The sequence below is a fragment of the Priestia sp. LL-8 genome (assembly GCF_036227845.1).
In the GTDB taxonomy this organism is placed as follows: domain Bacteria; phylum Bacillota; class Bacilli; order Bacillales; family Bacillaceae_H; genus Priestia; species Priestia zanthoxyli.
The window spans coordinates 40,001-92,500 of record NZ_JAZAQH010000001.1 but is presented as its reverse complement, the minus strand read 5'-3'; the positions used below and the strand labels follow the sequence as shown (position 1 = coordinate 92,500).

Annotated in this window: 51 protein-coding genes, 2 tRNA genes and 4 rRNA genes (2 of these 57 only partly in view); 3 read left to right on the top strand and 54 right to left on the bottom strand. The window is 38.5% G+C overall.

Annotated features, from left to right (window positions below; genetic code table 11):
- The 17 genes from U9R83_RS00505 to spoIIE all read right to left on the bottom strand — a co-directional run.
- Positions 1 to 867 (bottom strand): 23S ribosomal RNA (locus tag U9R83_RS00505); it reaches 2,069 nt to the left of the window's first position.
- Positions 868 to 1,092: 225 nt separating this feature from the next.
- A 16S ribosomal RNA gene (locus tag U9R83_RS00500) occupies positions 1,093 to 2,644 on the bottom strand.
- Together the 16S and 23S rRNA genes form the textbook arrangement of a ribosomal RNA operon.
- A 283-nt stretch (positions 2,645 to 2,927) precedes the next feature.
- Complete coding sequence (lysS, locus tag U9R83_RS00495) at positions 2,928 to 4,412, bottom strand: lysine--tRNA ligase (RefSeq protein WP_013054894.1); 1,485 nt, start codon at positions 4,410 to 4,412, stop codon at positions 2,928 to 2,930.
- Between the two features lie 272 nt (positions 4,413 to 4,684).
- Entirely contained in the window at positions 4,685 to 5,230 is a 546-nt protein-coding gene (gene folK / locus U9R83_RS00490; protein WP_014462043.1) for a 2-amino-4-hydroxy-6-hydroxymethyldihydropteridine diphosphokinase, read from the bottom strand.
- The gene (gene folB, locus U9R83_RS00485) at positions 5,231 to 5,590 is read right to left on the bottom strand and encodes a dihydroneopterin aldolase (RefSeq protein ID WP_013054892.1); all 360 of its coding nucleotides are present in this window, start codon (positions 5,588 to 5,590) and stop codon (positions 5,231 to 5,233) included.
- Between the two features lie 21 nt (positions 5,591 to 5,611).
- Positions 5,612 to 6,475, bottom strand: a complete 864-nt coding sequence (gene pabC, locus U9R83_RS00480; protein WP_014462044.1) for an aminodeoxychorismate lyase — start codon at positions 6,473 to 6,475, stop codon at positions 5,612 to 5,614.
- Between the two features lie 4 nt (positions 6,476 to 6,479).
- On the bottom strand, positions 6,480 to 7,061 hold the full coding sequence (gene pabA / locus U9R83_RS00475) for an aminodeoxychorismate/anthranilate synthase component II (protein ID WP_013054890.1): 582 nt from the start codon (positions 7,059 to 7,061) through the stop codon (positions 6,480 to 6,482).
- A 2-nt stretch (positions 7,062 to 7,063) separates the two neighbouring features.
- Positions 7,064 to 8,479 carry an aminodeoxychorismate synthase component I gene (gene pabB, locus U9R83_RS00470; protein ID WP_014462045.1) on the bottom strand — a complete coding sequence of 472 codons (1,416 nt, stop codon included), beginning with the start codon at positions 8,477 to 8,479 and terminating at the stop codon, positions 7,064 to 7,066.
- A 97-nt stretch (positions 8,480 to 8,576) separates the two neighbouring features.
- The gene (cysK, locus tag U9R83_RS00465) at positions 8,577 to 9,515 is read right to left on the bottom strand and encodes a cysteine synthase A (RefSeq protein ID WP_013054888.1); all 939 of its coding nucleotides are present in this window, start codon (positions 9,513 to 9,515) and stop codon (positions 8,577 to 8,579) included.
- Positions 9,516 to 9,716: 201 nt separating this feature from the next.
- Positions 9,717 to 10,595 carry an Hsp33 family molecular chaperone HslO gene (hslO, locus tag U9R83_RS00460; RefSeq protein ID WP_013054887.1) on the bottom strand — a complete coding sequence of 293 codons (879 nt, stop codon included), beginning with the start codon at positions 10,593 to 10,595 and terminating at the stop codon, positions 9,717 to 9,719.
- Between the two features lie 12 nt (positions 10,596 to 10,607).
- Positions 10,608 to 11,375: a type III pantothenate kinase gene (locus U9R83_RS00455; RefSeq protein WP_013054886.1), complete on the bottom strand. Its 768-nt coding sequence runs from the start codon at positions 11,373 to 11,375 to the stop codon at positions 10,608 to 10,610.
- A gap of 218 nt (positions 11,376 to 11,593) precedes the next feature.
- Positions 11,594 to 13,504 carry an ATP-dependent zinc metalloprotease FtsH gene (gene ftsH, locus U9R83_RS00450; RefSeq protein WP_013054885.1) on the bottom strand — a complete coding sequence of 637 codons (1,911 nt, stop codon included), beginning with the start codon at positions 13,502 to 13,504 and terminating at the stop codon, positions 11,594 to 11,596.
- A gap of 93 nt (positions 13,505 to 13,597) precedes the next feature.
- Entirely contained in the window at positions 13,598 to 14,137 is a 540-nt protein-coding gene (hpt, locus tag U9R83_RS00445; protein ID WP_013054884.1) for a hypoxanthine phosphoribosyltransferase, read from the bottom strand.
- Between the two features lie 27 nt (positions 14,138 to 14,164).
- Positions 14,165 to 15,541, bottom strand: coding sequence for a tRNA lysidine(34) synthetase TilS (tilS, locus tag U9R83_RS00440; protein WP_014462047.1), 1,377 nt, complete (start codon positions 15,539 to 15,541; stop codon positions 14,165 to 14,167).
- A 96-nt stretch (positions 15,542 to 15,637) separates the two neighbouring features.
- The gene (locus U9R83_RS00435; RefSeq protein WP_328575048.1) at positions 15,638 to 16,603 is read right to left on the bottom strand and encodes a protein kinase domain-containing protein; all 966 of its coding nucleotides are present in this window, start codon (positions 16,601 to 16,603) and stop codon (positions 15,638 to 15,640) included.
- Complete coding sequence (locus U9R83_RS00430) at positions 16,572 to 17,312, bottom strand: VWA domain-containing protein (protein ID WP_013054881.1); 741 nt, start codon at positions 17,310 to 17,312, stop codon at positions 16,572 to 16,574. The genes U9R83_RS00435 and U9R83_RS00430 overlap by 32 nt, the downstream gene beginning before the upstream one ends.
- A 71-nt stretch (positions 17,313 to 17,383) precedes the next feature.
- Positions 17,384 to 19,861 carry a stage II sporulation protein E gene (spoIIE, locus tag U9R83_RS00425; protein ID WP_014462049.1) on the bottom strand — a complete coding sequence of 826 codons (2,478 nt, stop codon included), beginning with the start codon at positions 19,859 to 19,861 and terminating at the stop codon, positions 17,384 to 17,386.
- 302 nt (positions 19,862 to 20,163) lie between these two features.
- Between spoIIE and U9R83_RS00420 the strand changes: the two genes are divergently transcribed.
- Together U9R83_RS00420 and U9R83_RS00415 are read left to right on the top strand one after the other, a co-directional pair.
- Positions 20,164 to 20,237 (top strand) — tRNA-Met (locus tag U9R83_RS00420).
- 10 nt (positions 20,238 to 20,247) lie between these two features.
- A tRNA-Glu gene (locus U9R83_RS00415) sits at positions 20,248 to 20,319 on the top strand.
- A 120-nt stretch (positions 20,320 to 20,439) separates the two neighbouring features.
- Here the strand turns inward: U9R83_RS00415 and U9R83_RS00410 are convergent.
- The 25 genes from U9R83_RS00410 to metG all read right to left on the bottom strand — a co-directional run bounded on the left by U9R83_RS00410 (position 20,440) and on the right by metG (position 43,821).
- The gene (locus tag U9R83_RS00410; RefSeq protein WP_013054879.1) at positions 20,440 to 20,907 is read right to left on the bottom strand and encodes a S1 domain-containing RNA-binding protein; all 468 of its coding nucleotides are present in this window, start codon (positions 20,905 to 20,907) and stop codon (positions 20,440 to 20,442) included.
- Between the two features lie 88 nt (positions 20,908 to 20,995).
- The gene (locus U9R83_RS00405) at positions 20,996 to 21,367 is read right to left on the bottom strand and encodes an FtsB family cell division protein (protein ID WP_013054878.1); all 372 of its coding nucleotides are present in this window, start codon (positions 21,365 to 21,367) and stop codon (positions 20,996 to 20,998) included.
- 4 nt (positions 21,368 to 21,371) lie between these two features.
- Positions 21,372 to 21,995 carry a spore cortex biosynthesis protein YabQ gene (gene yabQ / locus U9R83_RS00400; protein ID WP_140451908.1) on the bottom strand — a complete coding sequence of 208 codons (624 nt, stop codon included), beginning with the start codon at positions 21,993 to 21,995 and terminating at the stop codon, positions 21,372 to 21,374.
- Positions 21,992 to 22,297: a sporulation protein YabP gene (yabP, locus tag U9R83_RS00395; protein WP_013054876.1), complete on the bottom strand. Its 306-nt coding sequence runs from the start codon at positions 22,295 to 22,297 to the stop codon at positions 21,992 to 21,994. Before yabP ends, yabQ begins: the two co-directional genes overlap by 4 nt.
- A gap of 99 nt (positions 22,298 to 22,396) precedes the next feature.
- Positions 22,397 to 22,663: an RNA-binding S4 domain-containing protein gene (locus U9R83_RS00390; RefSeq protein ID WP_013054875.1), complete on the bottom strand. Its 267-nt coding sequence runs from the start codon at positions 22,661 to 22,663 to the stop codon at positions 22,397 to 22,399.
- Positions 22,664 to 22,683: 20 nt separating this feature from the next.
- The gene (mazG, locus tag U9R83_RS00385; RefSeq protein WP_014462054.1) at positions 22,684 to 24,144 is read right to left on the bottom strand and encodes a nucleoside triphosphate pyrophosphohydrolase; all 1,461 of its coding nucleotides are present in this window, start codon (positions 24,142 to 24,144) and stop codon (positions 22,684 to 22,686) included.
- A 12-nt stretch (positions 24,145 to 24,156) separates the two neighbouring features.
- Positions 24,157 to 25,761 carry a putative polysaccharide biosynthesis protein gene (locus tag U9R83_RS00380; protein ID WP_328575047.1) on the bottom strand — a complete coding sequence of 535 codons (1,605 nt, stop codon included), beginning with the start codon at positions 25,759 to 25,761 and terminating at the stop codon, positions 24,157 to 24,159.
- Positions 25,762 to 25,990: 229 nt separating this feature from the next.
- On the bottom strand, positions 25,991 to 26,527 hold the full coding sequence (spoVT, locus tag U9R83_RS00375) for a stage V sporulation protein T (protein ID WP_013054872.1): 537 nt from the start codon (positions 26,525 to 26,527) through the stop codon (positions 25,991 to 25,993).
- Positions 26,528 to 26,776: 249 nt separating this feature from the next.
- Positions 26,777 to 30,307, bottom strand: a complete 3,531-nt coding sequence (gene mfd, locus U9R83_RS00370) for a transcription-repair coupling factor (RefSeq protein WP_014462056.1) — start codon at positions 30,305 to 30,307, stop codon at positions 26,777 to 26,779.
- A 69-nt stretch (positions 30,308 to 30,376) separates the two neighbouring features.
- On the bottom strand, positions 30,377 to 30,607 hold the full coding sequence (locus U9R83_RS00365) for an anti-sigma-F factor Fin family protein (protein ID WP_014462057.1): 231 nt from the start codon (positions 30,605 to 30,607) through the stop codon (positions 30,377 to 30,379).
- Between the two features lie 59 nt (positions 30,608 to 30,666).
- A complete protein-coding gene (pth, locus tag U9R83_RS00360; protein ID WP_013054868.1) occupies positions 30,667 to 31,224 on the bottom strand; it encodes an aminoacyl-tRNA hydrolase in 558 nt (185 codons plus the stop codon).
- A 138-nt stretch (positions 31,225 to 31,362) separates the two neighbouring features.
- Entirely contained in the window at positions 31,363 to 31,992 is a 630-nt protein-coding gene (locus U9R83_RS00355; protein WP_014462058.1) for a 50S ribosomal protein L25/general stress protein Ctc, read from the bottom strand.
- Positions 31,993 to 32,178: 186 nt separating this feature from the next.
- Entirely contained in the window at positions 32,179 to 33,132 is a 954-nt protein-coding gene (locus U9R83_RS00350; RefSeq protein ID WP_014462059.1) for a ribose-phosphate diphosphokinase, read from the bottom strand.
- An 18-nt stretch (positions 33,133 to 33,150) separates the two neighbouring features.
- Positions 33,151 to 34,530, bottom strand: a complete 1,380-nt coding sequence (gene glmU / locus U9R83_RS00345) for a bifunctional UDP-N-acetylglucosamine diphosphorylase/glucosamine-1-phosphate N-acetyltransferase GlmU (protein ID WP_014462060.1) — start codon at positions 34,528 to 34,530, stop codon at positions 33,151 to 33,153.
- Positions 34,531 to 34,724: 194 nt separating this feature from the next.
- The gene (gene spoVG, locus U9R83_RS00340; protein WP_013054864.1) at positions 34,725 to 35,015 is read right to left on the bottom strand and encodes a septation regulator SpoVG; all 291 of its coding nucleotides are present in this window, start codon (positions 35,013 to 35,015) and stop codon (positions 34,725 to 34,727) included.
- 155 nt (positions 35,016 to 35,170) lie between these two features.
- Complete coding sequence (locus U9R83_RS00335; RefSeq protein WP_013054863.1) at positions 35,171 to 35,548, bottom strand: RidA family protein; 378 nt, start codon at positions 35,546 to 35,548, stop codon at positions 35,171 to 35,173.
- A gap of 21 nt (positions 35,549 to 35,569) precedes the next feature.
- Positions 35,570 to 36,391, bottom strand: a complete 822-nt coding sequence (gene purR, locus U9R83_RS00330; RefSeq protein WP_013054862.1) for a pur operon repressor — start codon at positions 36,389 to 36,391, stop codon at positions 35,570 to 35,572.
- Positions 36,392 to 36,447: 56 nt separating this feature from the next.
- Positions 36,448 to 37,317, bottom strand: coding sequence for a 4-(cytidine 5'-diphospho)-2-C-methyl-D-erythritol kinase (gene ispE, locus U9R83_RS00325; RefSeq protein ID WP_042992400.1), 870 nt, complete (start codon positions 37,315 to 37,317; stop codon positions 36,448 to 36,450).
- Positions 37,318 to 37,515: 198 nt separating this feature from the next.
- The gene (locus U9R83_RS00320; RefSeq protein ID WP_013054860.1) at positions 37,516 to 37,686 is read right to left on the bottom strand and encodes a small, acid-soluble spore protein, alpha/beta type; all 171 of its coding nucleotides are present in this window, start codon (positions 37,684 to 37,686) and stop codon (positions 37,516 to 37,518) included.
- A gap of 194 nt (positions 37,687 to 37,880) precedes the next feature.
- Positions 37,881 to 38,114, bottom strand: coding sequence for a biofilm formation stimulator Veg (gene veg / locus U9R83_RS00315; RefSeq protein WP_013054859.1), 234 nt, complete (start codon positions 38,112 to 38,114; stop codon positions 37,881 to 37,883).
- A 273-nt stretch (positions 38,115 to 38,387) separates the two neighbouring features.
- Complete coding sequence (gene yabG / locus U9R83_RS00310) at positions 38,388 to 39,260, bottom strand: sporulation peptidase YabG (protein WP_028412638.1); 873 nt, start codon at positions 39,258 to 39,260, stop codon at positions 38,388 to 38,390.
- A gap of 77 nt (positions 39,261 to 39,337) precedes the next feature.
- Complete coding sequence (rsmA, locus tag U9R83_RS00305; protein WP_028410352.1) at positions 39,338 to 40,216, bottom strand: 16S rRNA (adenine(1518)-N(6)/adenine(1519)-N(6))-dimethyltransferase RsmA; 879 nt, start codon at positions 40,214 to 40,216, stop codon at positions 39,338 to 39,340.
- Complete coding sequence (gene rnmV / locus U9R83_RS00300) at positions 40,210 to 40,773, bottom strand: ribonuclease M5 (RefSeq protein WP_014462065.1); 564 nt, start codon at positions 40,771 to 40,773, stop codon at positions 40,210 to 40,212. Before rnmV ends, rsmA begins: the two co-directional genes overlap by 7 nt.
- Before the next feature lie 223 nt (positions 40,774 to 40,996).
- Entirely contained in the window at positions 40,997 to 41,767 is a 771-nt protein-coding gene (locus U9R83_RS00295) for a TatD family hydrolase (RefSeq protein ID WP_014462066.1), read from the bottom strand.
- Positions 41,768 to 41,838: 71 nt separating this feature from the next.
- A complete protein-coding gene (gene metG / locus U9R83_RS00290) occupies positions 41,839 to 43,821 on the bottom strand; it encodes a methionine--tRNA ligase (protein WP_014462067.1) in 1,983 nt (660 codons plus the stop codon).
- A gap of 565 nt (positions 43,822 to 44,386) precedes the next feature.
- Between metG and U9R83_RS00285 the strand changes: the two genes are divergently transcribed.
- Positions 44,387 to 44,677: an AbrB/MazE/SpoVT family DNA-binding domain-containing protein gene (locus U9R83_RS00285; protein ID WP_170836841.1), complete on the top strand. Its 291-nt coding sequence runs from the start codon at positions 44,387 to 44,389 to the stop codon at positions 44,675 to 44,677.
- 32 nt (positions 44,678 to 44,709) lie between these two features.
- On the opposite strand, the gene rsmI is transcribed toward U9R83_RS00285, so the two are convergent.
- From rsmI to U9R83_RS00225, 12 genes are all read right to left on the bottom strand, one after another.
- Positions 44,710 to 45,582, bottom strand: coding sequence for a 16S rRNA (cytidine(1402)-2'-O)-methyltransferase (rsmI, locus tag U9R83_RS00280; RefSeq protein ID WP_116741795.1), 873 nt, complete (start codon positions 45,580 to 45,582; stop codon positions 44,710 to 44,712).
- The gene (locus U9R83_RS00275; protein ID WP_014462068.1) at positions 45,560 to 45,847 is read right to left on the bottom strand and encodes a GIY-YIG nuclease family protein; all 288 of its coding nucleotides are present in this window, start codon (positions 45,845 to 45,847) and stop codon (positions 45,560 to 45,562) included. The genes rsmI and U9R83_RS00275 overlap by 23 nt, the downstream gene beginning before the upstream one ends.
- Complete coding sequence (locus U9R83_RS00270; protein ID WP_014462069.1) at positions 45,834 to 46,580, bottom strand: tRNA1(Val) (adenine(37)-N6)-methyltransferase; 747 nt, start codon at positions 46,578 to 46,580, stop codon at positions 45,834 to 45,836. Before U9R83_RS00270 ends, U9R83_RS00275 begins: the two co-directional genes overlap by 14 nt.
- 78 nt (positions 46,581 to 46,658) lie before the next feature.
- A complete protein-coding gene (gene yabA, locus U9R83_RS00265) occupies positions 46,659 to 47,024 on the bottom strand; it encodes a DNA replication initiation control protein YabA (RefSeq protein ID WP_013054848.1) in 366 nt (121 codons plus the stop codon).
- 14 nt (positions 47,025 to 47,038) lie between these two features.
- Entirely contained in the window at positions 47,039 to 47,866 is an 828-nt protein-coding gene (locus U9R83_RS00260) for a PSP1 domain-containing protein (protein ID WP_013054847.1), read from the bottom strand.
- Positions 47,867 to 47,870: 4 nt separating this feature from the next.
- Positions 47,871 to 48,863, bottom strand: coding sequence for a DNA polymerase III subunit delta' (holB, locus tag U9R83_RS00255; RefSeq protein WP_013054846.1), 993 nt, complete (start codon positions 48,861 to 48,863; stop codon positions 47,871 to 47,873).
- Positions 48,864 to 48,896: 33 nt separating this feature from the next.
- Positions 48,897 to 49,226: a cyclic-di-AMP receptor gene (locus U9R83_RS00250; protein WP_013054845.1), complete on the bottom strand. Its 330-nt coding sequence runs from the start codon at positions 49,224 to 49,226 to the stop codon at positions 48,897 to 48,899.
- A gap of 63 nt (positions 49,227 to 49,289) precedes the next feature.
- Positions 49,290 to 49,916: a dTMP kinase gene (tmk, locus tag U9R83_RS00245; RefSeq protein ID WP_115652888.1), complete on the bottom strand. Its 627-nt coding sequence runs from the start codon at positions 49,914 to 49,916 to the stop codon at positions 49,290 to 49,292.
- Between the two features lie 16 nt (positions 49,917 to 49,932).
- Entirely contained in the window at positions 49,933 to 51,357 is a 1,425-nt protein-coding gene (locus tag U9R83_RS00240; RefSeq protein WP_208732810.1) for an aminotransferase class I/II-fold pyridoxal phosphate-dependent enzyme, read from the bottom strand.
- Between the two features lie 153 nt (positions 51,358 to 51,510).
- Positions 51,511 to 51,693 carry a sigma factor G inhibitor Gin gene (locus U9R83_RS00235; protein WP_013054842.1) on the bottom strand — a complete coding sequence of 61 codons (183 nt, stop codon included), beginning with the start codon at positions 51,691 to 51,693 and terminating at the stop codon, positions 51,511 to 51,513.
- Between the two features lie 139 nt (positions 51,694 to 51,832).
- Positions 51,833 to 51,948, bottom strand: a 5S ribosomal RNA gene (gene rrf, locus U9R83_RS00230).
- A 63-nt stretch (positions 51,949 to 52,011) separates the two neighbouring features.
- Positions 52,012 to 52,500, bottom strand: a 23S ribosomal RNA gene (locus tag U9R83_RS00225); it runs 2,447 nt beyond the window's last position.

The window sequence follows — 52,500 nt, the reverse complement described above, 5'->3', positions numbered from 1 at the left end:
ATTTCGGAGAGAACCAGCTATCTCCAGGTTCGATTGGAATTTCTCCGCTACCCACACCTCATCCCCGCACTTTTCAACGTGCGTGGGTTCGGGCCTCCATTCAGTGTTACCTGAACTTCACCCTGGACATGGGTAGATCACCTGGTTTCGGGTCTACAACCACATACTAAACGCCCTATTCAGACTCGCTTTCGCTACGGCTCCGCCTTATCAGCTTAACCTTGCATGGGATCGTAACTCGCCGGTTCATTCTACAAAAGGCACGCCATCACCCGTTAACGGGCTCTGACTACTTGTAGGCACACGGTTTCAGGATCTCTTTCACTCCCCTTCCGGGGTGCTTTTCACCTTTCCCTCACGGTACTGGTTCACTATCGGTCACTAGGTAGTATTTAGCCTTGGGAGATGGTCCTCCCAGCTTCCGACGGAATTTCACGTGTTCCGCCGTACTCAGGATCCACTCAAGAGGGAACGAAGTTTCAACTACAGGGTTGTTACCTTCTTCGACGGACCTTTCCAGGTCGCTTCATTTACTTCGTTCCTTTGTAACTCCGTATAGAGTGTCCTACAACCCCAAGAGGCAAGCCTCTTGGTTTGGGCTAATTCCGTTTCGCTCGCCGCTACTCAGGAAATCGCATTTGCTTTCTCTTCCTCCGGGTACTTAGATGTTTCAGTTCCCCGGGTCTGCCTTCAATATCCTATGTATTCAGATAAAGATACTGTTCCATTACGAACAGTGGGTTTCCCCATTCGGAAATCTCCGGATCAAAGCTCACTTACAGCTCCCCGAAGCATATCGGTGTTAGTCCCGTCCTTCATCGGCTCCTAGTGCCAAGGCATTCACCGTGCGCCCTTTCTAACTTAACCATTAGCGAATAAATGGTACAACATATTGTTGTGTTATTTATTGGTTTGATTAAAGAAAAGTTTCACTTTTCCTCAGCAATTACTGTTATCTAGTTTTCAAAGAACAATCGCAACCAAAATTCTTCTTATCTAATAAGAAGAAAGTAGTATGCTTTCTATAATTGAGAGATTGAACTCTCAAAACTGAACAAAGTGTCAAAACGTACGTCTTATAAAAATCCTTAGAAAGGAGGTGATCCAGCCGCACCTTCCGATACGGCTACCTTGTTACGACTTCACCCCAATCATCTGTCCCACCTTAGGCGGCTAGCTCCTTACGGTTACTCCACCGACTTCGGGTGTTACAAACTCTCGTGGTGTGACGGGCGGTGTGTACAAGGCCCGGGAACGTATTCACCGCGGCATGCTGATCCGCGATTACTAGCGATTCCAGCTTCATGTAGGCGAGTTGCAGCCTACAATCCGAACTGAGAATGGTTTTATGGGATTGGCTTGACCTCGCGGTCTTGCAGCCCTTTGTACCATCCATTGTAGCACGTGTGTAGCCCAGGTCATAAGGGGCATGATGATTTGACGTCATCCCCACCTTCCTCCGGTTTGTCACCGGCAGTCACCTTAGAGTGCCCAACTAAATGCTGGCAACTAAGATCAAGGGTTGCGCTCGTTGCGGGACTTAACCCAACATCTCACGACACGAGCTGACGACAACCATGCACCACCTGTCACTCTGTCCCCCGAAGGGGAACGCTCTATCTCTAGAGTTGTCAGAGGATGTCAAGACCTGGTAAGGTTCTTCGCGTTGCTTCGAATTAAACCACATGCTCCACCGCTTGTGCGGGCCCCCGTCAATTCCTTTGAGTTTCAGTCTTGCGACCGTACTCCCCAGGCGGAGTGCTTAATGCGTTAGCTGCAGCACTAAAGGGCGGAAACCCTCTAACACTTAGCACTCATCGTTTACGGCGTGGACTACCAGGGTATCTAATCCTGTTTGCTCCCCACGCTTTCGCGCCTCAGCGTCAGTTACAGACCAAAAAGCCGCCTTCGCCACTGGTGTTCCTCCACATCTCTACGCATTTCACCGCTACACGTGGAATTCCGCTTTTCTCTTCTGCACTCAAGTTCCCCAGTTTCCAATGACCCTCCACGGTTGAGCCGTGGGCTTTCACATCAGACTTAAGAAACCGCCTGCGCGCGCTTTACGCCCAATAATTCCGGATAACGCTTGCCACCTACGTATTACCGCGGCTGCTGGCACGTAGTTAGCCGTGGCTTTCTGGTTAGGTACCGTCAAGGTACGAGCAGTTACTCTCGTACTTGTTCTTCCCTAACAACAGAGTTTTACGACCCGAAAGCCTTCATCACTCACGCGGCGTTGCTCCGTCAGACTTTCGTCCATTGCGGAAGATTCCCTACTGCTGCCTCCCGTAGGAGTCTGGGCCGTGTCTCAGTCCCAGTGTGGCCGATCACCCTCTCAGGTCGGCTATGCATCGTTGCCTTGGTGAGCCGTTACCTCACCAACTAGCTAATGCACCGCGGGCCCATCTGTAAGTGATAGCCGAAACCATCTTTCAATCATCTCCCATGAAGGAGAAGATCCTATCCGGTATTAGCTTCGGTTTCCCGAAGTTATCCCAGTCTTACAGGCAGGTTGCCCACGTGTTACTCACCCGTCCGCCGCTAACGTCATAGAAGCAAGCTTCTAATCAGTTCGCTCGACTTGCATGTATTAGGCACGCCGCCAGCGTTCATCCTGAGCCAGGATCAAACTCTCCGAAGAAATGTTTGACTTGCTCAATTTAAAAAATAAAAATTAACGTTGACGTTTGTCGCTTTGTTCAGTTTTCAAAGTTCAACCGTCGCTCTTAAGCGACTTTACTATCTTATCAAGTTATTAACGTAATGTCAACAACTTTTTTTATTTCTTTTTGTTGTTTTCGCTTGTCTGCGTTAGCAACAGATATAAATATACCAAATCGTTTTTATAAAAACAAGAGGTAAATTAAAAGTTTAAATTTTCTAATATTATTAACTAAAAAAAGATGGCCGTAGCCATCTCTTTTTTAGCGTTGACGCATATGTGGGAATAATAGTACATCACGGATTGACGGTGCATTTGTTAGTAACATAACAAGGCGGTCAATACCGATTCCTAGACCACCTGTAGGTGGCATACCATATTCTAATGCCTCAATGAAGTCATCATCCATCTCATGTGCTTCATCGTTTCCTTGTTCTTTCTCTTTCAACTGAGCTTCAAAGCGCTCACGTTGGTCAATTGGATCATTTAGCTCTGTAAATGCGTTCGCGTGTTCACGTGCAACGATAAACAGCTCAAAACGGTCAGTAAAACGCGGATCTTCCGCATTTTTCTTAGCAAGTGGAGAGATCTCTACAGGATGTCCGTAAATGAACGTTGGTTGAATTAACTGCTCTTCTACTTTTTGTTCAAAGAATTCATTTACAATATGTCCATATTGCATGTGTTCAGTGATTTCTACCCCGTGTTCTTTCGCTAAAGCACGAGCTTCTTCAACAGATGTTTCTCCCCAGAAGTCTACGCCCGTATATTGTTTAATAGCATCGACCATATGAAGTCTTGTCCACTCTGGAGTTAAATCCACCTCTTGATCGCCATACTGAATCTTTGTTGTGCCAAGTACTTCTTGCGCAATATGTGCAATTAAGTTCTCTGTTAAAGCCATGATATCTTTGTAGTCCGCATACGCTTCGTACAATTCGATCATTGTAAATTCAGGGTTGTGACGTGTAGACACACCTTCATTACGGAATACACGGCCAATTTCATATACTTTTTCTAATCCACCTACGATTAAACGTTTTAAATGAAGTTCAATCGCAATACGCATATAAAGTTCCATATCAAGCGCATTGTGGTGTGTCACAAACGGACGAGCTGCTGCTCCACCTGCGATTGAATGCATCATCGGTGTTTCAACTTCTAAGTATCCATGATTATCTAAGTAACGGCGCATCGATTGAATAATGCGGCTTCTTGAGATAAATGTTTGTTTACTTTCTGGGTTTGTAATTAAATCTAAGTAACGTTGACGGTAGCGCTGTTCAATATCTTTTAAACCATGATATTTATCTGGAAGTGGACGAAGCGCTTTTGTTAGTAACGTGAAATCTTTTACTTTAATAGAAAGTTCGCCAACTTTTGTTTTGAATAAAACACCTTCAACGCCTACCAAGTCACCGATATCTACGCTGCTGAAGATTTCGTACTGTTCTTCGCCAATTGCATCTTTACGTACATAAAGCTGAATTTGTCCTGTTAAATCTTGAACGTGAGCGAAACCTGCTTTTCCTTTTCCACGCTTTGTCATAATACGACCAGCTAGTGACACAGGCACTTCATTTTCTTCTAACTGTTCTTTTGTTAACTCGTCATACTCACTAATTAATTGCTGTGATGTATGTGTACGTTCAAAACGTTGACCAAACGGATCAATACCTTGATCTCGTAGGTTGCTCATTTTTTCGCGACGAACGAGAAATTGATCATTTAATTCTTCATGACTCATCGTTTACTCATCTCCATCGTATAATTAAGTTTTCCGAAACAGAAAAAAGGCCAGCATGTTTACTGGCAACTACTACGTTTCTTTAAAATTATTATAGGTTCAGTCGTTTCTCTATGTCAAATCGCTTTATTCTTGCTTCGCTTCTCTTTTTCTTCGATTTCTCTAACAAGCTACCGAATAAACCAACAACCTGCGAACCCAAACCTTAAAGTTTTCACTCTGAACTCTACTTTACGCCAATATAAAAATGAATCAACTAATAAGATTCGTTTTTACTTATGTAAATCATTACTATTATTTTCGAACATGTCTAGTATACCAGTTGTTTGCTCTCGAAATAATTTTACATCTTTTAAATCCGATAAACGTGTTGTGATGGTTTCAACTTTTTCTTCTGCTACAGGGAGAATAAGAGATGGAGCTAGTTCGTTTAGAGGAACCATCACAAACGCCCGTTCAAACATTCGAGGATGAGGGACGCTCAATCTATCCGTATGAATGATTTCATTACTATAAAGTAAGATATCTAAATCAAGGGTTCTAGGCCCCCATACAATCTCTCTTTTTCGACCTGCCGCTTGTTCAATGGCTTGCAAACAATCTAAAAGTTGCTCTGGTGAATACGTTGTTTGTATTTTTACTACCATGTTTAAAAAGCTTGCTTGATTCGTATATCCGACCGGGGCCGTTTCATAAACAGATGAAACAGCCACTACCTTAACCTCAGAGTGTTTCATCAAGCCAGTAACTCCCGACTTCAAATGTTCCATTCGATTTTCAATATTTGATCCTAATGCAATATATGCTTCTACTGTCATTCAACGGCTCCTTTTAATTTCAATAGCTACCGATTGATAATAACCGGGAATTGGCGGATCAGGTTTATATACCTTTACTGTACAAGCCTGCACGAGTTCGTAATTAGCAAGCAATTCAGATGCAATCGTTTCGGCCACCGTTTCAACTAACTTGAACGTGCGCTTCTCTACAACTTCCTGGCATGTTTGGTATAAATCTGCATAGCTCACCGAGTATTCTAAATTGTCCGTAGTACCAGCTTGTTTTAAATCTAGTTCTACAGCTAAATCCACGTGAAAACGCTGCCCTAATTTATTTTCTTCTGGAAATACGCCATGATATCCATAGAAACGCATATCATTCACATAAATTTTATCCATCTTTATCCTCTCCTTTCGCTTTTATACATGTAGCTCGCGTCGACTCATTAGCGACATCGTGTAAGAGCGATACTCTTTTTGCAACTGAGCTGTCAACGTATGGTCTCCGACTAAAAACTGCTTATCCTTTATACTTCGAAGAGGTACGATTTCTTGAATAGAATTTGTAACGAAAGCTTCATCACTCTCCAAAAGCTGTTCCACTGTAAATAAACCTTCTACAACTTCTATGTTTTTCTTTTTTAAAAGCGTAAAAATAAACTGTCTCGTAATTCCATTTAAGATACCTGTTTTAAGAGACGGTGTATACACGCAGCCCTCTTTTACAAAAAATAAATTGGACACAATACCTTCGGCTAAAAACCCTTCTTTTGTTAAAAAGATACCCTCTTTATTTAAGTCTGAACCAACTTCTCGTTTAGCTAGTACATTATTTAAATAGTGATGAGACTTCAACCTCATGGTTCCTTCAGGCGTATTTCGTTTCGTCTCAAGAATAAGCCCCTCTTTTACAAGGGGGCTCGATGGATGAGGCATTGATTTCATATATACGATTGTAGATGGCTTGTCGTATTCTTCCACTTGCAATCCAATTCCGCCATTTCCTGCCGAGACATTTAATCGAACATACGCATTTCTCTCATTGTTTTTCATTAACAGACTATTAATGATTCCCAACACGTCCTGTGTAGAGTAGTCCCATACAATATTTAATTCACGTAAGCTGCTACGCAGTCGATCCAGATGGTCTTCCACTAAAAATGGGTGACCTTCATAAACTCGTAACGTTTCAAACAGCCCTAGGCCATACATATATCCGTGATCAAACGGAGAAATAGTGGCTTCAGATGCAGGCTTTACTTCGCCATTTACGTATATATACATATCATTACACTCGCTTTTTTTCGTAAGTTTCAATAAAATTCTTCAGCATTTCTTTCCCGTAAGAAGTCATGATAGATTCAGGGTGGAACTGTACTCCTTCAATAGGTAATGATTTATGGCGAATCGCCATAATCTCATCTTCTGCTGTCCACGCTGAAATTTCAAAACAATCCGGCAGTGAACTTTTTTCTACAATCAAAGAATGATATCGAGTTGCCGTGAACGGATTATCAAGACCTTTAAAGATAGTACGGCCATCATGATGCATTTCAGATGTTTTACCGTGCATTAATTTATCCGCACGAATCACATTCCCTCCAAAAGCTTGCCCAATCGACTGATGCCCTAAGCATACGCCGAATATTGGAATCTTACCTGCAAAATACTCGATGGCTTCTAAACTGATTCCCGCTTCGTTAGGACTACAAGGTCCCGGGGAGATCATCAAGAAATCTGGATTTAGCACTTCAATTTCAGAAAGTGTAATTTCATCATTTCTTTTTACAAGAAGCTCATGCCCTAGCTCACCTAAATACTGTACTAAATTAAACGTAAAAGAATCATAATTATCAATCATTAATATCATCTTTACTCACCCTCACTCAGCTCATTTTCGCTCTGCTCTTTTGCTTTCCATAGTGCAATTGCTTTTTTCAGTGATTCTTTGTATTCGTGTTTCGGATTTGAATCAATTACAACACCCGCACCAGCCTGCACATAAGCTTGGCCGTCTTGAATAATCATAGTGCGAATCGCAATATTTAATTCCATATCTCCATTAAACCCAATCCAACCAATCGATCCTGTATAAATTCCTCGCCTTACAGGTTCAAGTTCTTCAATGATTTCCATTGTGCGAACTTTAGGTGCTCCAGTAATCGTTCCTCCAGGAAAAACCGCATCTACAATATCTACAAAATCTTTATTGCGCGCGAGCTTGCCTTTTACATTAGACACAATATGCATCACATGTGAATACTTTTCAATAACCATAAACTCGTCAACATGAACCGTACCATATTCGCTTACTCTACCAAGATCATTACGCTCCAAGTCAACAAGCATCACATGCTCTGCACGCTCTTTTTCATTATGAATCAGCTCATCCGCTAACTGTTGGTCTTCTTGATCATCCTTACCTCGAGAGCGCGTTCCCGCAATCGGTCTCGTACTGATTTCATCACCGGCTTTTTTCACTAATAGTTCTGGTGAACAGCTCACAATGTGAAATTCTTCTGTCTGCATATAAGACATGTAAGGAGACGGGTTGATTTTTCGTACCTGTTCGTAGATATGCATAGGATGAGTTTGAAGCTGTTGAGACTGTCGAACAGATAAGTTCACTTGAAACACATCGCCTTGCCCGATGTACTCATGTACGCGAGTTGTGGCATCTGAAAAAGCAGCTTCAGACATCGAAACCTCACTCTTTTCGGCAACGCGATGAATCTGCTCATATGAGAGTCCTTCAGCACTTGCCTCCATCCAGTCCTTTTTGTATTGATCAATACGCTTATGTGCCTGCTCTTTACAATCTGCTTCGTCATTAACGATAATCCAGAGCTTTTCCTTTTCTTGATCGTATACAAATACGTCATCGAAAATAAGGAAATAAACGTCCGGCGTTTTCAATGAATCTTCAGCAAGATCAGGTATGGTTTCTACATAGCGGATATAATCATAGCTAATAAAGCCAATTGCTCCACCTTGAAAAGGAGGAAGATCTGGATTCACCTCTGCTTCAAATTTCTTCATCCAGTCTCGCATAAGATGAAGCGGATTACCTTTTTGAACAATAGCTTGGCTATCGGTTTTGATATGAAGCTCGTTTTGTTCGCCTCGCAAAATGGCTACAGGTTTTAATCCCATCATTTGAAACTTTCCGCCTCGACCGCTTTCAAGCAGGATATGATTCGGTTCCTCTTTTGACAACTCTTGATATTTTTTGAACCATTGGTTTTTAGAGATAGAAATAGATTCGCCCCAAGTCATTCTTTGCTGCATTTGTTCACTCTCCTAAAAATAAATCACCTGCTTTCATTTTACATGATTCTCAGATGAAAAAAAACAGCTTCATATAGAAGCTGTTCTTTTATGGTTTTTATGCTTGTGTTTGTTCCTCGAATTGGAACAACGGAGTACTCAAGTAACGCTCACCGTTACTTGGAATAATCGCTAACACTTTTTTACCTTTTCCTAGCTGTTTTGCAGCTTTTAACGCAGCATAAATCGCAGCCCCAGAAGAGATACCTACAAGTACACCTTCTGTTTTTGCTACTTTACGGGCATATTCAAAAGCTTGGTCGTTTTGAACAGCAACCACTTCGTCATATACTTCCGTGTTAAGCGTATCCGGAACAAAGTTTGCACCAATTCCTTGAATTTTATGAGGTCCTGGTTGACCACCGCTTAAAATCGGAGAATCAGCTGGCTCTACCGCATAAATTTTGATATTTGGGTACTTTTCTTTTAAAACTTCACCAGCACCTGTAATAGTACCGCCAGTACCGATACCTGCCACAAATCCGTCTAGCTGATCGCCAAACTGCTCGATAATTTCTTTAGCCGTTGTTTGACGGTGCACTTCTGGGTTCGCCTCGTTTTGGAACTGCTGAGGAATAAAATAGCCGTGCTCTTTTGCAAGCTCAGTTGCTTTATTAACCGCCCCTTTCATTCCTTCTGGACCTGGTGTTAACACTAACTCTGCACCGTACGCACGAAGCAGATTACGACGCTCAATACTCATCGTTTCAGGCATTGTTAAAATAGCACGGTATCCTTTTGCTGCAGCTACCATTGCTAGGCCAATTCCTGTGTTACCGCTTGTTGGTTCAATGATTGTGTCGCCAGGTTTTAACACACCTTTTGCTTCCGCATCTTCAATCATCGCTAATGCGATACGATCTTTTACGCTGCTTCCCGGGTTCATAAATTCTAATTTTAAATATACATCCGCCATATCTTCTTCAACTAGACGGTTTAGTTTTACGATTGGTGTTTGACCAATTAACTCTGTAATTGAATTTGCAATACGTGCCATATGACCACTCCTAATACCAACTAATTTTATTGATTTTGTATACAATTTATCAGATGTTTTCTAAATTGTCAATCATTTTGTCTTTCCATTTACCTATTTTTGTTATATTTTTAGATCAATATATACAGAAATAGAACTTAATATCTATAAAAAAAGGCGCCCATTTATAAAATGACGCCTTTTAAGAATCTTTTATTTCTTTTAAATTGCTTGTTCTTTCATTTCTTCAAGCTGTTTTTTATCAAAACGATAGGTCTCATTACAGAAATGACACTGTGCTTCAGCTTGGCCATCTTCCTCAATCATTGATTGAATCTCTTCTTGTCCTAAGCTGATAATAGCATTGGCAATTCTTTCTTCTGAGCACTGACATTTGAACTCTACAGGCATTGTCTCCAGAAACTTTACATTTTCTTTTCCAAGAACTTCTTCTAAGATTTCCTCAGGAGAAAGACCTTTTTGAATCAGTTTTGAAATGGGCTCAATCGTTTGTAATCGTTGTTCAATAGCTGTAATCGTTTTATCATCTGTTCCCGGCAGAAGCTGAATGATAAATCCGCCCGCAGCTAAGATCGTGTTATCAGGGTTAACAAGTACTCCTACACCTACTGAAGATGGGACTTGTTCAGATGTCACAAAATAATACGTGAAATCCTCTCCTAATTCTCCGGATACGATAGGTACTTGTCCATTAAATTGATCACGCATCCCGATGTCTTTTACGACACTTAGCGTGCCATCTGTACCTACAGCACGTGCTACATCTAATTTCCCATGCTGATTTAAATCGAAGTGCGTTTGTGGATTCGTTACATATCCACGCACTTCCCCTTTAGCATTGCTGTCTACTAAGATAACGCCAATTGGGCCGCGGCCTTCAATTTTAATTGTTAGCTTTTGCTCACCTTTTAGCATAGCCCCCATCATAACTCCCGCAGTCATTGAACGTCCCAATGCTGCAGAGGCTGTAGGCCATGTATAGTGACGGCGCTGCGCTTCTCCAACTGTATCCGTTGTTTTTACCGCATAAGCGCGAACTTGACTATTGTAAGCTAGTGCTTTTACTAAATAGTCGCCCATAATATACACCTCTTACTCCATATTTTTTGTATAGATTATTTGTAATCCTTTTAAAGTCAAAAATGGATCCACAATATCAATAATATCCGACTCTTTAGCAATCAATGTTGCGAGTCCTCCAGTAGCAATAACTTTAGGATTTACTGTTGCTTGCTCTTTCATTCTTGCTACAATTCCTTCTACTTGTCCAACGTATCCATATAAAATACCTGCTTGCATCGCAGATACTGTATTTTTCCCAACAATGCTATTTGGTCGCGCAATTTCAATACGCGGAAGCTTCGATGCTCTTGAATAAAGAGCTTCTGTCGAAATATTAATACCAGGGGCAATTGCACCACCCATATATTGCTTATTTTCATCAATGTAGCAATATGTGGTTGCGGTACCAAAATCAACGATAATTAAAGGGCTTCCGTACAGCTGAATTCCAGCAACAGCATTGACAATACGGTCTGCTCCCACTTCACGTGGATTTTCATATTTAATATTTAAACCCGTCTTAATTCCAGGACCAACAACAAGCGGCTTTAAATGAAAATACTTTTGACACATTCTCTCCAATGCAAACATAATAGGAGGAACAACAGAGGAAATAATAATACCATGAATATCTTTAAAAGATAAACTAACGTGCTCAAGCAAGGCTTTGATTGTCATGCCATACTCGTCTTCTGTTTTATTACGGCTTGTTTCTACACGCCAATGGTACTTTAATTCATCTCCATCGTATACACCTAATACCGTATTGGTATTTCCAACATCTAATACAAAAATCATTTCAATCACCACTTTATTTAAATTCAGTATTCACACTGAAACCATCATACCATAACTGGTAAATAGACGTGTATATTCTAGATAAAATAGGAATATAATGACACGATTCTCTAGTGGATATCCTACTTATCCACCATATATACGAAAGTCTTTTACCAAACCTAACTTTTGCCCATTAAAAAAATCAGTGGAGAATATCTCCACTGATTTTTATTTTCTTATGCTTTTGGCTCTTCATCGTCTGTCTTTGTTTGGATGTTTACTTTAACATCTTCATCTGTTACGTGACTAGAACGGTCTGGAAGAGTTCCATGATCTACTAAGTGGTTGATCTGCTCAGCGTCTAACGTTTCTACTTCTAACAATGTTTGAGCTACAAGCTCTAACTTGTCACGGTTTTCCGTTAAGATCTGCTTCGCACGCTCATAGCTTTCTTTAATGAAACGTTGGATTTCATTATCAATTTCATGAGCAATCGCATCACTGTAGTTTTGTTCACTGTGTAAATCACGACCTAAGAATACTTGGCCTTGTTGTGATTGACCGAATTGCATTGGTCCTAACTTTTCACTCATACCGTATTCTGTTACCATTTTACGAGCGATGCTTGTTGCACGCTGGAAGTCATTGTGAGCACCTGTACTCACTTCGCCGAAAATAATTTCCTCAGCTACGCGACCGCCAAGCAATCCAACAATTTTATCCAGCAGCTCTGGCTTCGTCATAAAGTAGCGATCTTCTTTTGGTAACATAACAGCATATCCACCAGCTTGCCCACGTGGAACAATGGTTACTTTATGTACCATATCAGCTTCGTCTAATACGACACCGATAATTGTATGTCCTGCTTCATGATAAGCAACAATATTGCGTTCTTTTTTAGAAATAACTCGACTTTTCTTAGCTGGACCTGCAATTACGCGGTCTGTTGCTTCGTCAATGTCAACCATTTCAATTTTCTTTTTGTCCTGTCTAGCAGCTACTAAGGCAGCTTCGTTTAACAAGTTTTCAAGATCTGCACCTGAGAAACCTGGCGTACGCATAGCAATTGCTTTTAAGTTTACTGATTCATCTAAAGGCTTATTGCGAGCATGTACTTTAAGCACTGCTTCACGGCCATTTACATCTGGACGATCTACCGTAATTTGACGGTCGAAGCGGCCTGGACGTAATAACGCTGGATCTAAGATATCCGGGCGGTTTGTTGCTGCAATGATAATGATACCTTCGTTAGCACCAAAACCATCCATCTCAACAAGCAATTGGTTCAATGTTTGTTCACGCTCATCGTGTCCGCCACCAAGACCTGCGCCACGTTGACGACCTACAGCATCGATTTCATCAATAAAGATAATACATGGAGCATTCTTCTTCGCATTTTCGAATAAATCACGAACACGAGAAGCACCGACCCCAACAAACATTTCAACAAAGTCTGAACCACTGATAGAGAAGAAAGGAACGCCTGCTTCACCAGCAACAGCTCTTGCTAATAATGTTTTACCAGTACCAGGAGGTCCCACAAGTAAGACACCCTTCGGGATTCTTGCACCTAGCTCTGCGAATTTACGAGGATCTTTTAAGAACTCAACAACTTCCACAAGCTCTTGCTTTTCTTCGTCTGCACCAGCTACGTCTTTAAATTTAACCTTTTTCTTTTCTTCACTGTAAAGCTTAGCTTTACTTTTACCGAAGTTCATAACGCGGCTTCCGCCACCTTGAGCTTGGTTCAGTAAGAAGAAGAATAGGATGAAAATAATAACAAACGGAATGATTGACGTAAAGAACGTTACCCAGCCGCTTGTTTCATCAGCAGGTTTAAAATCAACTTCTACTTGATTATTTTCTGAAGCAGCGTCAATACGATCAAGTGCTTTGTCACCATCTACGATGTAAGTTTGGAACGTTTGATCCTTTTTATAAGAATCTAACTTCCCTTGCACAACATACACGCCTCTTTCAGGCTTCATAGAGAGTGATTTCACATCACCTTTGTCTAAGTGTTGAACAAATGTATCGTATCTCATTGGTTCTGCTTTTTGATTAGAGCCACTAAAGAAGCTTACCACGCCAATAATGACTAAAAATATAAGTAAATAAAAGATGGTATTACGGAAGATCCGATTCATTTCTTACCTCCTCCCACGATAAACAAATACTGTATTCAATACTAACATAGAACATTTATCCTATCCAATAAATTGCACTTGGATATGTGCTTATTAATTGCTGTATACTTGTGGTTTAAGAACCCCAATATACGGCAGGTTACGATATTTTTCTTGATAATCTAATCCATACCCTACTACGAATGCATCAGGTACTTCAAAACCAACGTAATCTGCTTTAATAGATGCTTTACGACCTGTTGGTTTGTCTAAGAGTGTGACAATCTTAATTGACTTAGCTTTACGGTACTTGAATAACTCTACAAGATAGCTAAGCGTTAAGCCGCTGTCGATAATATCCTCTAAGATAAGAATGTCTCGACCTTCAACTGATGTATCTAAATCTTTTAGGATTTTTACTTCACCAGAAGAAACCATCGCGTTGCCATAACTTGATACATCCATAAAATCCATTTCTAAATATGTATCAACACGCTTAATTAGATCAGACATAAAAGGCATAGCGCCTTTTAATACACCGATTACCAAAGGAAAACGGTCAGCGTATTCCTCAGATAATAGCTTACCCAATTCTTTTACTTTCTGTTGTATTTCTTCTTCTGAAATCAAAATTTCTTGAATATCCTGCTTCATTCCTTACTTGCCTCCTAGAAGTTTTCGCTACTTATAGTATAAAATAACATATCTGGACTTATGTGTATGCAGTTCATAAGCAGATTTTTTCAAACCAGGTAGCCACAAAATAGTTCCTTGGCTATCTTCCACTACCGGCCAATGATCTCTGAAGTGTAAAGGGATTTTTTCATCGATAAAAATATCCTTTACTTTTTTATGTCCCTTCATGCCCTTTACTCGCATTTTATCGCCATTTTTTCGTGTCCTTACCTTTAATGATTGTAAATCGTGAGCTTCATCTAAAAGAAAAACATCGTTTCCTTTTATATCTTCGACTTTATTATGTATTTCACAAATAAGCTGGTGACCATTTGGAAGCTCGACGACCCCTGGAATCGGAACAATAAATTCATATGGCTCGATGTTCCCCTCATTAAAGGTGAAAAGACAGTCGTTGTAAGATCGGATAATGCGTAAACCTTTTGGAAAGTCAAGCGTCCCAGACGGTTTTTCACTTTCACAAAATCCTACTAACATGTCAACATGTGCTGAGGAAAGGGTTGGAGGAATTTCTTTATAGAGATAGTTTAATATTAGTTGAATACCACGCCTTTGTAAAGGCTTGCGTATCCTTAGAAAACAATCTCTATCAATGAGAATTTCATTTTGCAATTTCTTTCTCATTACTTTATTCATCACATCGGTCGTTAATTCCTCTAAGTATGCTTGATCTTCATGCAAGTTCTCGCTAAATTGTTGAAATTTTTCATGTACAGCAGCGTTTTCTTGCTTTAAAAATGGCAAAACGTAATGACGAAACCGATTTCTCGTGTACGAATCTTTCTCATTACTCGGATCAATCCGAGGGGTAAGCCCATGTAGCTTACAGTAGCGATTGATTTCTTCTTTCGTTACGGATAGGAACGGCCTAATAATAAATCCATCCGCATATGGCCGCTTGGGCTGCATCCCTGCGTATCCATTCATCGTACTACCTCGGACCATTCGCATTAACATCGTTTCAATCTGATCATCTCCGTGATGTCCTAATGCAAGAAGATTTGCTTTGTGCTTCTTCATAACATGAGTAAAAAATGCATAGCGGCATTCTCTGGCTGCTACTTGAGAAGATAACTTTCTTTCCTTCTGATAGGCAGTAACATCAATCTGCTTCGCCTCACATTTAATATTCAATTGTTTGCAGTAGTTCTGCACATATTCCATATCTTGCTGTGACTCTTTGCCCCGGAACATATGATCAACATGAGCAGCAATAATCGTGAGAGATTTTTGCTCTTTCAGACTCCATAAGAAATGCAGCAGTGCTAAAGAATCAGGACCACCAGAAATACCTACAATCACCGTAGAGCCTGCGGATAATAACTGATGTTTTGTCATAAAATTGTTCACTTGCTTTTCCATAGGAATGACTCATCCTTATAATGTACACGCAATAATGTATCATTAATTTACTTTATACGAATGACTATAAGGAAAGTTTCACAATTTCTCCAAACTTTATAGCACTTGAATAAATAGATACAAAATATAAATCAACATTACAGACGTACAAAGTAGTAGCGTCTCTAACACGTGAGAACGCTTCTTCTTTACTTTAACACGAGGGGCAGACGGTTGACGAACGTTTTGAGGCTTTGTTCCTTTACTTTTTGCCCCTCTTCTTTTTTCGACCGATAACACCTCTGTTTTCATTTCTTTAGCTGACTTATACTTTCCCGTAACCGCTTGATACAAAACGTCCCCGAAAGGTTCCAACTGCTTTGTTGTTAATATAAATCGTTTTAATTGTTCAGCCGGTTTGTCTGTTTTATTAATTCGCTTACCATAAGCTGCATGAATCAAAACCATAGATACAGCAAACAAATCATAGGTTGGTTCTGCTTTTCGAGAGCCAAGCCCCCAGTGCGCTCGATCATAAAAGTCGGTAAATTCTTTTATTGACCGCCCTTGCAGAGTTGTTCCTCCGACGTCAATCCATCGAACTTTTACGGGGTCAGATGTTACGACCAGGTTTTCTGGTTTTAAATCGCCAAATACCCAACCTTCTTCATGAAGGTTTTCTAAGTCTGTTAAGAGCTGACTTGCAAATACTTGCAGCCATTCTGTCCCTCTTGTTGAGATAAAAGAAAGGAGAGGCTGCCCTTTCACATACTCCATTACATAGAAAGAAAGAGCGTGAGAACCATAGCTCCAATCATCTACATCAAGTAAGCGCGGTCCTAGCACTTTGTCTTTGACTTGAGACAACTTTTTTAATACATTCACTTCTGCTGTAACAGACATGTTGGAAAAGCTTATTTTTAACGCCGCTAGCGTTCCGTTTACTAATTGGACTAAGTAGACAACTCCAGTTGCTCCCACGCCTAATTTCTCAAGAATTTTATAATGGACGTGATGCCATTTTCCTTGAATTTCTGTTCCCGGAGATAGGTTACATACCTGATTCTTCAATGTATTGTTCATTATTTTTTAACAACCCTCTCAATGAGCGCTTTTTAGTGAAATAATGAGTAGCCTCTTTGATAGCCGGTCCAGTAGGCGTAATACCTCCTGCTGTTAGTTTTGGGAAAATCGTTGAAAGCGACTCTAATCTTGGATTCCAGTCCATTAGCTTCTCTACATCTTTCTTTTTCCCAGGAAATAAAAAGATTGAAAATTGATTGTGCCCCATTCGAGCATTCAAGCTTAACGATAAATCTAACAGCGACTCCTTTACAGTAGGGAGCTTATTTTTCATACTTCCGCTCATGTCAACTAAAATAAGAATCTCTAAGTCAACCGTTTCCCCAAGTTCATCAACCACTTCCATGATTTCTCCTCGCTTCTCAGGAGATAACTCTTCTAATCTTGAATTAGAGGAACCTAGAATTTGCTGAAGTTCTTTATTTACAACGCCTTGAAGTGTTTGCGTCATTGCCTGCCTTGTAACCATTTGAACAGTTTGAGACAGCTGTTTTACGTAAACAATTTGACTCACGCCACCGCCTGACATGGCAATGCCTTCTATTTCATTCGTGCTTTGCTCATCAATTGTGTCCTCTTCCATCACACCAATAACGTTTACACTAATTCCTTGTTCTTTAGCTAGTGCAGCCATTGCTACCGGATCTTCACCTGTATTCGAACCACCGTCCGTAATGACCAACATCTGTTTCAATGTACCTTTTTTCATAAAAAAATCCCCTCCTCATTATCAGTATTAACATGATAGACGAGGAGGAGATAAAATATACTTCTATCTAACTATTGTGCTTTTTTACGATAAGCGTAAGAAGGAATCGATGACCATTTCGGGGTATTGTGCTGAAGTTTTGCCACAACTACCGTCATATCATCTTCAATTAAACCTGATTTTGTTCGAATAACTTCTTCCATAATTAAGTCTGCAATTTCTTGTGGATCGTTTGTTTGAAGCTCGCCAATTTTTCGCTTCATCCACATTTCGTAGTTCTCAACGTGTTTTGGTCCTTCAAATACGCCGTCACTCATCATAATTAATAAGTCTTCCGCCTTCATTTGTTCATTCACAACATCCACTTCAAATTCTTCAATAATCCCCATTGGCAAATTGCTTGCCTGTATTTTAATAACCTTATCTCCACGTTTGATGAAGCTCGGTGTAGAACCGATTTTCAAGAAGCTTACATTGGCATCTTGTAAGTCGATCATCGCTAAATCTAACGTAGAAAAGATCTCATCGTTTGTACGTAGCGATAAAATAGAGTTAATCGATTTAATTGCAATTGTCTCTTCTATTCCTGTTTGTAAAATTTGTTTTAACAGCTGAAGCGTTTCGCTGCTTTCATAGTGGGCACGCTCTCCATTCCCCATACCATCGCTAATAGCTAGTGCATACTTACCGGCGTTTAGCTCAATCATGGAGTAGCTGTCACCCGATACAAACCCTCCGCCTTTAGCAGCATGTGCCACGCCTGTATCAACAACGTACGCTTTTGTACAACCAAACGAAACGTGGCAATAGCCTTGAGGATATTTAGCACACTCTTCGTTCTTTACTACAATACTTTCACCTAAAATATCGGTAAGCATTGGCGCAATAATCTTCTCGCATTCTCCTCTTCCGTGACAATATGGCACCCACATTTCAATATCTACATTTCCGGGTTCTAAGCTATAAATTTCAATTTGATTGATTTCCATCCCAAAGTTACGAAGAGCTTCTAAAATCTGTTCTTCTTGTACATTTAAATTTTCGCGCTCTCGCTTAATTTCTTTTGCAAAATTCCCCATAACTTCAGAAACACCGTGAAGCTGTTCTGCTACAATCCTTCTACTTTCTTGAATTTGGGCTTTTAAGTGCTGATTGGCTTTAAAATACGTAAGTTCATGCTCAATCACATCAATGACTTTTTTCGATTTCACACAATGTTTGTCCATTTCTCGAATTAGTCTTGGATTTTGCTCAAGAGTGCCATTATCAACTTCAAGCATAATTTCCTTCATATATTCATAGGTTGTATCAAACTGCTGTGCCCAACATTGTTCTTTTTTAAAACAAAATTGGCACGTCCTTTCGGTAACACTGCTTAAGAAATAATCAACTTCTTTATCCGCGCTTGGCTTTTCATCATAAAATCCATTTTGCGTGAAGCTTTTGGAAAGTGCTTGAAAAACATTTGAGAACTGTTCTACGCGATTCGCTGTTACATCTCGGATCTTGCGCACGTACTGCTGTTGTTCAAGCATGTTTTCAGATGTCCCTGGTACTAGTTTACTTAAGTTTTTCAAAACAAAAGATGGGGTTAATAAAAATAGGACAACGGCCGTCAGTGATTCATACAAATTAGTCGTCAACCCTTGATCTGCCTGAGCATATAGGCCAATTAGCAATGAACCAACAACCAGCCCAAGAGCTGCCCCTAGCTTTTTACCGTCTTTTAAAAGTCCTCCAAGCAAGCCGGAAAAAGCGAGTAAACTCATTTCATACAAACTGGAAACATTCGCGAAGCTTAAAATTAAACCGGTTACGACCCCTACCGTAGCTCCTATCGTAGGGCCAGATACAAACGCAAAAACTAATACTAAGTAACGAGATAATATATGTTCAGCCGAAAGCCCGTAAATCATCCACCCTATTGTCCCCGTCATAACAGATGCCAATAAAATAATAAGAGAGATCACTTCTTCTGTTTTTAATGATTGTTTTCTCTTTCGGTATGAAATTAAAGGCACGCTTTGTAAGAAAATCATTGTTAAGATAAAGCTCAACCCTGCTTCTACTGCTACAAATGTAAAATCATACATGGTGAATTCCTTGGTAAACACATAAAAAATAGTTAGTTTTGTAAGTAACATCGCGCTAAATACAGTGAACGGCAGCTTCTTTAACGGATCCATTGTCAGTATGCCGCTAAATCGATGAATTAGTAAGAAAACAAATAGTGTAGCAAATACGGTACCTCCATTTTGAATGGAAACACTAAATGCCCCTGCCAATACGGCTAAACTTGCTAATGGTGCTTTTTCTTTTTTTATAGCCATTACAGCTGCAAAGAATGGCAAAGCAAATGGCATGATTTTCATTAAAATTAACGCTCGTCCTAATAAGAAACCTACGACTAGCAGCAACAATCCCCACTGAAATAACACCTTTTCCGTTTTCATACCCGCCTTTGTAAATACACGGGACATTTCTAATCTAGTTCGGTTAAATACCGCCTCTGTTGTTGGACTTGCAAAATCTCTTTCCGTCTTTTGCATTCTCCCACCACCCGCTAATTATACTTATTCGTTATTATATCGCGGCGAAAGGTGAAATTTTGTCAAACGGACTAGCAAAATACCTATAATCGTTCGACTATTTTCTAGTATTATATTGAAAACTATACAAAAAGATGTACAATCTTACATAGCAATTTAAAAAATATCAGAGATACTGTTAAAGCCTATGCTCATCATTCTTTTTTAAAAGCAAATAAAAGTCTATAAAAATAATAAAAAAGTTATTGACAATACCCCTGCTTTTTTATATTATTATAAATGTCTTTTAGAGCACGTATAATGGCGGTGTAGCTCAGCTGGCTAGAGCGTACGGTTCATACCCGTGAGGTCGGGGGTTCGATCCCCTCCGCCGCTACTCGAATAACGGCCCGTTGGTCAAGCGGTTAAGACACCGCCCTTTCACGGCGGTAACACGGGTTCGAATCCCGTACGGGTCATCAAAAAGCATGTACAACAGTACATGCTTTTTTTCTACTCTTTTTTACATATAAAAAAAGCACCTTTTAGATAAAAGGTACTTTCCAAAAACTCGCTATCTATTTGATATAAGCAGCAAGTTAACCGCGTTTTGCACCGCGTCCACCGCGTTTTGATTCGGTATGGCGTTTTAGGGAAGATAAACGTTCTTCACTGTCTTTTAAGAAACGATTCATTTTTTGTTCGAATGTTTCTTTTGTACGGAAATCATTACCGCCACCACGATTGTTATTACGTTGTGGGCGTGAATCACGTGGACGGTCTGAGCGTGGCGCTCTTGCAGGACGCTCTGGTCTTTCTGGACGTTCTGGTTTGTCTACCGCTTTCTTAATTGAAAGACCAATTTTACCATCTTTCTCAACGTTAATTACTTTGACTTCAACTTCGTCGCCCACTTTTAAATGGTCGTTAATGTCCTTTACGTAATTATCAGCTACTTCACTGATATGAACCAAGCCTGTTGAACCTCCTGGTAACTCAACAAAAGCTCCAAAGTTCGTAATACCTGTTACCTTTCCCTGTAACTTGCTGCCTACTTCGATTGACATAAAAAAAATGCTCCTCCTTAAATGATAAAAGAAATCAATTTATTATATTATACAAAAAGCAAAAATACACTGTCAACGAACCATACGTTTAGTCTTTTTTTACATTAAAGATAATTTCCCCGTCTTCTGATAAAAAATAATCTCTGCGGGCAATCTTTTTAATATAATCATCGTCATTTAACTTGACGATTTCACCTTTTAACTGCTTTTGCTTGCTTTGTAATTTTGTCAGCTGCTGTTCTAATTTCACCTTCTCAGCTTTTTTGTTCTCAATAGCTGAGGTTTGCGTAATTAAAGCTGATACCATCAATCCACCAATGATTAAGGCCAACACTCCGAAAACAGTCAAACGCCTAATTAAACCGATACGCTTTCGATCTGTATTTTGTTTAATTTGCTCTTGTTTATGGCTATAATCAGTATTTAACTTCGCGACCTTTTTTTTTCGTACCGCACTCATTGAATTAGTCGTCCCCCTTGTTTTTTAAAGTGTTCACCCATGCAACGATTCTCATTATCATATTCTTTGCACGATTGTAAATTCCTTCTATATACCGAAAACCCATATGTAAAAATCGTTTTACAGGTTTAGGCATCATTCTCCAAAATACGAAAAGAACCCACCTGGTCGGTACGTAAATAAGCTTTAGACAGAATACGAGCAGCTTATGAACGGCTCGGTAGATTCCTAAAGCGACTACAAGTAGAATATGAATAAAGAAGCGGATAGGCTTGACCAAAAAAATATTACTAAGCGTTAAAACACCTCGATATAAACTTAATACGCTCGAGACAGTAAATGTTAATACTTTTAAATACAGTGATTGAAATAAGCTTTGATACGCGGCAAAACCGCAAAACAAAGCAAGAAACGCATACAAACGCAGTTCTCCTTCATTCACTAAAAACAACACATAAAAAATGAGAAGAGCTTGCACCATCCAAAACAATACGTCATTCACAAATACAAACCATGAGCGTGATTTAGAGCGATTAACAAAGTAACGATAAGTATCGAGAGAAGCACCTAAACCGCTTCCCATCGATACCATCGCAAGCATTGTATAGAGCTGAATGTTTAAACTCATCGAAACAACTTACTAAAGAATCCTTTAGCCTTCTCCGATTGGTTCTCATCTAAGTAAACTATATCAAAGATTTTTCCTTTTATCGATACAATTCCTTGATCAACGTCTAAATTTTTCATTTGCAGATTTTGCCCTCTAACTGACAAGAAACCCATCACTGTTTCAAGTAAAAATTCCTCATTGTCAAAGCTCTCTACCTGCTTCACACCCGTGATATCTAAGAGACGCCGACCCTTCATCACTAAATCATGATTTGGAGTATGGTCTTTGTTTGAATTGCTTGTTTCGTAAAATTGGCTCATATCTTCATCCCCACCTCATTCATTAAGAGCATTCGCTCTTGTTATCTGTTGTTTAAAACATATGAATGAGAAAGGTGATTTAGAACAAGCCTTCATCAGTTATACTTCAGATGAAATACGCTCTTCTTTGACAATTGAGTACAAATTAGCTGCTTCTTCTTTTTTAGCTGCTTCTTGAAGAGCCTCTATTTTAACGGTAATTTTCTTCGTGCCAAATGTGATCGCTAATTCATCTCCTACTTTCACATTTGTGCTTGCTTTTGCAACGATACCATTAATAGTAATACGGCCCTTGTCTGATACTTCTTTTGCTAATGTACGGCGCTTAATTAAACGTGATACTTTTAAAAATTTATCTAACCTCATAATTCCCTCACCTTTCTGTTTTACAAACCTGTTTTTTTGGCTTCTTCCCAAAATTCGTCTAACTCTTCTAACGAAAAAGATTCAAATGGTTTTTCAGAAGCTCTCACTTTTTCTTCAATATATTGAAATCGATTTAAAAATTTTGTATTCGTTTTAGCTAATGCAGCTTCAGAGTCAATTTTATAAAATCTTGCAATATTCACTAAAGCAAATAAAATATCTCCAAATTCATCGCTCATTTTTTCTTTATCAGCATGCTGTACTTCCTCTTGGAATTCAGCAAGTTCTTCCTGTACTTTTTCCCACATAGGTTCAACTTCTGACCAATCGAAACCAACTTTTGCAGCTTGTTTTTGGTATCCATGCGCTTTCATTAAAGAAGGCATAGCCTCAGGTACAGAAGCTAACAGAGACGAAGGTTCCTCTCCTTTTTCTTCTTTTTTGATTTCATCCCAATTCTTTAAGACCTCATCTGCATCATTCACGCTCACGTCCCCAAACACATGCGGATGGCGTCTTACCATTTTCTCTGAAACACTGCGAATGACATCATCAATTGAAAACATTCCTTCATCTTCACCGATTTGTGCATGAAGCAATACTTGCAGCAATACATCACCGAGCTCTTCAATCATATTATCGTCATCTTGACGGTCAATTGCATCTAATAACTCATAAGACTCTTCTAGCAAATAGCGCTTGAGCGATTCATGCGTTTGTTTTTGATCCCAAGGACATCCGTTTGGCCCTCTAAGCGTGGCAATAATCCTTCTGAATGCGTCAAATTGATGATATAAAATTGTTTCGTCTGCTACTGGAGGGACATAAATAGTCGTTAAGTTATTGAGCGACATTTCTCTATCCAATTCATACAGCTTGACCGGCTGGATTTTTTCTTCACTGCTTCCCGCTGCTGTTACAATGTAAACGAGGTAATCATCAGGAACATGTTCCATCAGCGTGAGCTTTACCTCTGAGGCAACGAACTGATCGTATACTTGAGCAATTAGAACATGACCTGTTAACTCTATTTCGCTTCGCTTTAAGTCTGTTCCGTCTAGCAGCTGAAACCCTTCAATAGGATCGATCTTTAGCGCACCAAAAATTGGGTCTAAGAAGCTTTGTCCTCCTTTAATTTCAACAGGAATGCCTCGTTCTTTTCCTTTTTGTAAAAGTAATTGAACTGTACGTTCTGCCACTAAAGGGTGCCCGGGAACGGCATACACCACTTCTTCTATTGAAGCTTTATCGATTAAATCATTTGATATATGTTCATATACCTCTTCAAATGCATCATACGATTCGTATATGTCATCATAGGATACATACGTCAAGCCTTCACTTTCTAATTCTTTGATTACAGGATGTTCTTTTGTGCGCATATAAATATGCTTCTCCTGCTGTAGCAAGCGATAAATACCTACAGGTAGCTGTTCTAAGTCGCCTGCTCCTAAACCAATAACTGTTACTTTACCTGTCATTGCTTCACCTTCTTATTTATTTTTTAATACGTATTTAGCTAAAACACTTCCCATTGGAAGTAAACGTAATTCCTCTTTGGTAAAAATATGTTGTTTCATAATGATAAACAAATAAAACAAACCGCCTATTAAAACACCAGCTCCTGTTTCAACCACTTGTTTGCTTGTATCTAAACCATTAGACCATACAAAGTGATGTAAACAAAATAAATAGCTTTGCAAAAGAACGACCATTGCTATGCCCGTTATAAAAATACCGCCACTCGCCTTTTTCGGAACAAGAGGTACAGCAAGCTTTTTATATAGACAAAATAGATTGATTGCTGCAACGATAGCGAATCCAGCTGAGGAAGCAATGGCTGCTCCTATAGTTTGAAAATCTGGTATTAGCCAAAGGTTCAATATCAGTTTGACTGCCATGCCAGCGATAACGGCTATCACAGGCGCGAAAACAGCTCCCATCCCCTGCAGCACAGCTCCAGCAGTTGCTGCTACGGTTGTAAATATAACTAACAAGCTCAAAATTTGTAAAACGTCCGTTCCGTCGGAGTTACTATATAAAAGCATATTAATGGGTTTCATCAGCGCAATCAAGCCAAAGGCTGCTCCAACTCCGACTACAAGCGATAGTCGGAGAGACAGCTGAACTTTTTCAACCACAAATGACAGGTTCTTTTTCGCGATGGCTGAAGAAATAACGGGTACAAGCGAAAGTGAAAAAGCTGTACCTACTACTGTACCTAATTGAATCAACGGAAGTCCACGGTCATAAATACCTTTTGAAACTTTTGCTGCCTGTTCAGCCATGCCGTGCGCCGTCAGACTAGAATATAAAGTAAAGGAGTCAATAAGCTGGATAAACAGCAGACCCATACCGCTAATACAAATTAATAAGCCTTGAATAACAAGGATTTTAAATATTTTCTTGATGTCTGCTTTTTTTATGCGTTGAAATACTCCCTTAGAATTCGTTTTTGTTCTAAAAACAAATAAAAATAAAATAATAAGGGATGTTATACCACCTGTTATAGAACCAAAAATAGCTCCCGCCCCTGCAGTATATAAATCATACCCATGTTGGATCAAGAAAATAGACAGGCACAAAATAGTCCCTACTCGTACAACTTGTTCTGCAATTTGAGACAGCGCTGTAGGAAACATATTATGTAGTCCTTGATAATAACCACGAATAACAGCAATAAACGGAATAAGTAAAAAGGAAAATGAAATAATTTGAATGAGAACCGTTAACTTACGATCTCCCATCCACTCGGCAATCGTTTCTGCGAAAATATATTCAAACGCAAATATCGTGCAGCCTACTACAAACAAAAAAGCAAACGAAACTTGAAGTATTCCTCGGATTTCCTTTCTCCGATTTGTTACCGCATACTCAGCTACTAACTTTGAAATAATTACAGGGAAACCATATGTACCTAGCTGTAGCGCAATTCCATATAGCGGATAAACTTGCTGATAGATATAAAAACCTATATCTCCCGCAATATGGTGATATGGAATACGGTAAGTAGCACTTAAGATTTTCGTAAATAAACCTGCGAGCGTTAAAATGATAGCACCGTTAAAAATAGAATAGAGCTTTGATTGTTTCTGCATTCCTACACCTTTCACCTGCAGCTTGTAATTATGTGAACAACTCTTTTTATTAGACGCTAACCGCAATAGAATAGAGCTTTGTTCTTATAAAACATCCTGCACTTTCCAATAAATAAAATACCGTACCATTATATCATGTTCTCTTTATTTCTAAGGTAAGACAGCATGAAAAAAGGCAGCAGAAACTGCTACCTTTTCAGTAAATAATGTAAAATAAAGATAATTACGCTTACTGCTCCATTTGACGAGATAAGAAGCTAGCTGCCGTTTCGGCTGCTTTATGCTCTACTTCACCAAGAGACTTATCTTTCGAGAAAATGACAACGGCTCCAATCGGATCTCCATTTGCAATAATCGGACCGATTGTGTAAGAAGAAATATTTTCTTCGTATCCATCGACAAATTCAAGGTTTTTCCCATCAGTTACTAAAGAAGAACTGCGGCTTTCCATAACAGATTCTACTAACGAACTAATGTTTTTATTTAAGTATTCTTTTTTAGAACTTCCTGCTACCGCAATAAATACATCGCGGTCACAAATAAGTACAGGATGACCTAAGCTATCGTATAGCGCTTCGCCATACTCTTTTGCAAAGTCTCCCAATTCACTAATTGGCGAATATTTCTTTAAAATAACCTCTCCATCGCGATCGACGAAAATCTCTAGCGGATCTCCCTCTCGGATGCGAAGCGTTCTTCTAATTTCTTTTGGAATCACAACGCGACCCAAATCATCAATACGACGAACAATACCTGTTGCTTTCATTCATTGAAGCCTCTCTTTCATATGATGATTAAAATAGTTGGTGAATATCACTGATGGCTATATGATAAAAGGTTCACCTTTGTTGAGGTTAGTATTCTTCACTCTACAACTTCTATTCACCAACCATCTCTTTTTTTGTTAAAAAGTGTGCTTTTATTAAAAAAATGTCCAAAAAACCGCCAAAACATGGGGATTTGGATATTTTTATTTTGACTATACAAAAAGAAGGCTCAAAAATGAGCCTTCTTTTTAATTTGTAACTTGTTCTTTTTTAACAGTGGCTACTCCTTTTACTAACTGATACACAATATTGAGCCATTCTTTTTGAGCAAGTCCTTTTACATTAACCACTAATTTTACTTTCTTGCCTTCCATACCTAAGCTGACCATTCTGCCAAATTGATCACCTAGCATGAATAATTTTTGACCGTCTATCGTTGAGCTCGCTTCTTCAGACAGCAGAATAGAAATTTCTTGTTTTGACTGAAGAATAGATTCTACTAAGTTCTGCGTTGCATATACTTTTGTTTCAGCTACTTTAAACAAATACTCAACCTCAGCCGGATACTCTCCAAAACGATCAATCATTTCATCCTGCAACTCTTGAATATCCTCTAGTGCTTCAATTCCTCTAAAGCGCTTATACATCTCAATTTTCAAGCGGCCGTCTGTAATGTACTGATCAGGGATATACGCGTCTAAGTCCAGATTCATTTCCACATTAAATTTCACACTTTCTCCGTCAGACCCGCGTCTTTCCTCTATCGCTTCTTTAAGCATTTGTGAATAGAGATCGAAACCGACAGAATCGATAAATCCATGCTGCTGAGCACCCAGTAAGTTTCCGGCGCCACGTATTGAAAGATCACGCATAGCAATTTTAAAACCAGAACCTAATTCAGTGAATTCTTTAATAGCTTGCAGACGCTTTTCAGCTACTTCTGTCAGTACTTTGTCTTTATGATACGTAAAGTACGCATATGCCACGCGATTTGAACGACCTACGCGCCCTCTTAATTGATACAGTTGTGATAATCCCATCTTATCAGCATTATTGACAATGAGCGTATTTACATTTGGAATATCTACTCCTGTTTCGATAATGGTTGTACTCACAATCACGTCATATTCGCCTTCTAAAAAGCTTAAGATAACCGCTTCGAGTTCTGTTTCATTCATTTTTCCGTGGGCATACGTTACCCTGGCATCAGGCACGAGCATCGAAATTTCTTCTGCTTTTCGTTCAATATCTTCTACGCGATTATATAAAAAGTAAACTTGGCCATCACGCGCTAACTCACGCTCAATCGCTTCACGAACCAGAACCGGGTTATACTCTACTACATATGTTTGAACCGGAAAACGATTTTCAGGCGGCGTTTCAATAACAGACAAATCCCTTACGCCCAACATGGACATATGTAATGTTCGTGGAATAGGTGTTGCTGTAAGTGTAAGGACATCAACGTTTGCTTTCATTTGCTTAATTTTTTCCTTGTGCGTTACACCAAAACGCTGCTCTTCATCGATAACTAACAACCCTAAATCTTTATAAATTACGTCTTTAGATAGTAAACGATGTGTACCAATCACTACATCTACGGTCCCATTTTTTAGCCCTTTAATTGTTTCTTGCTGCTGTTTACGGCTGCGAAAGCGACTCAATAGCCCTATATTGATTGGATAGTCTTGAAAACGCTCACGGATGGTTTCATAATGCTGCTGAGCTAAAATAGTGGTTGGCACTAAAATAGCCACTTGTTTTCCATCTGTCACAGCTTTAAACGCAGCACGAATGGCTACTTCCGTTTTTCCGTATCCAACGTCTCCACAAAGCAGACGATCCATTGGCCTTTCATGTTCCATATCCTTTTTAATTTCTTGTACAGAACGAAGCTGATCTTCGGTTTCTTGATAAGGGAAAGCTGTTTCAAATTCCCTCTGTAAATCGCCATCCGGGGAAAATGCATAACCTTTACTTGCTTCACGCTCTGCATACAGTTTAATTAAGTCATCAGCGATGTCTTGAACAGAAGACTCAACTTTTCGTTTCACTTTCTTCCAGTCATTTCCGCCAAGTTTATATACTTTTGGCTCTTTCCCTTCAGAGCCTACATATTTTTGTACTTGATCAATCTGTTCAACAGGAACATACAGCTTGTCAGAGCCTTCATATTTGATATGGATATAATCTTTATGATTACCGTTAATCTCTAACGTTTCCATTCCTAAATAACGGCCAATACCGTGGTTCACGTGAACGACATAGTCACCTACGTTTAACTCTGAATAACTTTTAATACGCTCTGCATTGGAAAGCTTTTGACGACGCTTTGATTTCTTTACCCGTTTTTTAAACAATTCTTCCTCAGTTAAAACGGCTAATTTTTGCATTGGCAGTTCAAAGCCCATTTGTAAATCGCCTTCAATAATTTGAACAAGACCTGGCACAAGCTGACCATTTCCATCTAAAATAGATGAGTCAATATCATAATCTGCTAGCACACTTTCAAGTTTTTTTACGCGCTCTTTATCTGCTCCTAAGAGGACTACCGTATAATTAGCATTTTTCCAACGTTCAATTTCACTTTTTAATAAGTTCATTTGGCCGTAAAACTGCTGCATCTGCTTACATGAAATATTAATAATATTTTGCGGACTCGTATACGATACGTGCTTCAAAAATAACGATAAGTATAAAAACTGATGTTTTGCTCGCTGAATAAGAGATGGGAGCTTGTGAGATAATTGAACGTCCCGAACAATTTGTCCCTGTCCTAATAATTCTGTTATCCATTCAGCTTCCTCTGTTTCAAGCTGATCAGACGTTTCTTGAATTCGAGTTGTCTCATCAAAGATGACAAGGCCGCCTTCTGGTAAATAATCTAGTAAACTAGCAGGCGATTCGTAGAAGAATGATAAATACTTGAACATATTTTCAAGAAGCTGACCTTGACGCAGCTGTTCAATTTCACCTTTAATATTTTCTGTTAAGGTAGCTTTTAGCGCTGCGTTTTTTACTTGTTGAAGCGTCGAAGCCAGCTGTGCTTCTAGCTCTTCGATTCCTTTAGCCACTTCATTTTGTTTCACAATGATTTCCGTAGCAGGGCCGATTGAAATTTCTTTTAACTGCTCTTGAGAGCGTTGATCCTCGATTGTAAAAGTACGAATCGAATCAATCTCTGTATCAAATAGTTCAATTCGGACAGGTAGCTCTTCTGTTAACGGATAAATGTCAATGATTCCTCCGCGCACACTAAACTCACCCGGAGCTGAAACCATCGATGCCCGCTCATAACCCAACTCAACTAACCTTTTTAAATAATGATCAACGTCGATGTCAATTCCCATTTGAAACGGCAGCTGCGTTTGCTCCCATCTTGCTTTAGGAGGCAGCAGCTTTCGAATTCCTGCAAGTGGTGTTACAACTACTCCACCTGTATGTTGACTCCAATAATTGAGTACTTCAATTCGCTGAGCCTTTAATTCTGGACTTGCAATCCCCACTTCTGTAGCAACTAAATCGTTAACAGGGTATAAGAAAACGTCTTTTTCCGGTAAAAGATGCAAAAGGTCTTCATACACTTTTTGAGCTTGATATAAATTATGAGTCACTACTAATAAGGGGTATTTTTTATCCTCATTTAAGAGTGCCATTAATACAGATCGAGCTGAACCGGAAATTCCCGTTACTAACTGTTCTTTCAAACCTTCTTCTAAACTGCTGACAACAGCTCCAATTTCTTTATTTTCTTCAAATTGCTGTCTAATCCCTCGCAAAGGAATTCCCTCCTCCCATGATATGTCTAAACTAAACAGAAAAACGCTTTGGTTTGAGACCAAAGCTTTTTATTGTATAAATGTTTCGTACTGATGATAGTCTGGATTTCGTTCTAGCGCTTCTTGACAGTCTTCACAAATAATTTTAACCACGATATCTCCACTATTATGGTAGTGAATAAAGTCTTTTCGTTCATCTGCGGTCAGGTGATTAAAACCGAGTGCTTCTGTATTGTGAGCTGTCTTTTCTATCATACCGACTTTTGAGCCACAATGTCTACAGAAATAATGAATAGACATACAAATCCTCCCAAATCTTTTAGTGTTAGTATGGACGATTGAGAGAAATTTTATTCTACTTAATTATAGCGATTCATTACTTCTAAGAACGTTTTACCTAAAAAGTCTTCACTCGCGTGTACAGACGTTTTCATCGCTTCTTCCATATGAACCATTTCATCTTCTGTAAAGCGCCCTAGTACATAATCAACTACTTTCATACCGTTTTTCGGACGATCAATTCCAATACGAATTCGATTAAACTCTTGGGTTTTTAAATGCTGAATAATTGATTTTATTCCGTTATGGCCGCCTGGACTTCCTTTTGTACGCAATCTTACTTTTCCGCACGGTAAATCTAAGTCATCGTAAATAACAAGCAAGTCTTCGACGTCTATATCAAAATAGTCCATTAACGGGCGAATACTTTCTCCTGATAAATTCATATATGTTAGAGGCTTTAATAATATGACTTTTTCTCCTTTTATTATACCTGTTCCATATATTCCGTTAAACTTTGTTTTATCTAATGAAATCATAAACTGTTCAGCAATTTTATCAATTGCCATAAATCCTATGTTATGACGAGTACGGTCATATTCTTTTCCAGGATTTCCTAAACCAACGATTAATTTCAAAATAGATACTCCTTTCCACTCTATATAAGTTGTACATAATAGGTAAATGTCTTTAATATTTTACATTACTATATAGTATCACTTTTATTATAATCAATTCACACAAAAAGACGTAACCTTTTGGTTACGTCTTTTATATTATTCTTCGCTATCTTTTTCTTTTGTTGCTTCAACATCGCCTTCAGCATCCTGAACTTCGCCGCTGTCTGGCTCTTCTTCCTGTTGAGGAGGTAGTACAGAAGCAACTGTATCTTCTGCATCATGCGTAATTTCTAGCTTTTTATCTACCTTAATATCCGCTACGGTGATTGTATCATTAATTCCTAAGTCTGATACATCTACATCAATAGATGATGGGATATCTTGCGGTAAACCTTTTAATGAAATCTCATATAGAGACTGTTGTAATACGCCGCCTTCTTTTGTTCCTTTTGCTTCTCCTACTAGAGATAAAGAAACTTCAGTATCAATTTCTTTCTTCATGTCGACCACTTGGAAATCGGCGTGGACAATTTCGTTTTTTAATGGATCTGTTTGAATATCATGTAACATTACAGAATATTTTTGCTTATCCACTTGTAATGTTAACACTCCATTGCGTCCTGCTTCACGAATAGTCTTAATAAAATCAGCACTGTTTAAGTAAATAGGTGTGGATTCTGTTTTATTTCCGTAAACAACCGCTGGGAAGTTTCCTTCGTCGCGAATTTTTCTATTTGTAGAATTTTTGAAATCCGTTCTTTTATTTGCTTGAATTGAAATACTCATTTTATTCACCTTCCAGTATGTTTTCTACTTAAAATGTACCCTTTTTAGAAGGCTGCTAAACATAAAACTCGTTTCAATCAGCAATATTTCTTTGCTCACCCCGTCCAAATCCCTTTAAAATCAAGGATTAGCACATTTAATTTTTTTCAAAAAAACCTCTTTCCAAATGGAAAGAGGTTCTGTTTATCAATCAAATAACGTACTAACTGATTGCTCTTCGTGAACACGAATAATCGCTTCACCAATTAACGGAGCTACTGAAAGTTCTGTTACTTTACCAATTTTCTTATCTTCTGTTAAAGCAATAGAGTTTGTTACAGCTAGCTCTTTGATTGTAGAGTTTTGAATACGCTCAATCGCAGGGCCTGAAAGCACTGGGTGTGTACAACAAGCATATACTTCTTTTGCACCTGCTTCAATTAATGCACTTGCACCAATTGTAATTGTACCAGCTGTATCAATCATGTCATCAATCAAGATTGCTGTTTTTCCTTCCACTTGTCCAACAATGTTCATAACTTCTGCTACGTTTGGACGTGGGCGACGTTTGTCAATGATAGCGATCGGCGCTTTTAGACGTTCCGCTAAACGGCGAGCACGCGTTACGCCACCGTGGTCCGGAGATACAACAACAACGTCATCAAGGTTTTTACTCTTAAAGTATTCACCTAAAATTGGAACACCTACTAAATGGTCAATTGGAATATCGAAGAAACCTTGAATTTGAGGAGCATGTAAATCTAATGTGATAATACGAGTAGCTCCCGCTTTTTCAATGATATTTGCTGCTAATTTGGCAGTGATTGGTTCACGTGCACGAGCTTTACGATCCTGACGAGCATAGCCATAGTAAGGCATAACGATGTTAATTGTTTTAGCTGATGCACGTTTTAATGCATCAATCATAATTAATAATTCCATTAAGTGTTCGTTAACTGGAGCACTTGTTGATTGAATGATAAATACATCACAACCACGGATACTTTCTTCAATGTTAATTTGAATTTCTCCGTCACTGAAACGATCAACCGAACATTTACCTAATTCCACACCAATTACTTTTGCGATCTCTTCAGCTAAAGCCTTGTTTGAATTTAGCGTAAATAACTTTAAATTTTCATCAGCATATACATTTGACATTTTATTGTGAAACCTCCGTCAGGATTTTTTATTAATATCAAGCTTTTCAGCATAGTTTTCTTTATTTACTTGTTTCGCACGAGCAATTGATAATGCTTTTCCTGGCACATCATCCGTTACGGTTGAACCAGCTGCAACATAGGCGCCTTCACCAATTGTTACAGGTGCAATTAAGTTTGAGTTACATCCTACGAATGCCCCATCTTCAATCTTTGTTAAAAATTTATTTTTCCCATCGTAGTTAACTGTAATAGATCCGCACCCTAAGTTTACACCTTTTCCGACCTCTGCGTCTCCAATATAACTTAAATGAGAAGCTTTGCTACCTTTGCCAAAAGATGCTTTTTTAATTTCTACAAAGTTTCCTACGCGCACTTCATCTCCAATTAATGATTGAGGACGAATATGTGCAAATGGGCCAATTGTGACTTCGTGACCAATTTCACTATCGTGAGCAACAGAATGGCGAATAGAAGTATTATTACCTATTTTGCAGTCTTTAATTTCACTGTTAGGTCCTACTTCACAATTCTCTCCAATTACAACTGTTCCTTGAATAACCGTACCAGGATAAATAACCGTATCTCTGCCAATGACAGCATCTGCTGAAATGTACGTGTTAGAAGGATCCACAATCGTCACTCCATTTAACATATGCTGCTTGTTGATGCGCTTCTTCATTGTCTCTTCTGCTTGAGACAGAGCAAATCGATCATTAACGCCCAATGTTTCAGCAAAATCGGATGTTTGATATGCAGAAATAATTTGACCTTCATTTTTTAGAATTTCGATAACATCAGGTAAATAATACTCTCCCTGTACATTATCATTTGAAACTTTTGAAAGTGTCTCAAATAATTTCTCATTATCAAAACAATACGTACCAGTATTAATCTCCTGTACAAGACGCTCTTGTTCCGTGGCATCTTTATGCTCAACAATCTTTTCAACAGACCCTTGTTCATTTCGAATGATGCGTCCATATCCTGTTGGATCTTCTGCATGAGCTGTTAAAATAGTTGCCATTGCATTTGTTGCTTCATGATGCTTTAATAAAGATTCAATTGTTTCAGCTGTAATAAGCGGAGTATCTCCACATACAACAATTGTCGTACCTTTTTCATGTGCAAGTAAAGATTCTGCTTGCATTACTGCATGAGCTGTTCCTAACTGCTCTTCTTGTAAAGCAAATAAGCTTTTATCTCCAACATGTGATTTCACTTTTTCGGCACCGTGACCTACAACTGTAATTAAATTTGTTAAATCCAAACGTGATAACTGATCAATTACGTGTTGCACCATCGGTTTGCCACACACAGGGTGTAACACTTTATATAAAGATGACTTCATACGTGTACCCTGACCAGCTGCCAATATGACTGCATATCTTTTTGACATAACAGGCCTCCAATTTTACCTTTTTATCCATTAAGAATATTATATCAAAAATGACAGCATTTCAAGGAATCATTTATAAGTCATGAATTTTATTTTTTGGTAATGCTAAAGTTTTACAAAGGTGTGAAATTATATAAGTGGTAATCAAAAAGAAAAGAGCCTACTTTTCAGTAGACTCTTAATGTATCATATGTTTACGAAGCACCCGCTTCTTCGAATTCAACTTCTACCTCACCTAAACGATGATATTCTGCTAAAACAGCATCTTGAATCTTTCCGCGAGTATTTGAATTGATTGGATGTGCAATATCACGGAACTCACCATCCGGTGTACGTTTACTTGGCATGGCTACAAATAAGCCATTATTACCATCAATCACACGAATATCATGAACAACAAATTCACCATCTAATGTGATTGAAGCAATCGCTCTCATACGTCCTTCAGTGTTCACGCGGCGTAATCTTACGTCAGTTACTTCCATCTTGTTCACCACCTTTTTCTATGCGAAGCTTTACATACTTAATTCCACAGAATTTTGTGTTTTCCTGCTATTCAGAAAAAATTTTTAGAAAATTTTCGCAAAAAAAGTGAACAATTGGAAGTTACTTGCTTTTTGTTAGAAATTTGTTAATTTAATTACCCTTTAACTAGCGCAATAACTTCAATTTCAACAAGTACATCTTTTGGTAGCCTCGCTACCTCTACACATGAACGTGCTGGCTTATGGTCGCCGAAGTAGTCGCCATAAACTTCATTTAACGCTGCAAAATCGTTCATATCTTTAATGAATACGGTTGCCTTTACAACTGTATTTAGAGAAGCTCCAGCTTCTTCAAGAACTGCTTTTAGATTTTCAAATACTTGAGTAGCTTGTACTTGAACATCTCCTTCGACCAATGTACCATCTGGACGAAGTGGAATTTGACCTGAACTGTAAAACAAGTTATTCACAACAATTCCCTGTGAATATGGACCAATAGCTTGCGGTGCATTTTTTGTTTGAACCTGTAACATATGTTCCTCTCCCTTACTTGATCAAATATATTTTAAGTAATTGCCTTCCTGTACACGAATTTGTTTATCTTTGATATTTACATCTGTCAGTTGTACAAGAGACACATACTCATCCACTAAACGTTCTTCAATATCTTCTGATTCTACTAAAACTCCAATACCAGCAACAGTTGCATCGAACTCTTCAAGCAAACTAACCATTCCGTTTACCGTACCGCCAGCTTTCATGAAGTCATCAATGATGAGTACATTTGACCCCACCGCTAAACTTCTTTTAGCTAACAGCATCGTTTGAATGCGCTTAGATGAACCCGACACATAGTTAATACTAACGGTCGATCCCTCGGTTACTTTACTGTCTCTGCGCACAATAACAACCGGCACGTCTAAATACTGAGCAACCGCATACGCAATAGGAATACCTTTTGTTGCTACAGTCATCACAACATCGATTTTGCGGTTGGCAAAAAGCGATGCATACAGGCGACCGATTTTATTCACAACGCGGGGGTTCCCTAAAATATCAGTTAAATATAAATATCCACCTGGCAGTAAACGCTCAGGTTTTTCAATCAACCCACATAATTCTTGAACAAGCTGACCGGCTTCTTCATTCGTCATTTTTGGAATGAATTTAACTCCGCCGGCAGCTCCTGGTAGCGTAACCAAAGTTCCGATACCCTGCTGTTCAAAAGTTTGTTTAATAATCGCCATATCTTCGCTGATAGATGATTTTGCAGAATCATATTTATCTGCAAAATACGTAAGAGGGATAAGGCGCTGAGGGTTTTGAATGAAATAGTTGGTCATATCAATTAATCGTCCACTACGTCGAAACTTCATAACATCCTCCTGAAAATCCGAATATTGTAATGTAAATATAACATTAACATACGGATTTATTCAAGCGTTATTCGTTCACCTAGTAGCCTAACTGCATAAACTTTATCGCAAAACCCACGTAATCCATTATAAATGCGATGCATACGTGAATCATGCTGTACAAGTCCAAATACAGTTGGCCCACTGCCGCTCATGAGCACAGCATCGGCGCCAAAACGCTTTATTTGTTCTTTAATGAGAGCTACTTCCGGATGCATTTTCAGTGTTACTGCTTCCAATACATTTCCGACAAGGCTACACATTTGATCATAATTTCCTGATTGTATAGCGTGAACCATCTCATCTACTTGAGGATGATCCATCTCTTCAATTCTTAAGTTGCGATATACATCTGCTGTAGAAACACCTATTTCAGGCTTAGCCAAAATCACCCAGCAGCTTGGAGGTGCCTCAATATGCTCTACAATCTCTCCGCGCCCTGTAGCAAGAGCTGTCCCTCCGTACACGCAAAAAGATACGTCAGAGCCAATCTCAGCCCCTATTTCTGCAAGTGTGTCTAATGATAACCCTAATTCCCATAACGTATTTAAACCGCGTAATGTAGCAGCCGCGTCACTGCTGCCTCCAGCTAATCCAGCAGCTACTGGAATATGTTTATCAATTAATATATTTACACCTTTTGAAATGTTATAACGTCGCTTCAAAATCTGCGCTGCCTGATAAGCGAGATTTCGCTGGTCATCTGGAACAAAGCGATTATGAGAATAAATAACAATTCGTCCATCTTCACGATCAGAAAGTTCAATTCTGTCCGCTAAATCAATTGTTGTCATAATCATCTTAACTTCATGGTAACCATCTGGACGTTTATGTAACACATCAAGTGACAAATTTATTTTAGCCGGTGCTTTCACCATTAATTTCAACTTACTTCACCTACTTCATCTTATCGAGTTTAACGCTATTTTATCATAAAATGAACAAGATATAGCTGTTCATTTAAACATCTTTGTTTAATACTCTGTTTTATCTTTCATTTTGGGACAAAAAAACCGAAGCGGTTATACACTTCGGTTTTCCTCATTTCACTCTAAATAATCGTATAAGCATTGATTTTCACTATGCTATTGCTTTAGCTGCTGCTGTGCAAGCTCTACAGCTCGCTTCACCATATTGCCTGCGTCTTTTGCACGAATAGCGCCCCAACCTTCTGCTTGTACAGTATCGTAAAAACCAAGTTCTTTAGCCAGTTCTTCTTTCAGCTTCGATGACATAATCCCTCTACGCCTTGACATTGCACATGGCTCCTTTACGTATAAAATGAAATTTCAACCTGAATCTCCTCGCTCTTTTACATAAGAAACGCGAGGACGATATGTATAGTATGTATAAAAAATAATGCATATATAATTTGAAAAAAAGACCAATAAAAAAGCAGTAAACCAATGTCCACTGCTCATCACCACTTGCTATATTGCCTATGTCATTCTTAGAAAAATTTTAGTTGCACTGTTTCCGTTAACACATCTGCGTAACTATACGAAACGCGCTCCAAAGAGTTTTCCTCTTGATCTAATTCAACGATAAAAACAGACGGGTACGTTTCTGTTAATACACCTGAACGTTCTACTGTTTTTCTACGACCACCGTTTGCTTTTAAAGTTAATCGTTGGCCTAGGTGCAAATCCAGCGCTTGCTTAATATCAGACAAAGTTTTCGCCATATTGGTCCACCTCACTATGTATAGTGTAACACATGTTAGAAAAATAGTCAAAAACATAAAATTATAACAATCTATCTCTAATTGTGTCAATAAATAATTTTCAACATGAATCTACATTTCGCTGTTATTATGCTCGTTTTTCAACGAAATATGTATATCTTTAGCAAATATCGAAAATGATTTTGTGGAATTAAGCGTATACTTTGGCTTCATACGAAAAAACAACTGGTTGCACATCATGCGTGTACATGCTGTAACCAGTTGTTTTTATTTCTACTCATCGCTTTCATAAGGCATGCCCGTGCGAAGCAGCCCTTTGGTTTCTACTCCTCCTAAACCTTTAGCACCCGTTAATGTATTACGTAAGACGTCCCATACATTAATACGATCCGTGAAAGGAGTAAAACTTAGTTTTGCCACTACATACACAGGGTCAAGCGCATGAATATTTACACGTGAAGGTGAACTAGCAAAGTTTGCTCCAGCTTGAATCAATAATTCAAAATGCGATTGACAGGCACCTGCAAAAATCACCAGCTGATCTAAATTACCAACTCTTTTTCTTGCTTCTTGGACTGTTCGAATATAGTGCTTAGAATGTCTATAAGCAAGAAGATCATCCTTATTTCCTTTTCCTTTTGAATAGGCATCATGCCCTGTCAGCACCAGAATATCAGGCCTTACATCCTCAATTAACTTTCCAACTTTCTCCGGCATCTCTGACTCTACGCAATGAACACCATAAACAGGAACACCAATTTTTTCATAAACCAATAAACATTTACGTAAATAATTAGGGTCTCCGTCTACGTGCAGGACCTTTCCAGGAATTTGAAATAAGCGATGTGAATGGCTGTATCCATTAGTCATGCTATATTCAGTTTTCTCTCGGACGAGCCGATAATCCTGTTGAATAAGCTCCAAGGATCTTTCTAAAAGTTCTTCTTCTTGTTTTTTTCTTTGATCCTGTTCTTTAGCGTCCACAACCTCTAAATCTGTACAAGGAGCGTCGGCAATCAACCGAACGTCTTCTCCTATTAAAGTCGCATATTTCCCCGCTTCGCTGTCATTAATAGCTATAACACGAAAAAGCAAATCTCTTTGATAAGAAGGTCGTGTAACTATATCACCAATTTTGATGTTCATATGCTTCACTCCGTCTTTGCTACTTCAAAAATAAATTCTCTTCATAGCCTATGACTTCATGATAAAAATGTGATGATTTAGCGAAATGATTTTAAAAGTTGATCACTTAGCTTTCCGAATTCTTGAATAGACAACGTTTCGCCTCTTCGTTTCGGGTCAATTTCAGCAGTTGAAAGTGCTTGCTCAATGTCCGCTTTTTTCTGTTTCCCATTGGGCAAGTTGTTCACTAGATTGTTTAAAATTGTCTTTCGACGCTGTCCAAAACTTGCTCGTACAACTTGGAAGAAGAATGCTTCATCTTGCACCTCTACCGCGGGCTTCGGTCTTCTCAACAATCGAATAACGGCTGAATCTACATTAGGCTGCGGATTAAAAACTGTTTTAGGCACAATCATAACCGTCTCAGCCTCTGTATAGTATTGAATTGCAATAGAAAGTGAACCGTACTCCTTTGTTCCCGGTTTAGCTGCTATACGGTCAGCAACTTCTTTTTGAAGCATCACAACAATTCCCCGTACTGGAATCTGCTCTTCTAATAATTTCATCAAAATGGGTGTCGTCACGTAATACGGTAAATTCGCAACGACCATTAAATCTTCTATGTTTTCAAATTCTTGTTCGAGAGTTCCTTTTAAATCTGCTTTTAACACATCTTGATGAATAACTTTTGCATTTGGATAAGGAGAAAGAGTATCGGCTAAAATCGGAAGCAGACGCTGGTCTATTTCAAATGCCAGTACTTTTTTTGCGCGCTTTGCTAGCTGTTCAGTTAATGCTCCGATACCAGGTCCAATTTCAATAGCTCCCGTTTCTTCTGTTATTTCCGCATGGTCAACAATACGATGTAAAATGTTCGTATCAATTAAAAAATTTTGTCCCAAACTCTTTTTAAATGTAAAACCGTATTTCTTTAAAATTTCCTTGGTTCGATTAGGCGTTGCAATATCTTTTAACACGATTCCTTTTCCTCCTTATTTATCTGCTCAACAGCTTTAATAAACTCCTCTTTTGAAATTTGGAACATCTGTAATCGTTTATGCAGCTGCTTTCCGTTGGCATAGCCAATTTTTAATAACTTCCCTATTCTTTCACGTCGAGACTTAGCTTTACTATCTCCTACCAAACGAGCTACGATTAAATCCTCTTGAGAAATCTCCATATCTGCTTCTATCCACTCTTGCTTCACATCTTTTAGTGCTTTTTGAATAGACGCAATAGAAGCATGTTCAACTCCAATACCTTTGCCGTTTTTAGGACGAGCCTCTTCTTTATCTAAAAATGCGTGTTTACATCCTGGAACACGTTCTGAAACAATATTTCGAATTCGCTGTCCTGGGTAATCTGGATCTGTAAAAATAATCACGCCTCTTGTTTTTTGAGCTAATTTTACTTTCTCAATGGTTTCTTCATTTACAGCTGATCCATTTGTCTCGATGGTATCCGCATCCACTGCACGTTTAATCGCTACAGTATCGTCCCGACCTTCTACTACGATAATTTCTTTAATCTTCATTTCTTCCTCCAAAACATTCAGTTTTGTTCATTTGCTTTTCAGTAAAAATGAAATGCTCGTTACTCACATCATTTTTCTTCTATGAAATCAACGTTTTATCTTATTATCAACTAAATTAAAAAGTATCTATCTGTTATTTTAACTGAAAAAGGCAGAGGATAACATTCTCCTCTGCGCCTATCTTTACTTTAACACGAAAATGATTGTTATATGAGAAAAAGTTTTAATCATTAATGCCAAATAGCTTTTTGGCGTTAGCTGTTGTAATATCGGCTAACTCTTCATACGTTATCCCTTTTAACTCTGCAATTTGCTCCGCTACGTATGAAACATAACCAGGTTCATTGCGCTTGCCGCGGAATGGATGAGGAGTTAGATAAGGACAGTCTGTTTCAATTAATAGTTTATCTAAAGGAAGTTCTGTAGCAACTTCTTTTGGTTTTTTCGCATTTTTAAAGGTAACAGGTCCGCCAAAAGAAATATACATATTCATGTCCATACACTGCTTTGCTACTTCAATACTGCCTGTAAAGCAATGCATAATCCCTCCTACTTCCTCTACGTGCTCTTCTTTTAAAATCGTTACCACGTCTTCCGTTGCATCACGGTTATGAATAATGATAGGCAAATTCACTTTGCGTGCTAAGCGAATTTGACGGCGAAATACGTCCTTTTGAACCTCTTTAGGTGATTTATCCCAATGGTAGTCTAATCCCATTTCCCCTAAAGCAACAACTTTCGGGTGCTGAGCTAACTCTTCAATCCAAGCTAAGTGCTCATCCGTCATATCAATTGCATCTACTGGATGCCATCCTACACTAGCATAGATAAAGTCATACGTTTCAGCTATTTGAATAGCCTTTTTGATGGTAGGTTCATCGAATCCAACAACTACCATGTTTTGAACACCTTTTTCTAACGCACGATTAATTACTTCGTGCAAATCATCTTCATACTGTTCTGCGTTTAAATGAACATGTGTATCAAATAACATCTAATCGATCCTTTCCATGAATAAAAGGGGGTCCTCGCATGTTACACGTGAAACACCCCTTTTACCTATACTTATTTTATCTTCGTGCCGTTTGCTAAGTTTTGATCTACGCTTGCTAGTGAAAGACCATTCTCATCTTCACCCGCTAAAATCATTCCTTGTGATAGTTCGCCGCGCAGTTTCACAGGCTTTAAGTTGGTTACACAAATTACTTTTCGACCTACTAATTCTTCAGGCTTATAAAACTTGGCAATACCTGATACAACCTGGCGTTTTTCATAGCCAAGATCAAGCTGCAGCTTTAATAGTTTATCTGCCTTTTTAACCGGTTCTACTTGTGTAACTTGCGCTACACGAAGCTCTACTTTCATGAAATCATCAATCGTAATCTCTTCAGAAGGTTCTTCCTTCACAACAGGTTTTTCTTCCTTCGGAGCACTGCCTTGCATCTGCTCTTTAATAAACGCTACCTCTTCTTCTCGATCTAGACGAGGGAACATTGGCTCACCTTTTTCTACTTTTGTGCCTTCTTTAAGCATATTAAAACGCGTCGTACTTTCCCACGTTTTTAATACATCTTCTTTTACACCAATCTGAGCAAAAATTTTCTCAGGTGTACGTGTTAAGAATGGCTGTAGTAATACCGCAATGTGACGAATTGATTCAGCTAGATGTGTCATAACAGAAGCAAGTTCTGCACGCTTGTTCTCATCTTTTGCCAACGCCCAAGGCTGCGTTTCATCAATGTATTTATTTGTGCGGCTTACATATTGCCAGATAGAAGCAAGAGCCACTGAAAACTCCATATCTTCCATCGCTTCTTCATATTTATTCACTGTATCTTTTTGAGCTTGGACAATAAGTGCATCAAACTCTGTTACATTGCCTTCATAAGTCGGAATAACACCATCAAAATACTTATTAATCATCGCCACTGTACGATTAACTAGGTTGCCAAGGTCATTTGCTAAGTCAAAGTTAATACGTTCAACAAACGCTTCTGGTGTAAATACACCGTCTGAACCGAATGGAACTTCACGAAGTAAGTAGTAACGAAGTGCGTCTAGCCCGTAGCGGTCAATCAATGTCACTGGGTCTACTACATTCCCTTTTGATTTCGACATCTTTCCGTCTTTCATTAATAACCAGCCGTGAGCAAATACTTTCTTAGGAAGTGGCAAATCAAGTGCCATCAACATGATTGGCCAATAAATGGTATGGAAACGTACAATTTCTTTTCCTACTAAATGTACGTTAGCCGGCCAGTATTTTCGATAGTTTTCATCGTTCTCTGTACCATACCCAAGAGAGGTGATATAGTTAGAAAGCGCATCAATCCATACGTAAATAACGTGTTTTGGGTTACCTGGAACTTTTACCCCCCAATCAAACGTCGTACGAGAAACAGCTAAGTCTTCAAGGCCAGGCTTAATAAAATTATTGATCATTTCGTTTTTACGGGACTCTGGTTGAATAAATGAAGGGTTTTCTTCATAAAAGGCTAGTAAACGATCTACATATTTCCCCATTTTAAAGAAATAGGACTCTTCTCGAACGAGCTCCACAGGGTGTCCGCTATCCGGGCTTTTTCCGCCTACAACTTTTCCATTTTCAACGATTGGATCTACTAGTTGATGCTCTGTATAGTACGTCTCATCGGGAACTGAATACCAACCTTCATACTCATCAAGATAAATATCACCTTGTTCTAAAAGGCGCGCGAAAATCTTTTCCACGATTTCTTTATGTCTGGGTTCTGTTGTACGGATAAAATCGTCATATGAAATATCCATCTTATCCCACAGCTCTTTGATTCCAGATACAATATCATCTACGTATTGCTGAGGTGTCACGTTTTTCTCTTCTGCTTTTCGCTGAATTTTTTGACCATGCTCATCTGTACCTGTTAAATAGCGTACGTCAAACCCTCTCAAACGTTTATAACGAGCCATTGCATCTCCCGCTACCGTCGTGTATGCATGCCCTATATGTAATTTACCACTCGGATAATAAATCGGCGTAGTAATATAAAATGTATTATTTCCATCTGCCATGTTCATAACCTCCAACATTCCATTTCAACATTTTGATTTATATGGATGTAATCATATAAACCCTGTCTTCTTATTCTACTATCTATCATACTATTTTACATGATAATTTCAAAACATTCTCTTCCTATATACAAGGGAATATGACGGATTCACTTCATTTTTAAATAATCGTTATTTTTCCAAAAAATAATCCTGTTAATTGTATCAGCTTCGCCCTATTTTTATATAAAATATACCCTCATTCAAAAAGTCACTTCGATAAAAACGACAAATAGGTCTAATTTTGTCGTTTTATGTCGAATTATATTTACCCTATCTTCAAAATAGTTAATATCAAGCTATTTAGGCGATTAATCTTTTTTCCAATGAAACCCCTTGTCATTCCTTGACTGACGGTCACAATTAGCTTATAAACAAGTCGAGAAAAAAATTTTTCCCAGCTACATTTTTTTACATATAAAATGATTGACTAGTTTTGGAAACGCTGGTATTATGAAAGTACGTTGAAATTGTCGAATAATGACGAAAGTAATAACATAGAAAAATGATTACTGAGAGGAGAACGATTAACATGAAATCTACAGGTATTGTTCGTAAAGTTGATGAATTAGGACGCGTAGTAATTCCAATTGAATTACGTCGTACATTAGGAATTGCAGAGAAAGATGCTCTAGAAATCTATGTAGATGAAGAGCGCATCATCTTAAAAAAATACAAACCAAACATGACTTGCCAAGTAACAGGTGAAGTATCTGATGATAACATTCAACTTGCTAGCGGCAAATTAATTCTAAGCCGTGAAGGTGCAGAACAAATCATGAAAGAACTTCAAGATTCTTTACAAGCTTCTAAATAAAACGAAAAGCTGTCTATGATAGACAGCTTTTTTTAATGTACGTGATATTCACTGTAAATGTCTCGCTTTGACACATCTCGGTCTTTTGCCACTTGCTTAATAGCTTCTTTGTTTGAAAGCCCTTCTTCTACATAGTGATCAACATGCTCGATAATGGTGAGCTGTTCCCACCATAGATTACTTTCATCTGGTGCTTCTTCATTTGTCCCTTCAAGAATTAAGCAGAATTCGCCTCTAATATCTGTGGTATTTGTCCATTCAATTGCTTCTAATACGCTTCCTCTTAAAAACTCTTCATAGCGTTTTGTTAACTCTCTACATAACACAATAGATCGGTTCCCTAAGATTTCTTCTATACTCTTTAGCGTTTCTTTTAACCGATGAGGGGCTTCATAAAATATCATGCTTTCCTTAATATACTGAAGCTCTTGAAGCTGTTCTTTACGCTGTTTTTTATTTCTGTTTAAAAATCCATAAAAATAAAACTGCCCCGTAGGTAGTCCAGAAGCAATTAAAGCTGTTAATGCTGCATTGGGCCCCGGCAGCGGAACAACCGTATATCCTTCTTTAACGGCAGCTACCACTAACTCATAACCAGGATCTGAAATACAAGGCATGCCCGCGTCGCTTACTAAAGCAATATTTTTTTCACCGTCTAAGTCGCTTAACAGCTGTTCACTTTTTGTATGTTTATTATGTTCATGGTAACTTGTAATAGGCGTATCGATTTCAAAGTGGTTACATAGTTTTTTCGTTTGTCTCGTATCTTCTGCGGCAATATAATCAACTTCTTTTAAAATTCGAATCGCACGAAATGTCATATCCTCTAAGTTTCCAATAGGAGTGGGAACTAAATATAAAACGCCTCGTTCATTCGATACATCATAACTTTTTTGTGATTTCATTCTGCTTTTCTTGCTCCCTTCGAATGTAAGCCTGTTTTTGCACTCTGCTTAACTGTTTGAACCAATACTCTTTTTTCATAGCTTCTGTTTTAGAAGTAAACACCTCATGCCAAATTAATGAAACAGGCCTTCTTGCTCTCGTATATTTTGCCCCTTTCCCTTCATTATGGACAGAAATGCGTTTTTGCAAATTATTCGTGTAACCAGCGTAATACGTACAATCCTTGCATTCAACTACGTAAAAATAATGATTATTTTGTTCCATATAAAATCCTTTTTAATTCATCCGTGTATTCATCATTATCTTGGTAGACCACCAGCGGAGGAAGAATCTTTAAATCTGGACTTCCATCCTTCGTACCTTCAATTAAAAGTGTATTTGCTTCTTTCCCATCTTTAGGATAGACAAACTGAAGTCTCTTTGGCTCTAAACGGTACTGCCTCATTAACGTAACGATATCTAATAGTCTTCCTGGACGGTGAACTAATGCCACTTTTCCGCCTTGCTTCACTAGTTGGCTGCTGGCTCTAATCACATCTTCCAACGAACAATGAATTTCATGGCGAGCGATTGCAAAATGTTCGTTTTCATTTATCTCTTCTTTATTGGATGTGGTGAAATAAGGAGGATTACATGTTACAACATCATATTTTCCATAACCCAGTTCTTGAGGTGCATTTTTTAAATCACCATGTATCATTTTAATCTGCCCATCGAGCTGATTATACGCAATACTTCTTTGCGCCATACTGTGTAGCCGTTCTTGAATTTCTACACCAATGATTTTTCCCCTTGTTCGTTTAGATAAAAACAGTGGGATTACACCGTTTCCTGAACATAAATCAACCAAGTTACCTTTACGAATTGGGACATAAGCAAAGTGAGATAAAAGCACAGCATCCAATGAAAAGGAAAAGACAGACGGACTTTGAATAATGCGCATCTCCTCATCGGCTAATAGATAATCTAAACGTTCATCTCCATATAACTCAACCATAGTCGTTCTTCTCCTTGTACATCTATTATTTACATCTTTTACTCATAAAAAGAACCTCTCCAAAAGGGAGAGGTGTTGTTACTTTTTATTTAAAAATGACAAGCAAAACAAACAGTCTCCATCTTTACGCACACTTCCATAATGAATGTTACAAATATGAAAACCCTCTTGGTAAAGGCGAGCCAAATTGTCATATCCTTCTCCGATATCAATTTGTTTTTGCTCTTTTGTTTGAGCGCTTGCTTTTGAATGTCTATTTTTCAGCTTCGTTTCGAAGTTTGTCTGGTCAAGGCGACGGCGCAAATGATCATTTTCTATTTGCAGGTGATGATTTTCTTCAATTAGCTCAGCAAGATGCTCTTTCAACTCACCTAACTGCTTATATAAATGACCAATTTGTTCCTCCATGTTTGTCACCGAATCAAAAATCTCTTTTTTATCCACCTTTGCCCACCTCGTTAATCTGTGGCTTGAAACGAAACAGCACCTTCATTATTGATCTCATCCAGAGTATACTCTAAAATTTGTTCGTGATCTGACAGTTCCACTTGAATAATTCTTTCCAAAATATTCAAACCCACTACACGTCCTGAACCATCTGAAGTTTTAATTGTTGAGCCTATATCAGGAAGCTGTTCTTTTGCCGTTTCATACTCATCATTTTCATATTTTAAACAACACATCAAACGTCCGCATAAACCAGAAATTTTCGTTGGATTAAGCGATAGGTTTTGGTCTTTGGCCATCTTAATAGAAACCGGCTCAAAATCACCTAAAAACGTTGAGCAACATAGCATACGGCCACAAGGACCTATCCCGCCCAACAGTTTTGCCTCGTCTCGTACACCGATTTGACGAAGCTCAATTCGCGTACGGAAAATAGCAGCTAAATCTTTAACTAACTCTCTAAAATCAATACGGCCGTCTGCTGTAAAATAAAAAATGACTTTATTACGATCAAACGTATATTCTACATCTACTAACTTCATATCTAAATCGTGTGATTGAATTTTTTGCACGCATACGTCATACGCTTCTCTAGCAGCTTGTTTATTTTCATCCACAATCAGCCTGTCTTTTTGTTCAGCAATGCGGATTACTTTTTTCAAAGGAAGCACGACATCGTGTTCACTTACTTGCTTTTTATTAATAACCACTCTGCCAAATTCAACACCACGAACTGTTTCTACAATAACAAACTCACCATCTGGAATTGTAAGTTCTCCAGGGTCAAAATAATATATTTTTCCCGCTTTTTTAAAGCGAACGCCTACTACATCATACAAGCTTTTATCCCTCCTGCAAATCCAACACCAGCTGTTCCATTAATAACTGTAGATTCATATTTGAATTTAATTTATTTTTGGCCTTCAAGATAACCTCTAAGCGATAAATCGCTTTTTCCTGCGTTGTCTGAAGAGCTTGCTGTTTTAATTCTTCTATTTTATGACGATAGACGATTTTAGACTCTTGTCCAACTTGCAGCGTCAACAAATCACGATAAAGAAGCATCAATAAAGTTAAACCAATATGAGCTTGTTCTTTTTCTTTAAAATGTGTTACCCACTTTTCATGAATAAAAAGAAGAGCTTGTTGAGGTCTCGTTGTTAACACTTCATATAATTGTATCACTAACTTTATTGCAAGTCCAAACCATTCATCTTTACTTAATTCAATTGCTTCATCAATGCTGTTTGTTAAATTAGACAAGATGGACGCATCTACTGCGGAAAGGCCATTTTCTACTAGTTTTTCAGCTAACTGTTCTGGTGTAAGAGATCGAAATGATATTACTTGGCAACGTGAGATAATCGTATCTAATAAGCGCTGTATATTTTCTGTTAATAAAATTGCATAAGTTCCGTTGCCAGGCTCTTCTAAAAATTTTAGTAAACTATTTGCTGCGCTTACTGTCATTTTATCAACATGATTCACAATATATAACTTTTTATTAGATTCAACACCGGTTTTTGTGAATTCTGATTGTAAGAATTGAATTTGCTCTTTTTTAATCGATAGACCAGCTGGCTCAATCAAGTGAATATCTGGATGATTACCTGAATCAATTCGCCGGCAGTTACTGCACTCATGGCATGGCCTATGATTAACTGGATTTTGGCAAAACAGTGCTTTAGCAAACAAAAAACTAATTTGTTTTTTACCTGTTCCTTTGCTTCCTTCAAATAAATAAGCATGAGCAACTCGCTCTTTAAGTAAGCTGTTTTGCAAAATCTTTAACACGTTCGGCTGAAGAGCTTCAAGCTGTTCCCATGTATTTCCCATTCAATCATCACTTTCTATTTAAAATCTTCTCTCTTAAAATTGATGAAATTGATCTACTGGTAGTACGAATACTGTAGCTCCGCCCACTTCAACTTCAACAGGATACGGAATGTATGAATCTGCATTACCGCCCATCGGTGCCACAGGAGAAATCATCTGTCTGCGGTTTTCACATTGGCCCTTAATAATATCAAGTACTTCATCTACTTTATGATCGTCTGTACCAATCATAATTGTTGTATTCCCTGATTTTAAAAATCCGCCCGTACTTGATAATTTGGTTGAACGAAACCCTCTTTCTACAAGTGCATTTAAAAGCTTTGAGCTATCTGAATCTTGAATAACGGCCATTACTAATTTCATGAATAACACCTCATTTTACTTTTTTGTTAAGAATAGTATAGCAAGAATAACGATCATCTGTATTTATTTTAAAATCAATTTTATTTGTTTATAAGCTTCTTCACAGACTTTTTCAACGGATTGATTTGCATCAATTCGTCGAATACGCTCTGGAAATTCACTCAAAAGAGATAAATATCCATCTCGTACTTTGTAATGAAAGTCTAAGGATTCTAAATCTAATCGATTAATCTCATCTTTTCGACCTTTATTAATTCTTTCTAATCCTACCTCAGGCTCAATGTCAAAATATAAAGTGGCTTGTGGCATCGTTTGCTCAATAGCAAATTGATTGATAGCAAAAATATCTTCTACGCCTATACCCCGCGCATTTCCTTGATAAGCAAGTGAGCTATCAATAAAACGGTCACATAATACTATATTCCCTTTATTTAGCTCAGGAATCACTTTTTCTACAAGATGTTGTCTTCTAGCCGCAGCATAAAGAAGTGCTTCGGTTCTGGCATCCATTTCCGTGTTAGATGGATTTAAGATAATTTCACGAATTTGTTCAGCAATTCGTATGCCTCCAGGCTCTCTTGTTAATACAATAGTATAGCCCTCTTGTCTTAATTTTTGTTGAACCATATGGATGATCGTTGTCTTACCAGCACCTTCTGGCCCTTCAAATGTAATAAACGTTCCTGACATGTATAAATTCCTTTCTCTATTTAAATACTTCTATCTTTCCTTCTTCCATACAAGAGCCGCCCTGAATATGACCATTTAATCTTTGAATATGCAAAATATAGTCAATATGATTGCTCGTAATCGTTTCTCCCTCCATTAAAATAGGAATTCCAGGAGGATATGGAATAACAGATTGTGCGCTTACACACCCAACCGCTTCTTCAAACGAACACATATGCTTTGATCTTAGTTTTCTTTCTTCCATAGGCAGGAGAACCGTTGCTCTTGAAAAACGAAATGGTTTGATTAGTGGTTTTTCATATGACTTACGCTGTATATTCTCTACTGCTTGTCTAACCCGCTTAATTGTATCATTAAAATCCCAGCTGCTGCTTAAAGGTAGAACAAACAATACATAATTAACGTCAGCTAGTTCTGTATAAATATCTTGCTTTTCCAGTTCCTTTTGCAAATGATATCCTGTTGCCGCCGAACAAGTCAACGTCATTTTCAAAAGGTCGGTAGCAGTTTGATCTGTTTCTACATCAATAGTTGAAAGTGTATCAATCTCATTAATCTTTTTAACAAAGGAATGAATATTGTCAGTCATTCTATCCATATCATGCTGAGTAAACTGCTGCAGATAATACCGTGCCAAATCGAGAGAAGCCATAATAGGGTATGAGGGGCTGCTTGACTGCAGTACTTGTAAGTAATGCCGCACCGCTTGCCTATTTACTAATGTTCCTTGCATATGTAAATAAGAACCCATTGTCATAGCTGGCAGCGTTTTATGTGCTGACTGAACAACAAGATCCGCTCCATACGTCACAGCTGACGACGGAAAAGGATTGCCTAAAATAAAGTGGGCTCCATGAGCTTCATCAATAATTATAGGAATATTGTAGCTATGAATAAAGTCAATGATCTCCTTTAAATCTCGCGCCACCCCGTAGTAAGTAGGATTGGTTAATACAAATGCTTTTATATCGTCAGAACCCTCTAAAGCCGCTTTAATTGTTTTAATGGATACACCTGTACTAAGATGTGTTTTTGAATCTATTTCAGGAGCTAAAAAAATAGGTGATGCCTTTGATAAAGCAATAGCATTAAAAATAGATTTATGAGAATCTCTTTGAACAGCAATTTTATCTCCTTCTTGACAAAGAGATAAAATCGCGGCGAGATTGCCTACAGTAGAACCATTAACTAAAAAAAAGCTTTCATCTACTCCATACAACTTTGCCGTTAACTCTTGTGCTTCCTTAATAACAGATTCTGCTTCATGTAAATCATCTAATCCGCTAATTTCTGTTAGATCGTATTGCAAAAAGTCTGCGTAAGAAGACTGAATATGTGAAGGTAGAATTTGACCATTTTTATGGCCGGGCACGTGATAAGAGAGTGACCTCTTTTCGCTATGCCTTACTAAACGGTTATATAAAGGTAAATATGTATCCATACATCCATTCCTTACTTTTTGTAAATATAACATTGTTAACTTGATAAAAGAATATGTAAGTATTTTTCCTATCAAAATTGATTTTTCTTTCATTATAACAAACTTAGATGATTTTTTTGAGCCATATAAAGAAGCCCTTATAAAAAAGGGCTTTTAGTAAGAAAACGCTCCTGATATTCTCTTTAATTGATCTACTAACAATTGATAACGAAAATGAGATGAATCCACCTCTACAATCTCTACCTCGCAGTGTTGGCATATAAAGCTGGAAAACACCTCAATACCCTTTGTATGCTGTTCATGACAAACGGAACATGTCTTAATTTGTTTTTCCATTACTCTCCACCTCCACTAAATAAGTATCGACAAGATGCAACTTCTTTATGCAGTTCATTTACCCCATTTTATGTAGATAGCTTATACTCTGTGAATAATAAAAAAAGGACTAGCTATTTTAGCTAGTCCTTTTTCAGGTGCCTGGCAACGTCCTACTCTCACAGGGACAAAGTCCCAACTACCATTGGCGCTAAAGAGCTTAACTTCCGTGTTCGGTATGGGAACGGGTGTGACCTCTTCGCTATCGCCACCAGACAAGAGATTGTTCTCTCAAAACTAGATAACAGTTTGCTGAGTAAAGCTTACGCTTTTAAAGTTTTGGTTAAGTCCTCGATCGATTAGTATCAGTCAGCTACACATGTCGCCACGCTTCCACCTCTGACCTATCAACCTGATCATCTTTCAGGGATCTTACTAGCTTGCGCTATGGGAAATCTCATCTTGAGGGGGGCTTCATGCTTAGATGCTTTCAGCACTTATCCCGTCCACACATAGCTACCCAGCGATGCCTTTGGCAAGACAACTGGTACACCAGCGGTGTGTCCATCCCGGTCCTCTCGTACTAAGGACAGCTCCTCTCAAATTTCCTACGCCCACGACGGATAGGGACCGAACTGTCTCACGACGTTCTGAACCCAGCTCGCGTACCGCTTTAATGGGCGAACAGCCCAACCCTTGGGACCGACTACAGCCCCAGGATGCGATGAGCCGACATCGAGGTGCCAAACCTCCCCGTCGATGTGGACTCTTGGGGGAGATAAGCCTGTTATCCCCGGGGTAGCTTTTATCCGTTGAGCGATGGCCCTT

Coding starts and splice junctions, on each gene's coding strand:
- glmU (WP_014462060.1), bottom strand. CDS start 34,530: ATGTCAAAAAGATATGCAGTCATATTGGCAGCTGGTCAGGGTACACGT.
- U9R83_RS00430 (WP_013054881.1), bottom strand. CDS start 17,312: ATGAAAAAAGGTACATTGAAACAGATGTTGGTCATTACGGACGGTGGT.
- U9R83_RS00270 (WP_014462069.1), bottom strand. CDS start 46,580: ATGGTTGAGTTATATGGAGATGAACGTTTAGATTATCTATTAGCCGAT.
- folB (WP_013054892.1), bottom strand. CDS start 5,590: ATGGATAAAATTTATGTGAATGATATGCGTTTCTATGGATATCATGGC.
- U9R83_RS00380 (WP_328575047.1), bottom strand. CDS start 25,761: ATGCAGAAACAATCAAAGCTCTATTCTATTTTTAACGGTGCTATCATT.
- yabQ (WP_140451908.1), bottom strand. CDS start 21,995: ATGAGTTTAAACATTCAGCTCTATACAATGCTTGCGATGGTATCGATG.
- U9R83_RS00250 (WP_013054845.1), bottom strand. CDS start 49,226: ATGAAATTAGTAATGGCCGTTATTCAAGATTCAGATAGCTCAAAGCTT.
- folK (WP_014462043.1), bottom strand. CDS start 5,230: ATGACAGTAGAAGCATATATTGCATTAGGATCAAATATTGAAAATCGA.
- tilS (WP_014462047.1), bottom strand. CDS start 15,541: ATGGAAAAGCAAGTGAACAATTTTATGACAAAACATCAGTTATTATCC.
- pabC (WP_014462044.1), bottom strand. CDS start 6,475: ATGTATATATACGTAAATGGCGAAGTAAAGCCTGCATCTGAAGCCACT.
- pabA (WP_013054890.1), bottom strand. CDS start 7,061: ATGATATTAATGATTGATAATTATGATTCTTTTACGTTTAATTTAGTA.
- spoVG (WP_013054864.1), bottom strand. CDS start 35,015: ATGGAAGTAACTGACGTAAGATTACGCCGCGTGAACACTGAAGGACGT.
- rsmI (WP_116741795.1), bottom strand. CDS start 45,582: ATGAAATCACAAAAAAGTTATGATGTATCGAATGAACGAGGCGTTTTA.
- U9R83_RS00355 (WP_014462058.1), bottom strand. CDS start 31,992: ATGAGTATTTCAATTCAAGCAAATAAAAGAACGGATTTCAAAAATTCT.
- yabP (WP_013054876.1), bottom strand. CDS start 22,297: ATGAGCCAATTTTACGAAACAAGCAATTCAAACAAAGACCATACTCCA.
- U9R83_RS00320 (WP_013054860.1), bottom strand. CDS start 37,686: ATGTCAAGGCGTAGAGGGATTATGTCATCGAAGCTGAAAGAAGAACTG.
- U9R83_RS00435 (WP_328575048.1), bottom strand. CDS start 16,603: ATGAACAATACATTGAAGAATCAGGTATGTAACCTATCTCCGGGAACA.
- U9R83_RS00410 (WP_013054879.1), bottom strand. CDS start 20,907: ATGTCAATCGAAGTAGGCAGCAAGTTACAGGGAAAGGTAACAGGTATT.
- rnmV (WP_014462065.1), bottom strand. CDS start 40,773: ATGAAGATTAAAGAAATTATCGTAGTAGAAGGTCGGGACGATACTGTA.
- lysS (WP_013054894.1), bottom strand. CDS start 4,412: ATGAGTCATGAAGAATTAAATGATCAATTTCTCGTTCGTCGCGAAAAA.
- metG (WP_014462067.1), bottom strand. CDS start 43,821: ATGGCAGATGGAAATAATACATTTTATATTACTACGCCGATTTATTAT.
- pabB (WP_014462045.1), bottom strand. CDS start 8,479: ATGCAGCAAAGAATGACTTGGGGCGAATCTATTTCTATCTCTAAAAAC.
- U9R83_RS00455 (WP_013054886.1), bottom strand. CDS start 11,375: ATGATTTTTGTATTAGATGTTGGAAATACCAATACGGTATTAGGTGTA.
- spoIIE (WP_014462049.1), bottom strand. CDS start 19,861: ATGCAAAAGACGGAAAGAGATTTTGCAAGTCCAACAACAGAGGCGGTA.
- mazG (WP_014462054.1), bottom strand. CDS start 24,144: ATGACAGGTAAAGTAACAGTTATTGGTTTAGGAGCAGGCGACTTAGAA.
- U9R83_RS00295 (WP_014462066.1), bottom strand. CDS start 41,767: ATGTTATTTGATACACATGTTCATTTAAACGCAGAACAGTATGAAGAT.
- hslO (WP_013054887.1), bottom strand. CDS start 10,595: ATGGGCGACTATTTAGTAAAAGCACTAGCTTACAATAGTCAAGTTCGC.
- hpt (WP_013054884.1), bottom strand. CDS start 14,137: ATGAAGCAGGATATTCAAGAAATTTTGATTTCAGAAGAAGAAATACAA.
- spoVT (WP_013054872.1), bottom strand. CDS start 26,527: ATGAAAGCAACAGGTATTGTTCGTCGTATTGATGATTTGGGTCGCGTT.
- U9R83_RS00365 (WP_014462057.1), bottom strand. CDS start 30,607: ATGTCTATTCATTATTTCTGTAGACATTGTGGCTCAAAAGTCGGTATG.
- purR (WP_013054862.1), bottom strand. CDS start 36,391: ATGAAGTTTCGACGTAGTGGACGATTAATTGATATGACCAACTATTTC.
- cysK (WP_013054888.1), bottom strand. CDS start 9,515: ATGGCACGTATTGCAAATTCAATTACAGAGTTAATTGGTCAAACACCA.
- holB (WP_013054846.1), bottom strand. CDS start 48,863: ATGGGAAATACATGGGAACAGCTTGAAGCTCTTCAGCCGAACGTGTTA.
- U9R83_RS00390 (WP_013054875.1), bottom strand. CDS start 22,663: ATGAGGTTAGATAAATTTTTAAAAGTATCACGTTTAATTAAGCGCCGT.
- U9R83_RS00350 (WP_014462059.1), bottom strand. CDS start 33,132: ATGTCAAATGTATATGCTGATGAAAATTTAAAGTTATTTACGCTAAAT.
- U9R83_RS00405 (WP_013054878.1), bottom strand. CDS start 21,367: ATGAGTGCGGTACGAAAAAAAAAGGTCGCGAAGTTAAATACTGATTAT.
- U9R83_RS00240 (WP_208732810.1), bottom strand. CDS start 51,357: ATGGATACATATTTACCTTTATATAACCGTTTAGTAAGGCATAGCGAA.
- veg (WP_013054859.1), bottom strand. CDS start 38,114: ATGGCGAAAACTTTGTCTGATATTAAGCAAGCGCTGGATTTGCACCTA.
- yabG (WP_028412638.1), bottom strand. CDS start 39,260: ATGAACATCAAAATTGGTGATATAGTTACACGACCTTCTTATCAAAGA.
- tmk (WP_115652888.1), bottom strand. CDS start 49,916: ATGTCAGGAACGTTTATTACATTTGAAGGGCCAGAAGGTGCTGGTAAG.
- U9R83_RS00335 (WP_013054863.1), bottom strand. CDS start 35,548: ATGTTACAGGTTCAAACAAAAAATGCACCGCAAGCTATTGGTCCATAT.
- U9R83_RS00235 (WP_013054842.1), bottom strand. CDS start 51,693: ATGGAAAAACAAATTAAGACATGTTCCGTTTGTCATGAACAGCATACA.
- U9R83_RS00275 (WP_014462068.1), bottom strand. CDS start 45,847: ATGGAACAAAATAATCATTATTTTTACGTAGTTGAATGCAAGGATTGT.
- ftsH (WP_013054885.1), bottom strand. CDS start 13,504: ATGAATCGGATCTTCCGTAATACCATCTTTTATTTACTTATATTTTTA.